The 55,708-nt window shown below is 71.4% G+C and carries 52 protein-coding genes; 23 read left to right on the forward strand and 29 right to left on the reverse strand.

Annotated elements, in window-relative coordinates; translation table 11 throughout:
- Together BM314_RS09480 and BM314_RS09485 are read right to left on the reverse strand one after the other, a co-directional pair.
- The coding region (locus BM314_RS09480) for a methyl-accepting chemotaxis protein (RefSeq protein WP_091977971.1) at positions 1 to 1,118 on the reverse strand (1,118 nt) is incomplete at its 3' end.
- 442 nt (positions 1,119 to 1,560) lie between these two features.
- Positions 1,561 to 3,000, reverse strand: a complete 1,440-nt coding sequence (locus tag BM314_RS09485) for an aminotransferase-like domain-containing protein (protein WP_091977972.1) — start codon at positions 2,998 to 3,000, stop codon at positions 1,561 to 1,563.
- A 359-nt stretch (positions 3,001 to 3,359) separates the two neighbouring features.
- Here BM314_RS09485 and BM314_RS09490 point away from each other — a divergent pair, with 359 nt between their 5' ends.
- The 10 genes from BM314_RS09490 (at position 3,360) to BM314_RS09540 (ending at position 13,168) form a co-directional block, all read left to right on the forward strand.
- Positions 3,360 to 3,842, forward strand: coding sequence for an MSMEG_0572/Sll0783 family nitrogen starvation response protein (locus BM314_RS09490; protein ID WP_091977973.1), 483 nt, complete (start codon positions 3,360 to 3,362; stop codon positions 3,840 to 3,842).
- A gap of 69 nt (positions 3,843 to 3,911) precedes the next feature.
- The gene (locus BM314_RS09495; protein ID WP_091977974.1) at positions 3,912 to 4,988 is read left to right on the forward strand and encodes a Nit6803 family nitrilase; all 1,077 of its coding nucleotides are present in this window, start codon (positions 3,912 to 3,914) and stop codon (positions 4,986 to 4,988) included.
- On the forward strand, positions 4,942 to 6,045 hold the full coding sequence (locus BM314_RS09500; RefSeq protein ID WP_091977975.1) for an MSMEG_0568 family radical SAM protein: 1,104 nt from the start codon (positions 4,942 to 4,944) through the stop codon (positions 6,043 to 6,045). Before BM314_RS09495 ends, BM314_RS09500 begins: the two co-directional genes overlap by 47 nt.
- Positions 6,042 to 6,587 carry an MSMEG_0567/Sll0786 family nitrogen starvation N-acetyltransferase gene (locus BM314_RS09505; RefSeq protein ID WP_091678904.1) on the forward strand — a complete coding sequence of 182 codons (546 nt, stop codon included), beginning with the start codon at positions 6,042 to 6,044 and terminating at the stop codon, positions 6,585 to 6,587. Before BM314_RS09500 ends, BM314_RS09505 begins: the two co-directional genes overlap by 4 nt.
- On the forward strand, positions 6,584 to 7,579 hold the full coding sequence (locus BM314_RS09510; RefSeq protein WP_091977976.1) for a sll0787 family AIR synthase-like protein: 996 nt from the start codon (positions 6,584 to 6,586) through the stop codon (positions 7,577 to 7,579). Before BM314_RS09505 ends, BM314_RS09510 begins: the two co-directional genes overlap by 4 nt.
- Positions 7,576 to 8,757, forward strand: a complete 1,182-nt coding sequence (locus BM314_RS09515; RefSeq protein ID WP_091977977.1) for an MSMEG_0565 family glycosyltransferase — start codon at positions 7,576 to 7,578, stop codon at positions 8,755 to 8,757. Before BM314_RS09510 ends, BM314_RS09515 begins: the two co-directional genes overlap by 4 nt.
- Positions 8,754 to 10,022 carry an MSMEG_0569 family flavin-dependent oxidoreductase gene (locus BM314_RS09520; protein WP_091977978.1) on the forward strand — a complete coding sequence of 423 codons (1,269 nt, stop codon included), beginning with the start codon at positions 8,754 to 8,756 and terminating at the stop codon, positions 10,020 to 10,022. Before BM314_RS09515 ends, BM314_RS09520 begins: the two co-directional genes overlap by 4 nt.
- 260 nt (positions 10,023 to 10,282) lie before the next feature.
- A complete protein-coding gene (locus BM314_RS09525; RefSeq protein ID WP_020091622.1) occupies positions 10,283 to 10,732 on the forward strand; it encodes a DUF3617 domain-containing protein in 450 nt (149 codons plus the stop codon).
- A gap of 227 nt (positions 10,733 to 10,959) precedes the next feature.
- Complete coding sequence (locus BM314_RS09530; protein ID WP_091977979.1) at positions 10,960 to 12,648, forward strand: methyl-accepting chemotaxis protein; 1,689 nt, start codon at positions 10,960 to 10,962, stop codon at positions 12,646 to 12,648.
- 331 nt (positions 12,649 to 12,979) lie between these two features.
- Positions 12,980 to 13,168, forward strand: a complete 189-nt coding sequence (locus tag BM314_RS09540; protein WP_020091625.1) for a hypothetical protein — start codon at positions 12,980 to 12,982, stop codon at positions 13,166 to 13,168.
- Between the two features lie 185 nt (positions 13,169 to 13,353).
- Here the strand turns inward: BM314_RS09540 and BM314_RS30555 are convergent, their stop codons facing one another.
- From BM314_RS30555 to BM314_RS09555, 4 genes are all read right to left on the reverse strand, one after another.
- On the reverse strand, positions 13,354 to 13,512 hold the full coding sequence (locus tag BM314_RS30555; protein ID WP_165923055.1) for a hypothetical protein: 159 nt from the start codon (positions 13,510 to 13,512) through the stop codon (positions 13,354 to 13,356).
- A gap of 94 nt (positions 13,513 to 13,606) precedes the next feature.
- Complete coding sequence (locus tag BM314_RS09545) at positions 13,607 to 13,864, reverse strand: hypothetical protein (protein ID WP_020091627.1); 258 nt, start codon at positions 13,862 to 13,864, stop codon at positions 13,607 to 13,609.
- Positions 13,865 to 13,984: 120 nt separating this feature from the next.
- Positions 13,985 to 14,191 carry a hypothetical protein gene (locus tag BM314_RS09550; RefSeq protein ID WP_020091628.1) on the reverse strand — a complete coding sequence of 69 codons (207 nt, stop codon included), beginning with the start codon at positions 14,189 to 14,191 and terminating at the stop codon, positions 13,985 to 13,987.
- Between the two features lie 109 nt (positions 14,192 to 14,300).
- Positions 14,301 to 14,795, reverse strand: a complete 495-nt coding sequence (locus tag BM314_RS09555; protein ID WP_091977980.1) for an HD domain-containing protein — start codon at positions 14,793 to 14,795, stop codon at positions 14,301 to 14,303.
- A 281-nt stretch (positions 14,796 to 15,076) separates the two neighbouring features.
- Between BM314_RS09555 and BM314_RS09560 the strand changes: the two genes are divergently transcribed.
- Positions 15,077 to 15,319, forward strand: a complete 243-nt coding sequence (locus tag BM314_RS09560) for a hypothetical protein (RefSeq protein ID WP_020091630.1) — start codon at positions 15,077 to 15,079, stop codon at positions 15,317 to 15,319.
- Between the two features lie 51 nt (positions 15,320 to 15,370).
- Here the strand turns inward: BM314_RS09560 and BM314_RS09565 are convergent, their stop codons facing one another.
- Positions 15,371 to 15,769 carry a PRC-barrel domain-containing protein gene (locus tag BM314_RS09565; RefSeq protein ID WP_020091631.1) on the reverse strand — a complete coding sequence of 133 codons (399 nt, stop codon included), beginning with the start codon at positions 15,767 to 15,769 and terminating at the stop codon, positions 15,371 to 15,373.
- 279 nt (positions 15,770 to 16,048) lie between these two features.
- Here BM314_RS09565 and BM314_RS09570 point away from each other — a divergent pair, with 279 nt between their 5' ends.
- Positions 16,049 to 16,936, forward strand: coding sequence for a DMT family transporter (locus tag BM314_RS09570; protein WP_091977981.1), 888 nt, complete (start codon positions 16,049 to 16,051; stop codon positions 16,934 to 16,936).
- 30 nt (positions 16,937 to 16,966) lie between these two features.
- On the opposite strand, the gene BM314_RS09575 is transcribed toward BM314_RS09570, so the two are convergent.
- Entirely contained in the window at positions 16,967 to 17,884 is a 918-nt protein-coding gene (locus BM314_RS09575; RefSeq protein ID WP_026604700.1) for a hypothetical protein, read from the reverse strand.
- Positions 17,885 to 18,037: 153 nt separating this feature from the next.
- Here BM314_RS09575 and BM314_RS09580 point away from each other — a divergent pair, with 153 nt between their 5' ends.
- From BM314_RS09580 to BM314_RS09600, 5 genes are all read left to right on the forward strand, one after another.
- Positions 18,038 to 18,601 (forward strand): nitroreductase family protein, encoded by a 564-nt coding sequence (locus BM314_RS09580; RefSeq protein ID WP_091977982.1) that lies wholly within the window; start codon positions 18,038 to 18,040, stop codon positions 18,599 to 18,601.
- An 11-nt stretch (positions 18,602 to 18,612) separates the two neighbouring features.
- Positions 18,613 to 19,242: a flavin reductase family protein gene (locus BM314_RS09585; RefSeq protein WP_020091635.1), complete on the forward strand. Its 630-nt coding sequence runs from the start codon at positions 18,613 to 18,615 to the stop codon at positions 19,240 to 19,242.
- Positions 19,243 to 19,331: 89 nt separating this feature from the next.
- Positions 19,332 to 20,441, forward strand: coding sequence for a lytic transglycosylase (locus BM314_RS09590; protein ID WP_091977983.1), 1,110 nt, complete (start codon positions 19,332 to 19,334; stop codon positions 20,439 to 20,441).
- Positions 20,438 to 21,949, forward strand: coding sequence for a DUF2336 domain-containing protein (locus tag BM314_RS09595; protein ID WP_091977984.1), 1,512 nt, complete (start codon positions 20,438 to 20,440; stop codon positions 21,947 to 21,949). The genes BM314_RS09590 and BM314_RS09595 overlap by 4 nt, the downstream gene beginning before the upstream one ends.
- Before the next feature lie 41 nt (positions 21,950 to 21,990).
- Positions 21,991 to 22,332 (forward strand): hypothetical protein, encoded by a 342-nt coding sequence (locus BM314_RS09600; RefSeq protein ID WP_244539901.1) that lies wholly within the window; start codon positions 21,991 to 21,993, stop codon positions 22,330 to 22,332.
- A gap of 35 nt (positions 22,333 to 22,367) precedes the next feature.
- Here BM314_RS09600 and bcsN read toward each other — a convergent pair whose 3' ends face one another.
- The 5 genes from bcsN to bcsA are packed head-to-tail and all read right to left on the reverse strand — an operon-like array spanning position 22,368 to position 31,495.
- The gene (gene bcsN, locus BM314_RS09605) at positions 22,368 to 23,357 is read right to left on the reverse strand and encodes a cellulose biosynthesis protein BcsN (protein WP_091977985.1); all 990 of its coding nucleotides are present in this window, start codon (positions 23,355 to 23,357) and stop codon (positions 22,368 to 22,370) included.
- Positions 23,354 to 25,363 (reverse strand): hypothetical protein, encoded by a 2,010-nt coding sequence (locus BM314_RS09610; RefSeq protein ID WP_091977986.1) that lies wholly within the window; start codon positions 25,361 to 25,363, stop codon positions 23,354 to 23,356. The genes bcsN and BM314_RS09610 overlap by 4 nt, the downstream gene beginning before the upstream one ends.
- Positions 25,348 to 26,502: a family 8 glycosyl hydrolase gene (locus tag BM314_RS09615; protein WP_082557707.1), complete on the reverse strand. Its 1,155-nt coding sequence runs from the start codon at positions 26,500 to 26,502 to the stop codon at positions 25,348 to 25,350. The genes BM314_RS09610 and BM314_RS09615 overlap by 16 nt, the downstream gene beginning before the upstream one ends.
- The gene (locus BM314_RS09620; protein WP_091978097.1) at positions 26,499 to 29,090 is read right to left on the reverse strand and encodes a cellulose biosynthesis cyclic di-GMP-binding regulatory protein BcsB; all 2,592 of its coding nucleotides are present in this window, start codon (positions 29,088 to 29,090) and stop codon (positions 26,499 to 26,501) included. Before BM314_RS09620 ends, BM314_RS09615 begins: the two co-directional genes overlap by 4 nt.
- A gap of 5 nt (positions 29,091 to 29,095) precedes the next feature.
- The gene (gene bcsA, locus BM314_RS09625) at positions 29,096 to 31,495 is read right to left on the reverse strand and encodes a UDP-forming cellulose synthase catalytic subunit (protein WP_170868077.1); all 2,400 of its coding nucleotides are present in this window, start codon (positions 31,493 to 31,495) and stop codon (positions 29,096 to 29,098) included.
- 426 nt (positions 31,496 to 31,921) lie between these two features.
- Here bcsA and BM314_RS09630 point away from each other — a divergent pair, with 426 nt between their 5' ends.
- On the forward strand, positions 31,922 to 34,333 hold the full coding sequence (locus BM314_RS09630) for a response regulator (protein WP_091977988.1): 2,412 nt from the start codon (positions 31,922 to 31,924) through the stop codon (positions 34,331 to 34,333).
- A gap of 159 nt (positions 34,334 to 34,492) precedes the next feature.
- Positions 34,493 to 35,308: a cellulose biosynthesis protein BcsS gene (gene bcsS, locus BM314_RS09635; protein WP_020091643.1), complete on the forward strand. Its 816-nt coding sequence runs from the start codon at positions 34,493 to 34,495 to the stop codon at positions 35,306 to 35,308.
- Positions 35,309 to 35,372: 64 nt separating this feature from the next.
- Here the strand turns inward: bcsS and BM314_RS09640 are convergent, their stop codons facing one another.
- Positions 35,373 to 35,633, reverse strand: a complete 261-nt coding sequence (locus tag BM314_RS09640) for a hypothetical protein (protein WP_020091644.1) — start codon at positions 35,631 to 35,633, stop codon at positions 35,373 to 35,375.
- 435 nt (positions 35,634 to 36,068) lie between these two features.
- Positions 36,069 to 36,398, reverse strand: a complete 330-nt coding sequence (locus BM314_RS09645; protein WP_026604704.1) for a CsbD family protein — start codon at positions 36,396 to 36,398, stop codon at positions 36,069 to 36,071.
- 381 nt (positions 36,399 to 36,779) lie between these two features.
- Here BM314_RS09645 and BM314_RS09650 point away from each other — a divergent pair, with 381 nt between their 5' ends.
- Positions 36,780 to 38,669, forward strand: coding sequence for a M23 family metallopeptidase (locus BM314_RS09650; RefSeq protein WP_091977989.1), 1,890 nt, complete (start codon positions 36,780 to 36,782; stop codon positions 38,667 to 38,669).
- 16 nt (positions 38,670 to 38,685) lie between these two features.
- Here the strand turns inward: BM314_RS09650 and BM314_RS09655 are convergent, their stop codons facing one another.
- On the reverse strand, positions 38,686 to 40,308 hold the full coding sequence (locus BM314_RS09655; protein ID WP_091977990.1) for an adenylate/guanylate cyclase domain-containing protein: 1,623 nt from the start codon (positions 40,306 to 40,308) through the stop codon (positions 38,686 to 38,688).
- Positions 40,309 to 40,696: 388 nt separating this feature from the next.
- Between BM314_RS09655 and BM314_RS09660 the strand changes: the two genes are divergently transcribed.
- Positions 40,697 to 42,289 carry an FAD-dependent monooxygenase gene (locus BM314_RS09660; RefSeq protein WP_091977991.1) on the forward strand — a complete coding sequence of 531 codons (1,593 nt, stop codon included), beginning with the start codon at positions 40,697 to 40,699 and terminating at the stop codon, positions 42,287 to 42,289.
- A gap of 75 nt (positions 42,290 to 42,364) precedes the next feature.
- Here the strand turns inward: BM314_RS09660 and BM314_RS09665 are convergent, their stop codons facing one another.
- The 5 genes from BM314_RS09665 to BM314_RS09685 form a co-directional block, all read right to left on the reverse strand.
- Complete coding sequence (locus tag BM314_RS09665) at positions 42,365 to 43,081, reverse strand: MOSC domain-containing protein (RefSeq protein ID WP_091977992.1); 717 nt, start codon at positions 43,079 to 43,081, stop codon at positions 42,365 to 42,367.
- Complete coding sequence (locus tag BM314_RS09670) at positions 43,078 to 43,626, reverse strand: peroxiredoxin family protein (RefSeq protein ID WP_091977993.1); 549 nt, start codon at positions 43,624 to 43,626, stop codon at positions 43,078 to 43,080. Before BM314_RS09670 ends, BM314_RS09665 begins: the two co-directional genes overlap by 4 nt.
- A gap of 136 nt (positions 43,627 to 43,762) precedes the next feature.
- Entirely contained in the window at positions 43,763 to 44,764 is a 1,002-nt protein-coding gene (locus BM314_RS09675) for a catalase (protein ID WP_244539902.1), read from the reverse strand.
- A gap of 167 nt (positions 44,765 to 44,931) precedes the next feature.
- The gene (locus BM314_RS09680) at positions 44,932 to 45,651 is read right to left on the reverse strand and encodes a hypothetical protein (protein ID WP_091924498.1); all 720 of its coding nucleotides are present in this window, start codon (positions 45,649 to 45,651) and stop codon (positions 44,932 to 44,934) included.
- Between the two features lie 14 nt (positions 45,652 to 45,665).
- Positions 45,666 to 46,340 carry a MarR family winged helix-turn-helix transcriptional regulator gene (locus BM314_RS09685; RefSeq protein ID WP_091977995.1) on the reverse strand — a complete coding sequence of 225 codons (675 nt, stop codon included), beginning with the start codon at positions 46,338 to 46,340 and terminating at the stop codon, positions 45,666 to 45,668.
- A 304-nt stretch (positions 46,341 to 46,644) separates the two neighbouring features.
- On the opposite strand from BM314_RS09685, the gene BM314_RS09690 reads away from it, so the two are divergent.
- Positions 46,645 to 46,929, forward strand: a complete 285-nt coding sequence (locus BM314_RS09690) for a hypothetical protein (protein ID WP_020091654.1) — start codon at positions 46,645 to 46,647, stop codon at positions 46,927 to 46,929.
- Between the two features lie 136 nt (positions 46,930 to 47,065).
- Here BM314_RS09690 and BM314_RS09695 read toward each other — a convergent pair whose 3' ends face one another.
- The 3 genes from BM314_RS09695 to BM314_RS09705 form a co-directional block, all read right to left on the reverse strand.
- Complete coding sequence (locus BM314_RS09695) at positions 47,066 to 47,317, reverse strand: hypothetical protein (RefSeq protein ID WP_091978098.1); 252 nt, start codon at positions 47,315 to 47,317, stop codon at positions 47,066 to 47,068.
- 142 nt (positions 47,318 to 47,459) lie between these two features.
- Entirely contained in the window at positions 47,460 to 47,723 is a 264-nt protein-coding gene (locus tag BM314_RS09700; protein ID WP_091924500.1) for a hypothetical protein, read from the reverse strand.
- Between the two features lie 222 nt (positions 47,724 to 47,945).
- Positions 47,946 to 48,206, reverse strand: a complete 261-nt coding sequence (locus BM314_RS09705; RefSeq protein ID WP_056521516.1) for a hypothetical protein — start codon at positions 48,204 to 48,206, stop codon at positions 47,946 to 47,948.
- Positions 48,207 to 48,509: 303 nt separating this feature from the next.
- Here BM314_RS09705 and BM314_RS09710 point away from each other — a divergent pair, with 303 nt between their 5' ends.
- Positions 48,510 to 48,761, forward strand: coding sequence for a hypothetical protein (locus tag BM314_RS09710; RefSeq protein ID WP_091977996.1), 252 nt, complete (start codon positions 48,510 to 48,512; stop codon positions 48,759 to 48,761).
- A gap of 124 nt (positions 48,762 to 48,885) precedes the next feature.
- Here BM314_RS09710 and BM314_RS09715 read toward each other — a convergent pair whose 3' ends face one another.
- The 5 genes from BM314_RS09715 to BM314_RS09735 form a co-directional block, all read right to left on the reverse strand.
- Positions 48,886 to 50,217, reverse strand: coding sequence for a hemolysin family protein (locus BM314_RS09715; RefSeq protein ID WP_091977997.1), 1,332 nt, complete (start codon positions 50,215 to 50,217; stop codon positions 48,886 to 48,888).
- A 349-nt stretch (positions 50,218 to 50,566) separates the two neighbouring features.
- On the reverse strand, positions 50,567 to 51,289 hold the full coding sequence (locus tag BM314_RS09720) for an ABC transporter ATP-binding protein (protein WP_010682999.1): 723 nt from the start codon (positions 51,287 to 51,289) through the stop codon (positions 50,567 to 50,569).
- Positions 51,282 to 53,330, reverse strand: coding sequence for a branched-chain amino acid ABC transporter ATP-binding protein/permease (locus BM314_RS09725; protein ID WP_091977998.1), 2,049 nt, complete (start codon positions 53,328 to 53,330; stop codon positions 51,282 to 51,284). Before BM314_RS09725 ends, BM314_RS09720 begins: the two co-directional genes overlap by 8 nt.
- 38 nt (positions 53,331 to 53,368) lie before the next feature.
- On the reverse strand, positions 53,369 to 54,241 hold the full coding sequence (locus BM314_RS09730; RefSeq protein WP_020091659.1) for a branched-chain amino acid ABC transporter permease: 873 nt from the start codon (positions 54,239 to 54,241) through the stop codon (positions 53,369 to 53,371).
- 135 nt (positions 54,242 to 54,376) lie between these two features.
- Entirely contained in the window at positions 54,377 to 55,588 is a 1,212-nt protein-coding gene (locus BM314_RS09735; RefSeq protein WP_026604708.1) for an ABC transporter substrate-binding protein, read from the reverse strand.
- Positions 55,589 to 55,708: the final 120 nt, after the last annotated feature.

Genomic DNA, 55,708 nt, shown 5'->3' on the forward strand with positions numbered 1-55,708 from the left:
CGGGCCGCCTCGATCGTGGCGTTGAGCGCGAGCAGATTGGTCTGGGCCGCGATGCCCTGGATCATGGTCACGACGTCGCCGATCTGCGCCGCCTGCCCGCTCAGGCCCTCGACGATCGTGCTGGTGTGCCGGGCCTGCTCGACGGCCTCGCCGGCCATCCGCGCCGCGTGGCTGACCTGCTGGCTGATCTCGCCCACCGAGGCCGACAGCTCCTCGGCGCCCGAGGCCACGCTCTGGATGTCGCCGGACACCCGCCCGGCGAGGTCGACGGCCTCCGCGGTCCGGCGGCTGGCGCCCTCGACGGCGGTGCCGATCGCGTCGAGGTCGACGCCGATCGCCCGCTGCGCCGCGACGCGCCGGTGGCGCTCCTGGACCTGCGCGGAGATGTCGGCGGCGAACTTGACGACCTTGAGGACGCAGCCGCTGGCATCGAGGATCGGATTGTAGGTCGCCTGGATCCAGACGTCACGGCCGCCCTTGGCGATGCGGCGGAACTCGCCGCCCGCGAACTCACCCCGGCCAAGGCCCTCCCAGAACGCGCGGTAGCCGGCACTCGACCGCTCGGCCGGGTCGACGAACACGCCGTGGTGCTGGCCCCGGATCTCCTCCAGGCGATACCCCATCGTCTCGAGGAAGTTGCCGTTGGCCTCCAGGATCGTGCCGGCCGGATCGAAGGCGATCACCGCCTGGGACCGGTGCAGCGCCGCGATCTGACCGGCGTAGTCGAGCATCAGCAGCTTCTGCGCCGTGATGTCCGAGGCGACCTTGACCACCTTCACGACGCGGCCCGCGCGGTCGAGCACCGGATTGTAGCTCGCCTGCACCCAGACGTGGCGGCCGCCCTGGGCGATCCGCTTGAACTCGGCCACTTGGCAGGTGCCCTGCCGCAGGGCGTCCCAGAAGGCGTGATACGCCGGGCTGTCCCGGTGCGCCGCCTCCACGAACAGGGCGTGGCGCTGGCCCCGGATGTCGGGCAGGGCGTAGCCCATCATCGTCAGGAAGTTGGCGTTGGCCGTGATGATGGTGCCGTCCGGCTCGAACTCGATGACCGCCTGAGACCGGTCGAGGGCGTCGAATTTCGCCGCCAGACCTTCACGACCGCGCAGGGCGCCGAGCATGATCCCATCCCTTCATGTCATTGCCGGGATCCCGAGTGCGAACACGCGGTTCTTCTTGGGATCTGCCGCTGATTTACTGTCACGGCATGACGGCCTCGCATAATGATTGCGCACAATCGTGAACGATGACTTAAATCTGAACGGCACAATAGTTCAAGATTGAGAGGGTTTGGGATAGTGCAAAACTACCAGAGCAGTAAATTTTTACGCAATCTTCGATATCAGTGCCCGTAAACTATACAATCGAGGGTACGGATTTCGACGCCGAGATCCGGCGCCGTCATGCTCTCAGGTTGCACGGAAGTTCTTATGCTAACGTAGAATAGGATTTCTGGTCTTCGCTGCCGGATCGGCGCGCCGCGACGCGATGCGGCTGGATGCCACGCGCCGGCACGATTCGACCGACCTGACGCCCGCGGTCGAAGGGACGCGGCCGGCTCCGTCAGATGTAGGTCGAGGCCAGCGCCGGCGAGCCGTCCAGGGCGTGGGCCAGCCTCTCCAGCCCGTGGGCGATCTGCTGCCGGGTCGAAGGGCCGCCGAGGCAGAGGCGGACGGCCTCGGGCGGCGTCCCCGCGACGCAGAAGGGGTCGCTGCCGACCACCCCGAGACCGGCCGCGCGGCCCTGGCTGGCGAAGGCCGAGCGCGTCCATCCCGCCGGCAGGGTGATCCAGACATGGAAGGCGTGCGGGTCCGCGACGTAGGCCTCGGCGGGCAGCAGCGCGGCCGCGAGGCTCTGGCGCGCGGCCGACTCGGCGCGGACGAAATCCACGATGGCGTCCGCCGTCCCGTCCGTGATCCAGCGCGTCGTCAGCGCGGTCGAGATCGGCGACGCCATCACGGTGGCAGCGCGCAGGGCGTCGCCGAGGGGCAGGGCGGCCCGCGCGTTCGGGGCGATCAGGAAGGCGAGGCGAAGGCCGGCGCCCAGGCACTTCGCGACGCCCGCCACGTAGTAGGTGATCTCGGGCGCAAGTTCGGCGAAGCTCGGCGGCGGTGCCGGGCAGATGCGCGCGTAGGCGTCGTCCTCGATGATGGTGACCGCGTAGCGGCGGGCCGTCGCGATGACGGCTTCGCGCCGGGCACGGGACAGGGTCGCGGTGGTCGGGTTCTGCAGCAGGGGATTGAGGTAGAGGGCCTTCGGCGCTCCCCGCGTGCAGGCGGCCGCGAAGGCGTCGGGGTCGAGCCCGTGGCGGTCCATCGGGAGGCCGACGAGGCGCAGGCCCCGGTGCGCCGCGAGGGTCCGGATACCCGGATAGGTGATTCGCTCGGCGCAGATCGTGTCGCCCGCCTGCGCGACCTGTCCCAGGATGCTGGACAGGGCGCTGTGCGCGCCGGGGCAGATCAGCAGGCGCTCGCGCGCCGCCGCGATCCCGCGACCCGCGAGCCAGCGCAGCGCGGCCTCCTTGTCCGCCTCCGTCCCGCCGAAGCCCTGGTAGCGCAGGAGGTCGGCGAGATCGCCCGAGAGCTCCGCGAAGGACGACCGCATGCGGGCCCGCAGGCCGGGCAGGTCGGGTTCCGGGGGCAGGTTCATGGTGAAGTCGACCGGTCCCGGCCGCCGGGGAAGGGCTGGCCCAGCGGTGCGGGCGGCGTCCGCCGGGTCGACCACGAAGGTGCCCCGACCGACCCGGCCCTCGATCAGGCCGCGCCTGTGGGCCTCGACGTAGCCGCGGGACACGGTCGTGAAATTGAGGTCGAGCGTGGCGGCGAGCGCGCGCTGGGTCGGCAGGCGCGTGCCCGGAAGCAGGTGGCCGGTCCGGATGTCGTCCGCCAGCGCGTCCGCGATGGCTAGGTAATGGGGCTTGCCCCAGCGCCTGAGGTCCGGCGTCCAGATACCGGCCGCGTCGCCCCGGTCGACCGACCGTCCTCCCCGCCCGCCAGCCTTCATCCGTCCAGCACCCGCGACCTGAAAACCGATCAATGATCGATTGTATGGCTTGCAAGCGCCGTACCGGGCGCGTGACGGCCTATCACGGCGCGATCGATGCGTGCAATGCGTACAATACTCGTCGCCGAAGCGCGCGTCATCTGGCGACGACGTGCGCAAATCCTGATGATGAATTGTGCGTCGTCGAGTAGAACCGAGCGGATCGACTTCGCTCAATTGATCGTATCATTGTATGCATCGCAGGGCGCGTTATTGAATGCATTCCTGACGGCTCCGATCTGGCACATGGCTTGCCATCCGACTGTCTGAACGTGCGCAGCACCCCCTGCCGCGGGTCAGACCATCGAGGAGCGTGAGCAATGCCTGCCGTGAACCGCGAGCCGCACAAGAAGGGCGACGTCCTGGTCGACTACGAGGAGAAGGTCTTCGAGGACGTGAAGGCCGAACCCGGCCAGAAGGCCCTCGTCACCTTCCACACCGTCGCGTTCGAGGGCTCGATCGGCCTCGTCAACCTGCTCCAGGCCACCCGCCTGCAGCGCAAGGGCTTCGAGACCTCGATCCTGCTCTACGGCCCGGGCATCACCCTCGGGATCCAGCGCGGGTTCCCCCGGCTCGGCGACGAGGCGTTCCCGGGCCATCTCAATTTCAACAACCAGCTCGAGAAGTTCATGACCGAGGGCGGCAAGGTCTACGCCTGCCGCTTCTCGACACAGGCCCTGTACGGGCACAGCGAGGCGGCCTTCATCGAGGGTATTCGCATGATCAACCCCCTGGACGTGCTCGACTGCATCCTCCTGCACAAGCGCGACAACGCGGTGATCATCGACACCTGGACCGTCTGACGACCGCGCCAACGCCCCCGGCGGCCGCGCGCGACGCGCGCAGCCGCTGGCTCAGCCGGAGGACCACCCATGTCAGAGACCCGGATCGTGCGGGCTGCCGCGATCCAGATCGCGCCGGACCTCGACCGCCCGGACGGCACCCTGGAGCGCGTGCTCAACGCCGTCGACGAGGCCGCCGCCAAGGGCGCGCGCTTCATGGTCTTCCCCGAGACCTTCGTGCCCTACTATCCCTACTTCTCGTTCGTTCTCCCGCCCGCGCTCCAGGGGCCCGAGCACCTGCGCCTCTACGAGCGCGCGGTCGCCGTGCCGGGTCCGGTGACGCAGGCGGTCTCCGCGGCCGCGCGGCGCCACGGGGCCGTGATCGTGGTCGGGGTCAACGAGCGCGACCACGGATCGCTCTACAACGCGCAGCTGATCTTCGACGCGGACGGCGCCCTGAAGCTCAAGCGCCGGAAGATCACGCCGACCTACCACGAGCGCATGATCTGGGGGCAGGGCGACGGCGCCGGCCTCGCCGTGGTGGAGACGGCGGTCGGCCGCGTGGGGGCGCTCGCCTGCTGGGAGCACTACAACCCGCTCGCCCGCTACGCCCTGATGGTGGGCCACGAGGAGATCCACGCCGCGCAGTTCCCGGGCTCCCTCGTCGGCCAGATCTTCGCCGATCAGATGGAGGTGACGATCCGCCACCACGCCCTGGAAGCGGCCTGCTTCGTGGTCAACGCCACCGGCTGGCTCACCGACGCGCAGGTCGCGCAGGTCTGCCCGGACGAGCGCCTGCGCGGCGCCTGCCGCGGCGGGAACTGCACCGCCATCGTGTCGCCCGAGGGCAAGCACCTCGCCGATCCCCTGGGACCGGGCGAGGGCATCCTGATCGCCGACATGGATCTCGCGCTGGTGACCAAGCGCAAGCGGATGATGGACTCGGTCGGCCACTACGCGCGGCCGGAGCTCCTCAGCCTGCTGCACGACGACCGCCCGGCCGCCTTCGTGCAGCGGCCGGCCCGTTCGCAGACCGCCCCCCGGAGCCCCGACCATGACCAGCAGCCCGCTTCCGACGCGCCGTCCCATATCCCCGACGGCCCCGACGGGCCTGATCGGGATGCCGACGGAGCGCCTGATCAACGCGTTGCAATCCTGCGGCGTTAGGCTCGCCGACAGCCGCGCCGGCGCGCCGAGCCGCCGCGGCGGCGCCGGCCCCTCGGACCACAAGGCGATGACCATCGCGGGCCGCACCGTGATGGTGCCGGTCCACACCGAGGCCGCCTTCGACTCGCCCTTCCTGGTGCGCCCGCCGGACGCGGACGGAATCGCGGTGATCGAGCACGCGGGCGTCGTGGTCGGCCACGTCACCTTCCCGGGCCGCCCGCGCTTCTACGCCCTCTCCACCTTCGACGGTGTGCCCTACGCGAAGATCGCCGTCCTGCACGGGCGCGACGTGCTGGCCACCACGGTGCTGCAGACCTGCATCCGCTACCAGAGCCGCGCGAAGACCTGCCAGTTCTGCTCGATCGGCCAGTCGCTGGCGGCCGGCCGCACGGTGGCCCGCAAGACACCCGAGCAGCTCGCCGAGGTCGCCCGCGCCGCCGTGCTGCTCGACGGCGTGAAGCACATGGTCATGACCACCGGCACGCCGAACGCCACTGACCGCGGCGCCGCGATCCTGTGTGAGAGCGCCTTCGCGGTGAAGGCGGCCGTCGACCTGCCGATCCAGGCCCAGTGCGAGCCGCCCGACGACGACCGCTGGTTCGAGCGGATGAAGGCCTCGGGCATCGACGCGCTGGGCATGCATCTCGAAGCCGTCACGCCCGAGGTGCGGGCGCGGATCATGCCCGGCAAGGCGGGCGTGCCGCTGGAGCGGTACTACGATGCCTTCGCGGCCGCTGTCCCGGTCTTCGGGCGCGGCCAGGTCTCCACCTACATCCTCGCCGGCCTCGGCGACGCGCCGGAGGCGATCCTCGCGATGGCCGACCGGCTGATCGGGATGGGCGTCTACCCGTTCGTGGTGCCCTTCGTGCCGATCTCCGGCACGCCGCTGGAGAGCCATCCGGCCCCCGGGCCCAACTTCATGCACGCCGTCCTGAAGCCGCTCGCGGAGATGCTGGGGCGGGCGAACCTGCGCTCCACCGACATCAAGGCCGGCTGCGGCCGGTGCGGTGCCTGCTCGGCGCTCTCCACCTACGAGCGCGCGGGGGAGGCGGCCTGATGTTCGACCCCGTTCCGCCGTACCGGCCCAGCCACTTCCGGGTGAAATTCGCGGTCGCGCCCTGGGAGCGGCGCGCCTGCGCCGCCCTGCGGCGGCAGGTCTTCTGCGCGGAGCAGGGGATCTTCGCCGAGGACGACCGCGACGCGATCGACGCGCACGCCGTCCCGGTCTGCGCCCTCTCGACGCTCGGCGGCGACGCGGACGCCGTCGTCGGCACCGTGCGGATCCACGAAGACGGCGCGCGCCCGGGAACGTGGTGGGGCTCGCGCCTCGCCGTCGCCAAGCCTTTCCGCAGCGCCGCCGCCCTCGGCACCGGCCTCATCCGGGTCGCGGTGTCCTCGGCCCACGCGCGGGGCTGCACCCGCTTCCTCGCACACGTCCAGGAGGGCAACGTCGCGCTGTTCGAGGCCCTGCACTGGGAGAGCCTCGACGCGCTGGACCTGCACGGGCGGCCCCACCGCCTGATGGAGGCGGACCTCGCGGCCTACCCGCCGATGCACGATCCCGAGCACGGCCTCCTCACCTTCCGCAGGGCCGCGTGACCGCCGGGATCGACGTCCGGGCGCTGGCCCGCCAGATCCGCGAGGCCCGCGGGGTCGGCCACAAGCGCGACATCGACGCGGTGGTGCGGCGGCTCGGGCTCGGGAGCCGGCACGCGGCCGTGCCGGTCGGCGACGATTGCGCGGCGATCCCCGACGGCGACGGGCACCTGCTGCTGGCCATCGAGGGCTTCCTCGACAGCTTCGTGGCCGACGATCCGTACTTCGCGGGCTATTGCGGGATCATGGTCAACCTGAGCGACGTCGCCGCCATGGGCGGGCGTCCGCTCGCCGTCGTCGACGCCCTCTGGGCCCGGGAGGCCGGGGCCGCCGACCCGATCCTGGCCGGCCTGTCCGACGCCGCCGCGCTCTACGGCGTCCCGGTGGTCGGCGGCCACACCAACACCCGCGCGGCCGCCGGCAACCTCGCGGTCGCGGTGCTCGGCCGGGCGGGACCGCGCCTGCTGACGAGCTTCGACGCCGCGCCCGGCGACGACCTCGTCGCCGCCATCGACCTGCGCGGGCGCTTCCGCGATCCGCACCCCTACTGGGACGCCTCCACCGGCGCGCCGGGCGCGCGGCTGCGGGGCGACCTCGCCCTGCTGCCGGGCCTCGCTGAGGACGGCCTGGCCGGCGCCGCCAAGGACATCAGCATGGCGGGGGTCGTCGGTACGGCCCTGATGCTGCTCGAATGCTCCGCCGTCGGCGGCGTCATCGACCTCGACGCGATCCCGCGGCCCGACCACGTCCCGCTCACGCGCTGGCTGACGGCGTTCCCGAGCTTCGGCTACCTCGTCAGCGTCCGCCCCGACCGCACGGCGGCCGTCACCGCGCGCTTCGCCGAGCGCGGCATCGCGGCGGCCCGGATCGGGGGCCTCGACGCCGGCCGGGCCGTCCGGCTGCGGGACGCCTCGGGCGCCGAGGCCGTCGTCTGGGACTTCGCCACCGGCCCGCTGATCGGCTGCGGCAGGGACGGCCCGGGGGCGACGCCGTGAAGCCGCTGCGCGTCGCCCTCCTGACCCACTCCACCAACCCGCGCGGCGGGGTCGCCCACTGCCTCGCCCTCGCCGAGGCCCTGTGCGAACTCGGTCACGCGGCGGTGGTCCACGCGCCCGACCCGTCCGGCCGCGGGTTCTTCCGGGACGCGTCCTGCCCCACCGTGGCGGTCGCCGCCGAGCCGGTCGCGGGCGGGACGGTCGACCTCGTACGAACCCGCATCCACGACTACCTGCGCCACTTCGCGAGCCCGGCGGCCCGCGACTTCGACGTGTTCCACGCCCATGACGGCATCGGCGGCAACGCCCTCGCGACCCTGAAGCACCGGCGCCTGATCCCGGGCTTCGTCCGGACCGTCCACCACGTCGACAGCTTCGCCGACCCCGTCCTCGCGGGCTGGCAGGACCGCGCGATCCGCGAGGCCGGCCGGCTGCTCTGCGTCAGCCGCCTGTGGGCCGACTGGATCCGGGACGCGATCGGCGCCGAGGCCGGGATCGTCGGCAACGGGGTCGACCTGTCGGTCTATCGCCCCGCGGCCGCGGAGGGCGACGCGGCTCTGCGGGCGCGCTGGGGGCTCGGCGCGGGGCCGATCGTCCTCAGCGTCGGCGGCCTCGAGGAGCGCAAGAACAGCCTCGGCATCATCGCGGGGTTCGCGCGCCTGCGGACGCGCCACCCGCATGCCCAGCTCGTCGTCGCGGGCGGCGCCTCGCTCCTCGATCACGCCGGCTACCGCGAACGCTGCCGCGCCACCCTCGTCGCCGCGGGTCTGGACGTGGGCCGCGGCGCGGCCGTCATCGAGACGGGGCCCGTCGCGCAGGCCGACATGCCGGCGCTCTACCGGGCCGCGGACCTGCTGGCCTTCCCGTCCTGGACCGAGGGGTTCGGCCTCTGCGTTCTGGAGGCCATGGCCTGCGGAACGCCGGCGATCGTCTCCGACCGACCGCCCTTCACCGAGTACCTGACGCCGGCCGACGCGCTGTTCGTCGATCCCGCCGACCCCGACGGCATCGCCGCCGCCATGGCGGCGGCGCTGGAACCGCGGACCCGCGCCCGCCTGCGGGCGGCGGGGCTGGAGCGCGCGGCCGCCCATTCCTGGCGCGCCTGCGCGACGCGTCACCGCGACGCCTACGCCGCCTGCGCCCGCGGCGCGGCAGCCTTCACGGAGTTGCAGCCATGACGACAACGACCCGTCACGTTCCCGTCGCTGTCGTCGGCGGCGGCCAGGCTGGCCTCTCGGTCAGCTACCACCTGAAGCAGCGCGGAATCGCGCACCTCGTCTTCGAGAAGCACACGGCCGCGCACACCTGGGCGACGCAGCGCTGGGACACGTTCTGCCTCGTCACCCCGAACTGGCAGTGCGACCTGCCGGGCCACCCCTACGACGGGCCGGACCCGGACGGGTTCATGAGGAAGGACGAGATCGTCGCCTACCTGAAGGCCTTCGTCGCCAAGGTGAGGCCGCCGCTCCGCGAGGGCGTGGCGGTCACGCGCGTGGCGCGGCGCGACGACGGCGTGTTCGCGGTCCGGACCTCGGAGGGCGACTACACCGCGGACGAGATCGTGGTGGCCTCTGGCGGCTACCACACGCCGATCATCCCGCGCATGGCCGAGAAGCTGCCGCCCGCGATCACCCAGATCCACTCGAATCAGTATCGGAACCCGGCGCAGCTGCCCGACGGCGCGGTCCTGGTCGTCGGCTCGGGGCAGTCCGGCGCGCAGATCGCCGAGGACCTGCATCTCGCCGGACGGCAGGTACATCTCGCCGTGGGCGACGCACCCCGCTGCGCCCGCTTCTACCGCGGCCGCGACGTCGTCGCGTGGCTCGCCGACATGGGCTACTACGAGAAGACCGTCGACGATCACCCGCTGCGCGACGGCGTCCGGGACAACACCAACCACTACGTGACCGGTCGCGACGGCGGCCGGGACATCGACCTGCGCCGCTTCGCCCTGGAGGGCATGGCGCTCTACGGCGTCCTCGAGGACTACGCGGCGGGCGCCCTCCGCTTCCGGGACAACCTCCGGCCCGCGCTCGACCAGGCCGACCGGACCTACAACGGCATCAACGCGGCCATCGACGCCCATATCGACGCGGCCGGCATCGCGGCGCCGGTCCAGGCGCCCTACGCGCCGGTCTGGGAGCCGGGCGAGCCTGTCACCGCGCTCCCCCTCGAAGGGTCCGGCATCGCCAGCGTGGTCTGGTGCATCGGCTTCGCGCCGGATTTCCGGTGGCTCGACGCGTCCGTGTTCAACGGCGCCGGCCAGCCGAAGCACAGGCGCGGCGTCACGGCCGAGGCGGGCATCTCCTTCATCGGCCTGCCCTGGCTGAACACGTGGGGCTCGGGCCGCTTCGGCGCGGTCGGCCGCGACGCCGAGTACATCGTGCAGGTGATCGAGGCGCGTCTCGGCGCCGGTGCGGTCGGCCTGAAGCGGGCAGTGTGAGCCGGATCATCATCCGGTCGAACCCGGGCGAAACCTCCCCTCAGTCATCCCGACATTCGGACCGCTCAAGCCGGGTATCCGCGGCCGGAGTGCCGATCCCTTCCAGTGTTCCGGAGCGAACGCTGGTCCAGGATCGACTTGTTCGCCTGTATCGCATCGGTTAGCCACGCCCCGTTGCGGCGCCTGAGTCGCGTCAGATCCAGGGATCATCCATGCGAGCACGTACCGTCGGTATCGGGATTGCGGCGATTCTGTCCGTGATGACCAGTGTGGCCTCCGCCGAGACGTTGCCGGCACGCAAGGCCGGCCTGTGGGAGAGCAAGACCACGTCGCCCGACGGCAACACGACCGCGCGTCAATGCATCGACGAGAAGACCGATCAGATCGCGCAGGCCGCGTTCGGGGGCGGCCAGAACTGCGCGAAGCGCACCATCGTCAAGACGAGCACCGGCTACAAGGGCGAGACCGAGTGCAAGCTCGGCCCGATCTCGGCCGCGGGCACGACCGAGATCAGCGGCGACTTCAACAGCAAGATCCACATGGAGGTGGATACGACGCTGACCGGCATGCCGAACGCCAAGGAGCCCGTGCGACGCCAGATGGTGATCGACGCCACCTACATCGGTCCCTGCGCGGCCGGACAGAGCCCGGGTGACATCATCCTGCCCGACGGCAAGATCGTGAAGATGCCCCAACCGGCAGCCCGATAGGCACACCGGCAGGCGCCTCGGGCGCGGGCGAGCCCGTCGGGTGCCGCCCCGCGTCCGCCCGGGCGCCGCCGCGGAGATCCATGCCGCGAAACCGGCATCCCTTCGTGAGAAGGCGAGCGACAGCCCGCGAGTCAGGCGAAGGTCTGATTAGCGGATATTAAATACATTTCGCTAATCGTGCGCCGTGCAGCCCCGGAATTGTTCTATTCGGCTGCGTCGAGGCCGCCGTGTCGCTACAAAGTGTCTCCATTCGTACAAAGCTGGTCGTGGCCTTCTCGGTCCTGACCGTTTTCGTGATCGGGCTCGGCGTGCTCGGGCTCGTGAGTACGCGCAAATTGCGTGAGCAGGCGGTCGAGATCGATACGAACTGGCTGCCGAGCATCCGGGCGCTGGGCGAGATCGACACGCTGACCGCCCGCAGCAGCGGCCTTCTCCTGCGGCACACGCAGGCGACCGATCCGGCGCTGCTCGCCAGCATCGAGAAGGATATGGACAGCTTCGACAGAAAGCTGGCCGACCGGGTCGCGGTCTACAAGGGCCTGCTCAGCTCGCCCGAAGAGCGGTCGCTTTTCGACGCGTTCAACCAGGAATCGCAGACCTTCACGGCGGTGCGCAACGACGTCGTCGACCTGTCGCGCGCCGGGAAGAAGACCGAGGCCTATCAGCTCTACGAGACGAAGGGCCTCATCCCGCGCCGCGCCGCCTCCAAGGCCCTCGAGAAGCTGATCGCCATCAACAACGCCGGCGCCGATGCCGCGCAGGCCCAGGGCACCGCCGTCTTCAACGAGACCTGGACGGTGAGCCTCGTCGCGATCGCTCTCGCCGTGGCGGTCTCCGCTCTGTCGGGCGTGATCATCGTCCTCGGCGTCACCCGCGGCATCGCCGCGGTGGTGCGGCCGATGCAGGCGCTGATCGCCGGCGACCTGTCGGCCGAGATCCCGCATCAGGGCGAGAAGACCGAGATCGGCACCATCGCGTCGGCCGTCGCGGTGTTCAAGCAGGGCCTTATCCAGATGAAGGCGCTGGAGGCCGAGACCGCGCAGGCGCGCCTCGCCGCCGAGGAGCAGCGCCGGATCGGCATGCGCCAGATGGCCGACAGCTTCGAGGCGGCGGTCGGCGGCATCGTCGGGCAGGTCTCGGCCTCCGCGACCGAGCTGCAGGCCACCGCCGGCTCCATGTCGGCCATGGCAGGCCAGACCTCGGCGCAGTCGGGGGCGGTCGCGGCCGCCGCCGAGGAGGCTGCCTCGAACGTCAGCACCGTCGCGGCCGCCGCCGAGGAGCTCGGCGCCTCCGTCCAGGAGATCGGGCGCCAGGTCCAGGGTTCGGCCGAGCTGGCCCGCTCCGCCGCCGGCGAGGCGGACGAGACCGGCGCCCTCGTCCAGGAACTCAGCGGGGCCGTCGCCAAGATCGGCGACGTGGTGGGCCTGATCTCCTCGATCGCCGGTCAGACTAACCTCCTGGCGCTGAACGCCACGATCGAGGCCGCCCGCGCGGGCGCGGCGGGCCGCGGCTTCGCGGTCGTAGCCTCCGAGGTGAAGGCGCTGGCGGAGCAGACCGCCCGCGCGACCGGGGAGATCTCCAGTCAGATCGGCCGGATCCAGGGCGTGACCGGTCAGGCGGTCTCCGCCATCGGGACGATCACCGGGCGCATCCGCGAGATCAACAGCGTCGCCACCTCGATCGCGGCCGCCGTCGAGGAGCAGGGCGCGGCGACGCAGGAGATCGTCCGCAACGTCACCCAGGCCGCGCAGGGCACCGGCGAGGTGACCAGCAACATCGCCGGCGTGGCCGGCGCCGCGGAGGAGACCGGCGCGGCGGCGAGCCAGGTTCTCGGCGCGGCCTCGGAGCTGTCGCGCCAGTCCGAGCACCTGTCCGCCGAGGTCGGACGGTTCCTCGCGACCGTGCGCGCCGTCTGACGAGCCCGGCGATATAGGCCGCTCCGGTCAGTTCATCGCCGGGGTGTGCCGTAGCACCTCGGCGGGGAAAGCTTGAGCTTACATCAGGGTTACACCGCGAACACAGTCGCGGACCTGATGGAGACTTCCATGACCCTCGTTGCCCGCTTCGCCCTCGCCACGGCCGTCGCCGCCGCCACCGTCGCGGTTCTCGCCGGGACCTACGTCGAGATCCTGGACCGCGCCCTCCCGATGCACTTCGTCTGAGACGGCGGTGCGAACCGGTTGAAGACCGCATCCCGGGTCGCCGCCGTCCGGCGGCGGCGACCCGGGATGCGGGAGGGAGGTGCAGATGACTCGAATCCTGACATCCGTCCTCGACGGCGCCGTGTGGGTCGCGGACGCGCTCGACGATATCCTCGTCGAGGCGGCTCTCGGCTTCGGCGCCGCCGTACCGCTGATCGCCGACCCGTCCGGCGATCCGCCGACCGGCGCAACCACCGGCCAATCCGAGACAAGTCCCTCGCCGATCCGGACTTGACCGCCCGGGATGCCCGGCCGTCGCCGGTGCCGACCCCGGAGGTGTCGCGACGGTCCGGATGACCGGGTTCCCCGGTCGGGCCGCAGAGACGTGTGGCCTCCGCCACAGAGGCAACGGACCCGCGTAACGAACAGCGGCGGCTCGGCGAGCATCCCCGTCCGCACCTGCCCCGTTCGGGAACGGCTCTAGCGCTTCTGCGTGTTCGGCGCCGATTGGTCGGTCTGCGGCTCCATCTTGGTGGAGTCGGGTTTCGTCGGCGTGTTGTTCTGCGCCTGCTTGTCGTCGCAGGCGGCGAGGCCGAGCAGCAGAAGGGCTGCGAGTGCGATGCGGGTGCCTAGCGGCATGGATCCTCCCTTTGGCGTGTGAGGGCGCGGAGATCCTGTTTGGCGATATCGCCAAACAGGATCTCCGCGCCGCTCGCTGCGCGACGCGGTCCCGTCAGCGGCCGCCGGCCGGCGGCTTGGAGCCGGATCCGGCATCGTTCGGGCCGGTGCTGTTCGTCGTGCCGGAGCGGCTCATCGAGCCGGTCGACGGGCCGCTCCCGGCGGCGCCGGGTGTCGAGCCGGACCCCGCGTCGCTCGGGCCGGTGCTGTTGGCCGTGCCCGACCGGCTGGTCGCGCTGCCGGCATTCTCGGCTGCCGTGGCGGGAATCGCGGCCGCGAGGAGGGCGGCGATGGCGAGACTCGTGACCTTCATGGCGGATCTCCCTCTCGGTCCGGCAATCGCGCTCGCGGAGCCGTGACCGGTCGTGCGGGCAACCCCGCGCCACCGCCGCTGTTCCGACCGCGTCGCCGACCGGCCGGCACGGGTCCCGGATCACGATGCTTCCGGTGGCGCGTCCTCCCGGACCGCAGCCGGGGTGGCGGCGCGCGCCTGCTCGTCGGGCATCCGGTAGCCGCGATCCCAGGTGGCCCAGGATTCCGAATCCGCCGGATAGGGGTTGGCGGTGATCGGATCGCCGCGGTCGCGGGCGTGGCGGCCCTCGTCGCTGATCGCGGCGGGTGAACGGGTCGACGGTGTCATCGGCGCTTCTCCGGCACTCACATCCCCGGGTCCGGAACCTCGGCAGACAGCCCGGGCGTTGCAGGATCTACCGGACGCTCGCGCGAATGTTCCCCGCCTGGGTTGGTGCTCAGCGGCCGGTGTACCCGCACGCCGCCGCCGCCGCCTTCAGGCGCTCGAACGCCGTCGCGTAGCGCTCGCGCAGGAACGCGGCGTTGGGCGGGATCCGGGTCGGGCAGAGGTTGTCCTCGGTATCGGACATCTTGATCAGCAGCGCGGCGAGGTTGCCGGCCGCGATCAGGGTGGTGATCCGCTCGGAATAAGCGATCCGACTCTGCGGCTTCGTGAGAAGCGTCACCGTCTCGACGATGTCGGCCTCGAAGCCGGCGGCGCGGAGGTCCGCCGCCGTGCGCGGCGTGTCCTCCAGCACATCGTGCAGGAGCGCCGCCTGCATGACTCGCATCGGGTCGATGTCGAGCCCGTCGATGAGTCGGGCGTGACCGGCCCGGGTCTGGGCGGCGTTCGCGACGCGTTCCAGGTGCCGCATGCACGGCTCGCCGCCCTTGTCGAGCTGACCCGCATGCGCCGTGAGGGCGAAGGTATGGGCATCGAAAATCGTCGGCACGCGACCTGCTCTCCAGATCGACCGGCCCGGATCGGCGCCGCACCGGCTTCCCGTTGCGGGAAGTCGGGTCCCCGCCGCGGCGTTCCCGCAGGATCGCCTGCCGCGCGGCGCCCCGTCGCCCGGTGCCGTCCCGGGGCGGGACTACCTCATTTCGTGGATGCGCAGTCTTCGCGCTCGATTCAAAAGTTCACGTTGGCAACACTATTGCTCAGCTCCCGTGGAATCGCCATCTGTTGTTCCATAATCGGACAAGCGGCGAGTCGCGCTTCAGGATCGAGACCATGACGTCCGGAACACTCGAGAAGCCGCTGGATGTCGGCGGGCCGCTGAGCCGCAGGGCGGCGGCGCTGGCCAACGTCCGCTGGTTCCGCGCGCTGGCGTGGCGCGCCCTGCGCGACGGCGGCCCGCGGGCCGAGCTGCGCGCGTCCAACGCGCGGGCCGCGGCGCGGATCGTGCTGCGTCAGGCCAAGCGGGAGGCCCTCGTCGCCCGCCTGGCGCGACAGGCCCTCGACGCCTCCGTCTGAGTGCGGGGCGCCGGGTCGGCCGGGCGCTGGGCCCGGCCGCGGCGGTGCGCCTCAGCGCTTGAACTTGCCCTCGTACTTGAACTCCGGCGCCGCCTTCAGCTGGTCCTTGCTGGCGCCGATGATGGCCTTCCACTTCTTCGCGTCGGCGTCGTAGCCGAGCGCGATCGAGCTCGGCGAGACCGCGACGTAGCGCTCGCCCAGGCCGAGGAAGCCGCCCACCGAGACGATGTAGCCGGCCAGCTTCCCGTGATCGATCACGAGGTCCTTGATCTCGCCGACCGTGTTGTTCTGCGCGTCGGTCACGTTGAGGCCGATGAGGTTGTAGCTGAGCACCGCGTCCTGCGGCACGGTCTCGAATTTGGGCGCGACCGTCTGCGGCGCCTCGTTGGCGGCGAGCGCGGGCCCGGCGAGGGCGGCGGCGGCGAAGGCGGCGATGACGAGGCGGCGCATGGTGTACTCCAGTAGCCCGGTATGGGTGGTCTGAAATGGCCGCCTCGGACGCATCGTTCCGTGACTGCACGGAAATGTTAATGCGCGGAACATGGAACCTTCGGCCGGCGCGCGACCCGCGCGGCGACACCCCTCACGAGGCTCCGGCGCGGTGAACGGGGTGGCCAACTGTATCGAAGATCGATCGGGACAGATTGCCCGGTGGCGCCCCAACCGTTCCTGGCCGACCGCGCCCCGGCACGGCATGCCGGGACCCGCACGTATCGGGAGGGGACATCCGTGGCGGGGGGAGTGATCGAGACGACGCGCGGACCGGCGACCGGCGCCTGGGTGGACGGCCTCATCGGCGTCGCGATCTTCAGCGCGTCGCTGGTCGCGACGCGCCTCGCGCTGACCGGCATGGACGCCCTGTTCCTCAGCGCGGCCCGGGCGGCGCTCGCCGGCCTCGCCGGCGCGGCCGCCCTGCTGGCGCTCCGGCAGGCGCGCCCGCGCCGGACCGATCTCCCGGCGCTCGCCATCGTGGCGGCGGGCGTCGTGGTCGGCTTCCCGCTCCTCACCGCGCTGGCCCTGCGCACGGTCGGCGCCGCGCACGGCACCGTCTTCGTCGGCCTGCTGCCCCTCGCCACCGCCCTGTTCGGCGCGCTGCGCTCCGGCGAGCGGCCGTCACCGATCTTCTGGCTGCTCTCGATCACCGGCGCGCTGGTCACGGTCGGCTTCGCCGCGCGGGGGCTCGACGGTCCGCCGGGTCCCGGCGACGCCTTCATGCTGGCCGCGATCCTGCTCTGCGGGCTCGGCTACGCCGAGGGCGGCGTCCTGGCCCGCCGGTTGGGCGGCTGGCAGGTGATCGCCTGGGCCACCGTCCTGTCGCTGCCCGTGAGCCTGCCCCTCGCGCTGCTGCTCCGGCCGGCCGAGCTGGCGGCGATCCCGCTGCCGGCCTGGGCGGGACTCGGCTACGTCGCGCTATTCAGCATGCTCATCGGCTTCGTGTTCTGGTACCGCGCCCTGGCGCGTGGCGGCATCGCGTCGGTCGGCCAGCTGCAGCTGCTGCAGCCGTTCCTGGGCCTCGGCGTGGCCGCGCTGGTCCTGGGCGAGCACATCGAGCCCGCCATGATCGCCGCCGCCCTGGCCGTGGCCGCCTGCGTGGCGCTGGCGCGGCGCTTCGCCTGAGAACGGCGCGGAGTTGTCGGCCCGGGAGCGTCAGCCGGACTTCGCCACGACCTCGATGTCGCGGTCGAGCCCGCTCTCGACCTTGAACTCGCGGGTGTAAACCTGCCCGTCGTGGCGGGCGATCAGCACGTAGTCGCCCTCCGCCAGCGTGACCTGCGGGAAGGCGCCGATCGCCTCGCGGATCGTGTCGCCGCCGGGGGTCAGGACCGAGAAGGCGGTGCCCGCGAAGGCCTCAGCGCCGGGGGCGGCGACGAGCTTCAGGGTCACCGTCGCGGCGCGGTGGTTGAGTGTCGCCTCCGTGACCTTGCCGTTCTCGACGCGCAGGTCCGCGCGCTGGATCGCGTTCGATTCTCCGTAGGTCGAGACGACGTGGTACGTGCCCTCCGGCAGCCGCAGCAGCTCGCCGGTTTTGATACCGGCGCGCACGAGCCGGCCCTCGGAATTGGTCCCGACCGGGACGAAGACCGAGAACATCACCTGACCGGGCGGGATCTTCTGATCGCCCACCGCACCCGCCAGCTTCAGGGCGCCGGCGGCCACCCGCAGCGTGTCGGTCGTCGGCTGCCCGCCCATCACGATCCGCTTCGAGGCGCTTGCGAAGCCGTAGGTCACGGTCGCCACGTAGGCGCCCGGCGCGAGGGTGAAATGCGGCTCGGCCTCGGTCGAGCGGGCGACGATCGACGGCCGCGTGCCGTCGCCGCGATCCTCGTAGATCCGCCACGCGAGCCCCTGGCGCAGGGCCGTGCCCGGTCCCGACAGGAGCGCCGACAGGGACAGCTGCGCGTCCGGCTCGGCCGGGGGCAGGGACGGCGGCAGGTTCGGGGTGGTGATCGACGGCGAGGGCAGGGCGCCGCCGAGCCGGTTCTGGAACGGGTCCTGCTGCGCGAGCGCGGCCGGCGGGCCGGCGGCGAGCATCGCCAGCGCGGTCGCTGCAAGCCTCATGCGCATCGGTCGGCCCTTCTCTGCTCGTCTCGCCGGTCGCGACACCGGATCGTCCGGGCCTGCCTCTGACTCCCGACCGTGGCGGCGGCAAGGCCGCTCTTCCACCGGCGGCCCGCGCATGCCACATCCCGGTCGGGACGCGATACCGGGACGGAGCGCATGACCGCCACCCTCGATCTCCTGAAGACCCGACGCTCGGTGCCGCCGGCGCTGCTGGACGAGCCCGGGCCCGACCGGGCGCAGCTGGAATCCATCCTGACGGCCGCCTCGCGAGTGCCCGACCACGGCAAGCTCGCGCCCTGGCGCTTCATCGTCATCGCCGGCGAGGCCCGGGCGAAGGTGGGCGAGGTCATCGCGGCGACCTTCGCGGCCGACAATCCCGACGCGGCGCCCGAGCGGCTCGCGCAGGAACGCGCCCGCCTGACCCACGCGCCGGTCGTCGTCGCGGTGGTCTCGCGGGCGGGTCCGCACGTGAAGATTCCGGACTGGGAGCAGGTGCTCTCCGCCGGTGCCGCCACCATGAACCTCGTGATCGCCGCGAACGCCGCCGGCTTCGCCACGTCGTGGCTGACCGAGTGGTTCGCCTACGACCGCCGCGTGCTCGACGCCCTCGGCCTCGTGCCCACCGAGAAGCTCGCCGGCTTCGTCCATATCGGCCGGGCGCGTGAGGTGCCCTCCGACCGGCCGCGGCCGGCCCTCGACGAGATCGTCACCTACCTGTGAAGGGACCGGCCGTGCACTACGACCTCGACCTGCCGCGCGAGTCGCGCGCCCTCCCGCACAACCCGCTGAAGGCCATCGTCGCGCCGCGACCGATCGGCTGGATCAGCGCCATGAACCGCGCGGGCGCGCTCAACCTCGCGCCCTACTCGTTCTTCAACGCCGTGGCCGACAACATGGTCGCGTTCTCCTCCTCGGGCCGGAAGGACGCGATGACCTTCGCCGAGGAGGGCCGGGAGTTCGTCTGCAGTCTCGCCACCTGGGACCTGCGCGACGGGATGAACGATTCCTCGGCGCCGCTGCCGCGCGGAACGAGCGAGTTCGCCTTCGCCAACCTGGAGACCGCGCCCTCGCAGAAGGTGCGGCCGCCGCGCGTGGCCGCCTCGCCGGCGGCCCTGGAGTGCCGGTGGCTCCAGACCGTGCCGCTGGTGCCCCTCTCGGGCGGGGAGGCGGAGAACTTCCTGGTGATCGGGCAGGTGGTGTCGATCTACGTCGACGAGCGATACGTCGCGGACGGAATGGTCGATACGGCGGCGATGCACCCGATCATGCGCGGCGGGTACTTCGACTACTTCCACGCCACCGCCGACACGCGCTTCCAGATGCGCCGGCCGAAGGGCGCGGGGGAGTTCACCGGGTCCTGAAACAGGAACCGGTCGCGCGCGGCCGATTGAGGACTTGTTTACCATAGCGGGCGCAGGTTCGGGCGGTCTCCAGCACCGTGCCCGCCCGGATGTTCCTGTTCACCACGCCGTCGAGCCCACCGGAGAGCCCGCCGCCCCAGGCGCGGGCGCTGCCGGGCACGCCAGCCTCCGGGCCGGTGGTCCAGGCCATCCGCGACGGGGCGACGGCGAGCGGCGTCGGCTTCGACTATCTCCTCGCCACGGCGCGGCGGGAATCCGCCCTCGATCCCGCCGCCAAGGCCGGCACCTCCTCGGCCACCGGCCTGTTCCAGTTCATCGAGCAGACCTGGCTCGGCGTGATGAAGAATGCCGGGCCGCGGCTCGGCCTGCAGGCGCAGGCCGACGCGATCACCCGGCAGTCGGACGGCACCTACACGGTTCCCGACGCGGGCCAGCGGCAGGCGATCCTCGACCTGCGCCGCGATCCCAAGATCTCCGCGACGCTGGCCGGCGCGCTGACCCAGCAGAATGCCGACGCCCTCACGGGCGCCCTCGGCCGCGAGCCGACCGCGGGCGATCTCTACGCGGCCCACGTGCTGGGCGCGAAGGGCGCGGCCGCCCTGATCTCGACCGCCCGCGCCTTCCCGGAGCGCGCCGCCGCCCTCGACCTGCCGGAGGCGGCCGGCGCCAACCGGGCGCTGTTCTACGACCGCGCCGGCCGGCCGCGGAGTGCTGCCGAACTCTATGCCAGCCTCTCGGCGGCGGCCCAGGGCGCCGCCGCCACCGACCTGACCGGCCTGCGCCAGGACGGCGCCGCGGCGCCGCAGGCCGTCTCGGCCTACGCCAGCGCGGCGACCGCGTTCGGCGGGACCTCGGACCTGCGCAGCCTGTTCCAGACGGACCAGCGCGGCGCGGCCTCCGACGCCGCGGCCCGTCTCTGGCAGGCGCGCAACAGCGCCGCGCCGGTGCAGCACGCGGCGCCGACCTATTTCCCGCGCTCCGAAGCCGAGCCGCCACCGCGCGTCGCCGTCGCGGAGCCCGCCGTCACGGGTGCCATCACGGATGCCGTCACGGGCGCAGCGGCCGGACCGGCGGCGACGCCGCCGGGCGCCGCCCTCCTCAATCCGCCGCTGCCGCCCCGCCGACCCGCGGAACTCGCGGCCGCGGCGTCCATGTCCGGCAGCAGGACCAGCCTGTTCGCCCCCCGGAGCGGTCGATGATCATCCGCGACTTTCTGGCCTGGACGCAGGACGCCTCGGCCGAGCGCCGGGCCGAGGCGACCGCGACGCTGGCCCGGACCTACCTCTACGGCGACCTGGGCGCCGACGCGGCCTGGGAGGCCAAGACCGCGCTGCTCGCGCTCCTCGACGACCCGTCGCCGCTCGTGCGCCGGGCGCTCGCCGAGACCTGCGCGGCCTCGGCGCGGGCGCCGCGCCCGCTGGTCGTCGCTCTGTCCTCCGACGTTCCCGAGGTGGCGCGGCCGGTGCTCGCCCGCTCGCCGGTCCTCACCGACGCCGACCTCGTGGACGCGGCCGCCCTCGGTGACGAGGCCACCCGCGCGGTGATCGCCGCCCGGCACCACCTCTCGCACGCGGTCGCGGGCGCCTTGGCGGAGATCGGCGAGACCGACACGCTGGTCGTACTCGCGGCCAATCCGACGGCGAAGATCACCGCGGGCCGGATGCTGCGCATGATCGAGCGCCGCGGCGACGAGGCCGCCCTGCGCGAGGCGCTCCTCGCCCGCGCCGACCTGCCGCCGGAGGTGCGCCATGCCCTCGGGATCGCGGTGGCGCGGGCGCTCACCGACTTCGTCACCGACCGCGCTTGGCTCGGCGCCGAGCGCTTGGACCGGATGAGCCGCGAGGCCGGCGAGCGCGTCGCGCTCGAGGCTTGCGAGGGCTTCGGCGCGGCCGCCGTGACGCGGCTGGTGACCCATCTGCGCGCAAGCCGGCAGCTGACCGCGGGCCTGATCCTGCGCGCCGTGCTCTCGGGCCGGACGGACTTCGCGCTCGCCGCCCTGGCCGACCTGTCGGGGCAGGATCATGCCGGGGTCGCCCGGGCCATGCGCGACCCGCGCCTGTTCGCGGACCTGCACGACCGCGCCGGGCTGCCCGAAGCGCTCCTGCCGGCGATGCAGGCGGCGCTCGCCGCCTGGCAGGAACTCGCCCGCGCGGCGGCCCCGGTCCGGGGCACCGGCCTGTCGCGGCGCCTCATCGAATCCGCCATCGGAGCCTGCGGCGACCTGTCGGATCCGGAGATGCACCCGGTCATCACGCTGCTCAACCGCTACGAGGCCGAGGCGGCCCGCGACGAGGCGCGCGAGGTGGCCCGCGCCATCGCCGCCCAGGCGCTGGCGCGCGAGACCGCCCGCCGTGAGGCCGAGGCCGCCGACGCCGCGTGGCGCGCCGCCCTGGAGAGCCAGCGCCGGACCGCCTTCGCGGAGGAGACCGATACGGCGACCCCGGTCGTCGTGGCGATCGCCGACGCCGCGGACGGGCCTGCCGAGGCCGAGCCGGTCAACCCGGTGGGCGCGATCCTCGACGCGCTGCCCGAGCAGATCCTGGCCTGGTACCGGCCCGAGGAGGTCGACCCGGAGGTCCAGGCCGCGACCGACCTCGTGCTCGACGGTCTGGGCGACAGCATCCTCGATCATTTCCGCGCCAGCCGGGACCCCGCCGGGCCGGAGCTGGCCGCGAGCGAGGATAAGCCGGAGCGGATCGCCGCCTGATCGCCGCCTGAATCCGCCAAGGCTCGCCGCTCGGGGGAGCGATGGCACCGGACATCTCCCGATATCGCCGGCTGTCGGGGGAGGAGCCGCGCTACGTCCTGGCGGAGGCGCGGACGCTGATCGCGGAGCGCGCCTACCTGTTCAGCCTCTACGCGGTCGACGTGGTCGCCTCCGACGGGCTGACCGGCCGACACGTTCTCGCCGTGCCGGTCGCGATCAGCGCGGTCTCGATCACGGTGGGCCTCGTCCTGACCGAAGCGGATTCCCGCAGGGCCGAGGCGGGCGATCTCGCGGGCGTCGCGTCCCTCGCCCAGGCCGTCCAGGGCGGATACCGGCGCTTCCGAACCTTCCCGGCGAACGAGCTCGGGCGTTTCGTGCTCTGACGGCTCAGATCCGAGGCGGGCGCCCGGACTTGAACTCAGTTCGGCGGCCGATAGGCCTCCGGCGGCAGGTCGCGGAAGAAGGTCTCGCCGGGGGCCTGCCCCGGCGCCGGCTTCGGTGCGATCCCGCTGCCGCTCCCCTCGGTGATGTAGCGCTGGCCGCCCGGCTCCGGCAGCACCGGTGCGGGGGTCTGGGGGGTCGGCGGCACGATGTAGCGCTTCTGATCCGGCGCCCCGGCGCTCGGGGACGGTGCCGGCGGCGCGACCGGCGGCGCCGCGGGTGGCGCGACGGGCGACGCCGCGGGCACCTGCGGCGGTGACGCGGCCGGCGTCCGCACCGGCGGAACCTCGTCTCGGCGTGCCTCGGCCGCGGCCGGCCGGCTCGGGCGGCGGATGGCGGCCCGCGGCGCGACCCGACGCGGCGGGACGCGCGCGACAACCGGCGGGGGGCGGGTGCCGGGCAGGGCGATCCTGAGGCCCTCCACCGCCCGCACGAGGTCGCCGAGGCTGGCCTCGGCCGTGCGGCACAGCCGGATCCGCAGGGAGATCGCGCGGCGCGCGAGCGGCTCCGCCTGGAACAGAGCGGGCGGCTGCCCGCCGGCGGACGCGGCGCCGCGTCCGCTCTCGATCCACTGCCACGCGTAGAGGCAGTCGGCGCCGAGCGCGATGCCCACCGGGCCGTAGGCGTTCCGCAGCGGCGGCCGCACCGTCATCGCCTGCCCGGGAAACCGGACGGCGATCTCCCCCGCGATCCCGAACTCGCTGGGCTTGGCCAGCCGCGGCGGGAAGGCGAGGAGCAGGTCGGCGGTCTCCCGGCGCAGGGCGATCTCGGCGTGGTTGCGACCGTCGCCGCCGGCATAGCGCAGCCGCTGATCGAACCCGTCGCGCTCGCGCGTCTCGATCACCGCGGTCAGCGTCCCGGCGCCGGGCAGGGTCAGGACCGGGACCGTCTGCGCCCGCGCGACGGCGGGCAGAAGGAGACACGCCAGGGCGCAGAGCCGGGCCGTACGGATCGCGGCGCGCCTCACGGGGTGGTCCGCTCGGTCGTGGCGGAGGTGTCGTAGGCCGAGCGCGCGGGCAGCTGGAACCGCTTCGCCTCGGAATTCTCGGGTCGCCCGCGCTCGGCCTGCTGGTCCTGCCACAGGGTGCCGGCGGCGGGCGGCGACAGGAATTCGGGCTTGTCGACGCCGCGATAGTCCGGGAGCAGGGCGTAGCCGAACCGCTCGTAGGGCATCGGGCCCGCGCCGGGCACGCGCCGGGCCACCAGGGGCGGCACCGGGGTCGCGGGCTCGCGGGCGTAGGTCCCCGCGGGAACGGGCTCGGCCAGGACCCGCACGAGCCCCGGCGGCGGGTAGCGGAGCGCGTTCTCCATGGAGACCGCCAGGGGGAACTCGTTGCGCTGCACGGCGAGGGGCTTGGCGTCCGCGCCGGCCGGCGGCAGGTCCGGCCGCGGCACCCGGTTGATCGGCGGCGTCTCGACCCGCGCCGCGGGCGCGGCGTGCCGCCCGGGTGCGGGCCCGGTGGCGGCGGGCACGGGGTCGCAGGGCAGCGGCGACCCGCCGGCATTCTCGCGGAACAGCAGGTCGACCACCTTCGCGAAGAGGCCGTCGTAGCGGTTCACGACCTCGAGGTACGGACGCTGCCGCTTCAGGCGCTGCAGCGTGAGGGCGTAGCCGAAGACGGTCCCCTCGCTCGGCATCCAGGCGACTGCCCGCTGGAACCACTCCAGCGCCGTGTCGAACTGGCAGGAATTGTAGGCGTACCACGCCAGCCCCTGGGCGCCTTCGCCCGAGGTGGAGGCCGTCACGACCTGGGCGTAGCGGGCGATGCGCGCGGGCTCGATCGCGGGCGGGCGGGGCAGCGTCAGCTTCTGCTCCAGGATGTCGATGTAGAGCAGCTCGTTGCCCACGAACTTGTCGCGCCACGCGTAGGCGACTTCCTCGGCCTCGCGCGCCATGTCGAGCTGGCGCAGGGTCAGGGCGAGCCCGTGGGCGACCATCGCGTCGCCGCCCCGGGCGATCGCCTGCTTGAACCATTCGAGCGCCTCCCGGAACTGGCGGCGCTTGTAGGCGTACCAGCCGAGGAGGCTCGTCTGGGTGGGATCGCCGCTCTTGCGGGCGACGGCCTGGAAGGCCGCGAGATCGGCGGGGGTCGGGGTCTCGGCGCTCTCCTCGTGCAGGAAGGCCGCGATCCGGGCACGGGTGATGTCCAGGCGGATCGCGTCGAATTCCGACGCCCCGTTCGCGCCCCGATGCCCCATCTCGATCAGGCGCTCCGCCTGCGCCATGCGCAGATGCGCCATCGCCTTCTGGATGGTCGCGAGGCGCACGCCGGAATCGGCGTTGCCGTCGAGGATCGACTTGTAGAGCTCGAAGGCCTCGTCGCCCGAGCCGGTATCGCCCAGGGCGTCGGCGACCATCCAGATGCTCTGGACGTCGAGCGGATCGAGGGCGCCGGAATCGGCGCGGTATAGGTCGATGATCGCGTCGGCGTCCTTGCCGGTGAGCGCCGTGATCCGGGACCGGAACTCGGCCCGGCGGAGCTTGCGCGCGAGCTCCTCGGAGGGCTGCCACGCGGGGTCGATCGACCTGCGCGCGACGATCGCCGCGCGCAGGTCGTCGAACCGCCCCGCGGTGAAGAGGTCCCAAAGGGGCGCCTCTTCGGGCGGGCTCGGCTGCAGCGCGTTGAGGTCCGGCGGCTCGTTCCAGCCGGGATAGAGCCGCTTCAGGCGGGCGATCTCGGCCTTCATCCGAGCCGTCTGCTTCTGGGCCGCGTAGTAGCGCAGCGCGCTCTCGTCGACCATGTCGGTCGTGCGCGACGTGGCCGGGTCGGCCAGGATCGCCGGCGCGCGCGGGCCGTCGCCGTAGACGATGCGGGGCTCGGACCGTGTCGGCGCGGCGGGAGACTGCGGCGCGGGACCGGATCGCGCGTCGACCTGCGCGGCGGCCGGCGCGGTGGACAGCGCCAGCATCAGGAGGCAGGGCGCGGCCGGTCGGAGACATGCCGGCGGACGACCGGTCAGGACTTCAGGCATGACGGGTAACGCATGCGGGCCGCGGTCAGGGCGAGGAGGCTCAGAGTGGCCGGGTAGTAGTTCTGGTTGCCGATGTCGCCGCGCGCATCCTCGGGGAAGGGCGTCCCGTCGAGGGCGCAGGCCACCAGGGCCGGGAGCCCCATGTAGCCGGCCTCGGTGAGCCACTCGACCTTCCGCCCGTCGCCGGTGTCGACGATCGGCAGCCGTTCCCGATCGGCGCCCGACCACAGGGCCTGGAACGGCGCGAGGTCGTCGGGCCGCACCAGCCCCGCCCAGACGAGGTAGAGCGGGATCCGGATGGCGTTGTAGGAGAACAGCGGCGGGAAGCCATTTGCGGGACGAGGCGCCTCCTTGGCGGAGATCCACTCGGTGGGCAGGTTGCTCGGACCGAAGCGCGACTGCCGCAGCAGGGCGAGGCCGCTGCGCGTCAGGGCCGCCCAGTCGTATTCCGGCGCGACGAGGGCGAGGCGTGGGAAGGCGGGGAAGATCCAGTAGGAGAGGTTGATCAGCGGACCGTCCGGGCGCTCCCGGGCCGAGAAGCCCGAGACCGCGGGGAGCAGCAGCGCCCCGTGCGAGTCCCGGAACAGGATGGTCTTGCGCCCGAACTCGATGGCGATCCGGCGCGCGGCGGTCCGGTAGCTCGGCTCGTTCCAGGCCTCGGCCGCCTCGGTGAGCGCCCAGGCGATCAGGATGTCGCCGTCGGTGGCGTTGTTCATGTCGCTCACCGCCGGACGCTTGTCGGGTGACCAGCGCCACGCCAGCAACTCGTCGCCGCGGACCATCAAATTGGCCCGGGTCCAGCCCCAGATCCGCTCGAAGCTGACCCGATCACCGGCCGCCACGGCGAGCAGCATGCCGTAGCCCTGGCCCTCGCTGTGGCTGATCTGACCGTTCGCGGTGTCGACCACGCGCCCCTGGTCGGTGATGAACCGCGCGCGGTAGGCCCGCCACGCGGCGTCGTTGCCGAGCTTGCCGGCGAGCCCCTGAATCGCGGTCCGGGGCGCCTGCGCGGGCTGCGTGCCCGGCTGCGCGGTACTCGGAGGCACGGCGGGCTCGTCCTGGGGCGAGGCGGCCGCCGCGGGCAGGATCGCCGCGGCGAGGAAAGCTGCGGCGAGGGGGGTGCGGGCGCGGCGGCTCATGGATTCTTCCTGCCGACGTTGCGCACGAGGCTCGTGGTGGCCAGGCCGAGGCAGAGAGCCATCGCGAGGGTCATGCCCACGTAGTATTCCGTGTTGATCGACAGCCAAGCCGCGGACACGAGGCGCAGGTTCGGCAGAGATCGCGGCTGCGTCTCGACGATCTCGATCCGCTCGGGCCGGGACGTCACCAGCGTGCCGTTCGACGCGTCGAGGAAGGCGGCGCTGCCGCCGAGCCTCGCCCAGACCACCGGGTCGACGAGGCAGGAGACGGACGCCTTCAGCAGCGACGCGTTCGGCGCGGTCACGATCACGGTGTTGCTCGCCTGGACCGGGGGTCCCTCGGCGATGAGCAGCGAGGCCGTGGCCGGAACCTCGACCGTCTCGTCCGGCTTCACCTGCGCCGTGATCGTCTGGCGCAGGGAGCGCACCGTGCCGGTGATCTCGTTCCAGACGCTGTCCAGGGCCGCCCAGATCTGGCGCGAGCCGCGTGTCGACGCCTCCCAGCGGTCGATGAGTTCACGGTCCGACGCGGAGCCCGGCGAGGGGGCCGGGGCCGTGGCCGGGGAGGGCCCGGCGCTCGTCTCGCCCTGGGACGGCGGCGCCTGCTGGGCCGGGGCGGGCTGCGCCGGGCGCACCTGCGGGATCAGGGTCGGCAGGGCGCAACGCATCGGGAGGTTGCGGCGCAGCCGATCGAGGGTGAGCACGCCCTCGGGACCGAACTGGCCCGGGGTGGCGACCATGTCGGCGCGGCCTTCCCAGACCCGCTGGACCTGCTGCGGATCGAAACCGACCGATTCCAGGAGCGCCGGGTCGAGGGCGCGGGCGGGCGCGACCACGAGCTGGCTCGTGTCGGACACGACCTGCTGCTGGGTGACGACCTCGAAATCGATGACGCGCTCGGCCGCCATCGCCAGTCGGGCGGCGAGGGTCGCGGCCGCGTCGGCGCTGTCGCGGTCGGGCGTCGGCAGCACGAGGCGCGCGCGCTGCCCCGGGACGACGAACGGTACGGCGCCCCCCTTGATCGCCGCGAGGTCGGGGCTGCGCGCCGCCCGGGCGAAATGCGGGATCTCGATCCGCGAGCGGTCGAGGAACAGGAAGCGCGCCTGCTTGGCCGCCGGGCTGAGGGTGTCACAGACCTGGTCGGCGGCGTTCGGCAACTGCGCCGAGATCTCGACGTGGTTCACCCCCGGGCGCCAGAGGCTGAAGGGCAGGGGGATCGCGCTGTCGTCGAACACCTCGCCGCGCCCGTCGGGCAGCGGGACGCTGGCCGCGTTGCGCCCGTTGATGTCGATGACGATGCGGGCCTCCGAGGAGAGCCCGGCCACGTAGGCCCCGGCCAGGTGGAGCATCACCTTGCCGTAATCGGCCGGGACGAAATCCCCGGGAAAGCGGAGGGCGAAGCCGACATGGAGCAGGCGCCCCGAGAACTCGCGGGACGTCACGCCGAGGCGGTCGAGCGTCAGATTCTCGCCGCCGTGCACCATGTAGCCGCGGAACAGCTGGACCGCCTTGAGCCCGCCCGGCGTCCCGTTGTCGGGTGGGACGGCGAGGTTGGTGATGGCCTGACGGACGTCCTCGTCGCGGGCCCCGGTGACGACCAGGGTCGGCGGTGTGTTCGGCCGCGCCGGCAGGATGGCGAGGCGGGGCCCGCTGATCGGCCCGAGTTCGGGAACGCCTTCGATGCCGGCGATCTCGGAGGCTGTACCGACGACGAGGTTGATGCCGTTTCGGCCCTGCAGTGGAGGGCCGAAGGTCACCGTCGGACGGGCGACCCGTCCCACGAGGGCGAGGGCCTGCACTGCCTCGATCATGCGCTCCAGGCGAGCGAGGTTCGGGCGCTCGTTCAGGATGACCTGGATCGGCAGGGCGCCGCTCTCGTCCGGCTCCGCGGCGGCGAGAGACCGGACGTCCATGTCGGTCGCCGGCGGGACCACGAGGCCGGATCGCGACGGATCGATCTGCGTCCACAATTCGTAGGTCGCCCCGACCGAGCAGTCGACGCGATGGCGCTGGCTGGCGGTGAAGGTGACGGCGTTGTAGCCGGGCTTCAGCACGCCGTCGCCGATGGCGAACTCCACCACCTTCACGGCACCGGGCGCCTGGATGCGGGTCCAGCCGACCTTCGTCCCGTTGACGAAGGCAGCGAGTTCGGAACTCTCCGGCGCCACCGAGATCGCCGACAGGTAGGAGAGGCGCAGCCGTGCCGGTCCCCGCGTCTGCGCCTCGGTGAGGTAGACGGGGTAGCGCAGAGAATCCTCTTCCCCGGTCAGGCGGAAGCCGCGCGGGCCGGACGGAAGCCGGCGCGCCGGCGCGATGGTCGCCTGGATCGCCGCGCGCGGCACCGTCTGAGGCGCGGCGGTCCGGGGCGGCTCGTACGGGCGCGCGGTCGGCCGCGTCTCCGTCGCCGACGCGTCCGGCCGGCGCGCGGGGCCCGACCCGTCCTCGGACGGCGCGCGCAGGGCGTTGCCGCTCGGCGGGACCGTCAGCCGTTCCGCCGGCCCCGAGCCCAGGAAGCTCTGGGCCAGGGCAGGAACGCTCGCGAGACCGAGCAGCAGTCCCAGCACGGGGAGGCGGAGCCGAGCACCCATCGCCGTCACGCCGCGCTCGTGCGCCGGCCGCGAAGCTCGGCCAGGGTGCGCTCGTTCTCGTAATCCATCATCAGGCGGACCCAGTCGTCCCCGCTCTCGATGTCGGTGGGTTTGGCGGTCGCGGGCAGCGACGGCGCCGCAACGGGGGCCGCCGGTGCCGGGACGGACGGCACCGGAGCCGGCGCCGGTGCCGCGGCGGCGTCGTGCGGTGCGTCGTAGATCGGCGCCTCCTCGATCTCGACGGGCCTGGGGCGTCGGCTCGCGAGAAGATAGCGGAGCGCGCGGAACGGCTCGACCAGGCCCCACCACGCGAATTGCAGCGTGCCGGTCGGAATGTCCTTGTGCCGCCGCCGCCGGAGCTGGAAGCGCCGCATCGCCTCAGCGTCCCCGTACATGAGTCCCGCGAGCGCCGGGTAGTCGCGGATGGCCAGCGTGCCGAAGTTCACCCGCATGACGAGCTCCTGTCCGTCGCGTGTCGCCTGGTCCAGGTGCACCGGAAGCGGCGCGGTCCGGCGCGCGCCGGCCGTCGGCTCGACGCTGAGCGTCCCCCGCAGCGGCGGGCGCGTGAGCCCCGGATCGAGGGCGCCGCCGAGGAGGCGCAGGGTGCAGGCTTCGGCGGAGACGCGCTCGATCGAGACGTCGACGCTGTGCCCGGCGACCGTGAGGACGCCGCGGCGATCAATCGCCAGGGAGGGCGTGCGCTCGAGCTGGCGCCGCTCGGCGCAGACCCCGAGGGACGCGCCCGCGGTGAGCAGGTTGAAGAAGTTCCACAGCCCGACCACCAGCATGAGGTTGGTCACGCCGGGCTCGTACAGGTAGCGCCACGCCGCGACGGCGCAGCCGAGCATCAGGAGCAGGTAGATCAGGAAGAACGGAAGGGCGAGCGACGAGATGTGGTCGTGGTCGAGGGTCGCCCCCTTGTTGGTGACGTTGAAGGTCGGCTTGCGGGGCGACGCGATGACCGAGACGATCGCCTTGGCCAGGTAGACCCCCTGGATGTACTCGTAGAGTTCCGACACGAACGGCCATCGGAACTTGCCGTATATATAGTTCTGGATCATCAAGTTGATGATGATGTAGGTCAGCGTGTAGGCGATCGACTCGTCCACGCTGGCCACGAAGATCTTCAGGTCGAAGAAGATGTGCAGCAGCGGCGCGAACATGAAGATCAGCCGCGGGATCGGGAAGAACCAGAAGGTCATGCTGGAGAGGTAGGCGATCTTCTGAATGGGCTTGAGGCCCTTCTGGAAGGCCGGGTTCTTCAGCAGCAGGATCTGGAACATCCCCTGGCACCAGCGGGAGCGCTGGCCGATGAAGTCCGCCAGTGTGTCGGGCTGCAGGCCGGCGATCAGCGGCTTGTCGACGTAGGCGCTGTTCCAGTTGCGCGAGTGCAGCTCGAAGGCGGTCTCGCAATCCTCCGTGATGGTGATGCCCGAGAAGCCGCCGGCCTCGTCGAGGGCGGTGCGGCGCAGAAGGGCCGCCGAGCCGCAGAAGAACGAGCCGTTCCACTTGTCGAGGCCGCGCTGCGTGACCGCGTAGAACATCTCGTTCTCCGAGGGCATGCGCTCGAAGGTCCGCAGATTGCGCTCGACCGGGTCGGGGTTGAGGAACGCGTGCGGCGTCTGCACGAGGAACAGGCGCGGATCCTGCGCGAAATAGCCGACGGTCTCGGTCAGGAACGAGCGGAACGGGACGTGGTCGGCGTCCAGCACCGCCACGAGGTCCCCCCGGGCATGGGCGAGACCGTTGTTGAGATTGCCCGCCTTCGCGTGCTCGTTCCGGGCGCGGGTGAGGTAGCGGGCGCCGAGCTCGTCGCAGAGCGCCTGCAGCTCGCCCCGACGGGCGCGCGCCGCCGCGGCCTTGGCCGGGTCGGCATCGCTGCACTTCTGGTCGGTACCGCCGTCGTCGAGCAACCACACCGTGAGCTTCTCGGGCGGGTAGTTCAGCTGTCGCGCCGCCGCCAGGGTCATGGCGAGGATCGCGGCATCCTCGTTGTAGCTCGGGACGAACACGTCGACCGTGGGCAGGTCGGCGGCCGGGGCAGCCGGCGGCGGGTCGCGCCGCAGCGGGTCCGCGTTGATGATCAGGCTGACGAACAGGATGAAGACGCAGTAGAGCTCGGCCACCAGCAGGATCAGGCCGAAGCCGAAGCTGACCGGGTCGCCCGGCGAGGGCAGCGTGTTGGTGAGCCGCCACAGGATGTAGCGCAGCACCACGAGGCTGCCGAGCGCCATGAAGACGAACCGCGTGCGCGGCCCGTCGAGCACGGCCCACAGCACGATCATCACCGCCATGGCGGCGAGGCTCATGGCGAGCTGGGCCTGCGTCCCGACCGGCTGGCTGAGCAGGGCGAGGCTGGCGACTGTCGCCCCAACCCAGGCCAGCCAACGCAACGCCTGCCTCACGCTACAGCCTCCCGGGCCAAAAATCCCTCGGATCGAGGTGCAACGGCTCTACCGCCGGGTTTGTACAGCGACGATGGTCAATGAACAAACCCATTCGTAATATCCAGCCCACTCCACTTGGCCGGAAATTACGGTTAACTTAGGAATGTGGGCAACCCAGATGATGCCCGGCGTGGCAAAGTCGATCGGGCTGCGAGAACGAGACCGGGACGCGCCGTTGCGCCGAATACATTAATATTCCGTTCTAAATCTTCGCTATAAACGGCTTCGGTGCGGCGCAGGCGACGTAGAGCGCCATGGATAATCGGAACGACCCGCCCGGCGGAACGCGCCCGCGTCGGGGGGCACGGCCGGGTTGCGCCGCGGGCCTTAATCGACCCTTAACGAAAATCGCGCCTCGCTCGGGACCGACCCCCGGGCGTACGGATGACCGCGAAGCCGCTGCAGATCTCCCTCGGATTGCTCAACGCTCTGCAGGTGGCGATCGCCGCGGCGGCGGGGTTCGCGGCCGCCGTCCTGATCGTCGTCCCGGCCGCGCGGCCCGGACCCGCGGCGTCCCCGCAGGAGATGGTCGGTTCGGCCTCGCGCGCCTACGTCGCCGCCCTCGCGGCGCGGCTGCGGCAGACCGTCGTCGACGCGCGCAACGCCGCCCTGATGCTCCGCGACGACGAGGGCCTGCTCTCCGCCGACCAGCGCGCCGCGCGCCTGCGCGGGTGGCTCGACCTCAACCCGGTCTACCGGGACGCCGTCCTCGTCGCGCCCGACGGTACCGTGCTGGCGGCCCGGGACGAGCGCCGCGTCGGCAGCAGCGTCGCGCGGCAGACGTGGTTCCTGCGCGGCCGCGCGGCCGGGGTCATCGTGGTCAGCGACGGGGCGGAGGCCGACTCGCCGTTCGGGACCGCCGTCGCGCTGGGCGAGCGCGGTCAGGACGGCCTGCTGCGCCTCGACGCCGACCCGAGCTATCTCACCAAGGTCGAGGAGGAGGTGCGGCGCGCCGCGGCGCTGCCCGAGACCCTCGGCTTCCTCGTCGCCACCCCGGACAGCCGGGTCCTGTCGGGGGCCACGAGCCCATTCCGGACGACGGCCGTCTCGGCCACGACGCCGATGCGTGTCGCGGCCGAGATCGGTTCGCCGGGATGGCTGGTGACGGCGCAGTCCGTGCCCTCCGGCGCGGCGCTCGCCGCGTCGCCGGACTGGCGGATGCTCGGCGTCGGGCTCGCCCTGATCCTCTGCGCGGCCGCGCTCGGCTTCGTCGCGGGAGAGCGGCTGACGCGACCGCTGCGCCGCCTCCTGAGGGGCGAGGGCGAGACCGAAGCGCCCCGCACGTGGATCGGCGAGTTCGCGGCGCTCTCGGACGTCTTCGCGGGGCATCGCCGCAGTGCCGGGCTGCAGATGGCCGGCGCCGGGTCCGAGGTCGCGCGCCTCAAGGCGCGGCTGACAACCTTCGAGGCGGTCTCCGGCTGGGCCTGCTGCGAGATCGATCCGGACACCGGCCGGACCCTGCTGGATTCGCGGAGCGCGGCCGGCGACGACGGAGCCCCCGTCGCCGCCCCGTTCGCCGCCTGCTTCGTCGCCGAGGACCGGCCCGTGCTCGACCGGGCGCGCGACGCCGCCCTCGCGGCCGACGGCCCGCACGACGTGACCCTGCACCTCCGCGACTGGCCGGAGCAGCAGGTCCAAGTGAGGCTGCTGTGCCTCGCCGACGCCAAGGGCGATCGGCGGCTCTTCGCCCTGATGCGGAAGCTGCCGGGCGGCGAGGGGGCGACCCTGCCGCAGCCCGTCGAGCCGCGTCGCAACCTCGTCCTGCGGCGGGTGACCGACGGCATCGTCCACGAGTTCAACGACGTCCTGACCGTCGTCCTGACGAATCTCACGCTGCTGGCGCGGCGCCACACCCTCGGGGACGACCAGGAACGGCTGGTGGGGCGGGCGACGGCCGGCGCGCGCCGGGGCGCGGCGCTCACCCGCCGGATGCTGCACCTCGTGCGCGGCGACGAGACCGGCATCACCCTCGCCGAGACCGACCTCGCCACCACCTTCGAGGGCTACCTGCCGTTCCTGGCCGCGAACGCCCTCGGCGAGATGCCGGTCCTCAACCGCATCCCCGCCGGTCTGCCGCCCGTCCTGTGCAGCGAGCGCGTGCTGGAGCTGCTGCTCCTCAACCTGGCCTTCCATATCCGCGACGCCGGCCTCGCCGGCTTCGCCATCGCGGCCGTCGAGGGCACCCCCGAGGACATGGGCGCCGCGGCGGAAGTTGCGGCCTACGTGCGCGTGCTCGTCAGCAGCGGTCGCCGACCCGAGGCCGCGCCGCTGCCGACGGCAGCAGGCCCGACCCTCGCGGCGGCCGCGGCGCTCGTGACCGAGACCGGCGGCCACTGGCGCCTGATCCGCGACGGGACCGGCGCCGAGCCGTTCCTGGCCGAGTTCTGGCTGCCCGCCGCGCCCCCGGCCGTCACCACGCTCCCTCCGATCCGCGCGGCGGGGCTGAAGATCCTGCTCGTGGAGAGCGACGGCCTCGTGCGGGCCAGCGTCGCAGAGGTCCTCGCCGATCTCGGCCACGCGGTGGTCCAGGCCGCCTCCGGGGCGCACGCCCTCGAGATCCTCGCCCGCGACGCCGCCTTCGACGCGATGATCGTCGATCAATCGATGCCGGTGATGGCGGGCCTCCAGCTCGCCGCCACCGTGGTCGAGCGCTACCCGCAGATCCGGGTCATCCTCGCCAGCCCACACGGTCAGCTGCCGCGCTCCGCCGACGCCTTCCTGCGGATCGACAAGCCTTTCCGCAACGAGGACCTGCAGGTCGTCCTTGACGCCGCGGTCCGCGCGCGCGCGGCCTGATCGCCGCGCATCCCGCCCGATTGAGCGACCGCGCGGTTCTCGCGCTCGCTCTCCGCGCCGACGCCCTGATCGAAACTCAGTCCTTCCAAAAGTGGATGTTAACTATTGTCGACGAGTGTTGGTTAAAGCGTAAATCGTACCTTAACGGAGCTTTCGAATATGGGCGGGACTGCGGAATCAGCTGCCCGACGTCCTCGCACTCCGTACACGACCGTTCTGGCCCTCTCGTGCGCCTGCGCGGCGGCCTCCGCCACGCAGGCCGCCGCCGCCGACCTCCCGGCGCGCAGCGCCGGCGCCGACTGGTACACGGGCGCCTCGCAGCAGGCGGTCGACGACAGCTGGGCCGTCGCGGTCGACGGATCCACCAGCGTCACGTCGAACAGCTCGGCCTTCGGCTCCGTGACGGTGACCGCCGCGCCGAACGGCTCACCCACCCGGGACGGCCTGCGGGTCCGCGTGGACGCCATCGGTGGCACCTACTCGTATCCCGGCCGGTCCGTCGCGACGCGGGTCACCGGCTACCAGCAGGAAGGCGCCCTGCAGGCGGGTTACGAGTGGGTCTGGAAGGACGCGGCCCTCGCAGGATTCATCGGCTTCAACGTCCGCAGCAACCAGCTGTCGATTCCCGATCCGGGCAACCCGGTCGTCGGTACGGGCGTAGGGCTGAAGGTCGCGGGCAATTTCTACGCGACGCCGACCGACCGGACCATGGTCTCGGCCTACGGCTCGTACTCGACGAAGTTCAACGCCTACTACTCGCGCCTGCGCGTCGGCTACATGCTCGCCGACGGCGTCTATATCGGACCCGAGGCGCTGTTCCTCGGCGACGACTTCTTCCGCCAGTACCGGATCGGCGCCCACCTGACCGGCGTCCGCTTCGGACCCGTCCAGATGTCGGTGGCCGCCGGCTACGTCCGGGATCGGGTGCAGGGCTCCGGGTACTATTCCAGCATCGAGGCGCGCTCGACCTTCTAGGGTACGGCGCGGGCTGTCCAACCGGACCCGCGGCCCGCGGCGGAGCCCGGGCGGACCGGAGACGCTACCGGGACGTCGTCAGCAGCCGGCCGGGCCGCAGCGGGTCCCAGACGCCTTCGAAGACGGGCTGCATTGCGTCGTTGAGCGACTGCACCTGGGACACCGGCGACGGGGCCACTTTTGGCTGAATGCCGACGACGGTGGCCGACACGCCGAGGAGACCGATCAGGCAGAGGCCGGCGATCGCCCAGCGCGGCGCACCCCAGGTGTGGAGCACGCCGGCCAGCGTGACGAAGATGGCAAATAGGCCGATAAACTGATGCATTAGACACCTCTCAGCGGTGTCTAGAGCGAGAATAGAGCCAATGACTCTGTTCCATAACGGAACACAAGTTACCAACAGCGTGGATACTGGAGGCTCATTCCCGGACTCGGGCGTGGACCCTCGCAGGTCGCCGACACCCTCTGTGCCGCAAGGATCGGCCAGGCAGCGCCGATGGGCTTCCGACGGGCGTGGCGGCTGCGTGCGGCATGTGCCTGAACCCGCTCGGGTCGCTTCCGACCGATGTGCGATGGTTCGATTAGGACGGCGGTTCCCGGTCGAGAACCGGCGCCATCCCCCTCTCGCGCGGGAGAGGGGGCCCGCGCCTCCCGCGGCACGGGCTCGGCCCTGGCCTCCGTGCCGACTTAATCGCGCACGGCGCTCGCGGCCCCGCGATCCAGTCGACGTGAAGCCGACGGCGGCACGCGGCGATCCGTGTCAGAGACGGCTGACGAGGAAACCGAGACCGAAGCCGACGAGACCGGCCACGATCAGGGAGGCGTGCGGCCACTCGACGGATTTCTGATGACCTTCCCAGGCGACGTGGCGGCTCCGGTCGTAGGCCTCGGCGGCGTGGTCCGAGACCTCGTCGGCCGCGTGCCGCACGGCGTCCTTGGCTTGGCCGTAGAGATTCTCGGCGGTGCCCTGCGCCTCCCGGAGACGCCCCTCGAGCGCGTGACGGTCCGAGTCGACGGCGTCGCCGACCGCGCCCTGCACCTTCCCGCCGAACGCGCGCGCGGCGCCCGTGACCCTGTCCGTGTCGACCATGACCATGTTCTCCGAATGTGTCGCGGCAAGGTGCCGAAGTCGCGGCGGTCGGACCCCGATCCCTCCGTGGCGACTGGGGCAACAGCGATCTGCGCCGGGCGTTCCCCGGCTCCGTGGCGGAGTCCGGTCGAAACGATCGTGGGCGGTCGACGAATGCCCCGTCCTGCCCGCCGGTACCGAGTTCGACACGTGCGCTCCTTGAGCGGACGAGCGTCGCGCCAGGCGCAAGTCGCAGCCTCATTCAGGCCGCACTCACCGCCGAAGCGGCGAGCTTGAGCGTGAGGGGACCGGATGAACGAGGGCGGACGAGCACCGCGCGGCGGGCTGCCCATTCTGCACAGGTCCCTGTCGCGCAGCGCGGTCGCGGCCCCGACCCACGGAGTGACGACGCCGCTCGACCGGCGACGGCTGAACCTGCGCTGGCTCTGCGCCAGCTGCCTGATCGCCACCTGCGGCGCGGCCCTCATGGGGGCGGCGCTCCGCATGTCCGTCGACACCGATCTCGCGCCAGCCAAGCCGACATTCCGCCAGGGGCCCGCCCAGGTCGCGGAGGGGCAAGGCGTGGTCGGACAGCGCGGCGACCGCCTCGTGCGGCGCCAACTCGTCGCCTCGGACCGGGAGGAGTTCTCCGCGCCGGTGACCCACCAGGTCGGCGAGCGCGAGATTATCCGGACCCAGCCCTTCGTGCGACTGGTCACGAGCCTGTCCTCCGGCGACGCGGTCGACGGGCAGATCCCACCCTTCGATCCGACGCGCCAGCTCGCCGCGGACGGAGAGGTCGCCCCTGTCGCAGACGAGCCGGTCGACGATCCGTCCGGGACCACGGTCACGATCACGCGCTCCGCGCTCGCGGGCACGCCGGTTCCCGACGACGCGCCCGGCCTGAGCGACGAGGACGTCACGGCCCTCGTGGAGAGGCAGTCGGATGAGGCGCGCGAGACGGGGCCGCGGATCGCCGCGCCGCTCGCGCCGCAGCGGCTGCTCTCGCAGATCCTGGTCGCCGCGCCGGCCGACGCCGCCGCGACCGCCGCCGGCGCCGATACGGGCCGCGACCCGTTCCACGCGATCGAGGTGCGGGTCGTCCCGGAGAACATCACCGACCTCGCCGAGACCCAGCCCGCCTCCGGCCTGAGCCTGACCGAGACGCGCGACGTCGTGCTCAAGCGCGGCGAGACTCTGGCCGACGCGCTGGCGGCGAACGGCGCCGAGCCGGCGAGCGTGACCGCCATCCTGGCCGCCTTCAGCGAGCATGCCCGCACCGGGCTGGCCGAGGGGCAGCACGTTGACCTTCTCCTCGTCCGGTCGCGCGCCGGCGAGGCCGCGCGCCGGATCGCCCGGGTGACGCTCTACGGCGCGGGCGGCGTCGAGGAGATCGTCGCGGAACGGGATTCCGGCGGCTTCGTCACGGTGGCGCCGCCGTCGGCCCAGGTCGCGGCGTCGCGTTCCGGCGACGACGGCGACGGAGAGGGCTCGGGCGCCAGCCTCTACAGGAGCATCTACGAGGCGGTCCTGCGCAACGGCCTGCCCGACATCCTGGCCGAGCGCATCGTCGGCATCTTCGCGTTCGGCCTGGACATGCAGCGCCGGATCGCTCCGTCCGACCGGCTGGAGGTGCTGTTCAGCCCGAGCGAGAAGGCGGGCGGCCCGCCGGAGGTGCGCTACGTCGCCCTGACGCTCGGCGGGGTGAAGCACCGCGCCTACCGCTTCGAGGCGCCCGAGGCCGGGACGGCGAGCTACTTCAGCGAGACGGGCAACTCGCTCCGCAAGTTCCTGATGCGCATGCCGATCGCCGACGGGCGGATCACCTCGCCGTTCGGTACGCGCGTCCATCCGATCCTCCACTACGCCCGCTTCCACAACGGCGTCGATTGGGCCAACAAGGCCGGCACGCCGATCATGGCCACGGGCGACGGAACGGTGGCGTATGCGGGCCCGCGCGGCGGCTACGGCAATCGCGTCGAGATCCACCACGCGAACGGCTACGTGACGGCCTACAATCACCTGCAGCGGCTCGCGCACGGCGTTCAGGTCGGCGCGACCGTCCATCAGGGGCAGGTCATCGCCTACATGGGCTCGACCGGCCTCTCGACGGGCCCCCACGTCCACTACGAGGTGAGCGTCAACGGGCGCTTCCTCGACCCGATGACGATCCGCCTGCCCGACAGCCAGGGCGTTTCGCCCAGGCTGATGACGGCTTTCGAGCGGCAGGTGGCGGCCACGAACGCGCTCCGCCACCACGGCGCCCTGGCGATGTCGGCCCTGCCGCTCTGACGCGGTCGCCCGGACCTCAGCCGGCCGCAGAGGGCCGCGTGCCGCTCTCCGAGGGGGTGGCAGCCCCGGTCATCCGGCGGTCGACGGCGGCGAGCGTGTCGAGCAGGCGCTTCCGGAGCCGCGCCGCGCCCTCCATCTCAAGGGCGTCGACGTCGACGTAGAAGTCGATCCCCCGGGCGTGCTCGGAGAAGATCGTCTCCGGGGCCTCGGCGGTGAGGTCGCCCTCGATGGCGTAGGGGACGATCTCGCGGCTGATACCCTTCATGCGGATCGGCTGCTGCGGGCTCGCCTGGACGATGTCGCTCACCAGCGCGTAGGTCTCGTAGCTCAGGGTGATGCCGCCCGGGACAGAGGCCGCCTGCAGCCGGGCGGCGAGGTTCGCCTCCGCGCCGATGATCGTGTAGTCCATCCGCTCGTCGCTGCCGAAATTGCCGACGTTGCAGTAGCCCGTGTTGATGCCGATCCGGGCCTGGAACGGGCGCTCGATGCCGGATCGCCGCCAGCGGGCGTTGAGCTGGCCCAAGCGCTTCTGCATCTCGATCGCCATTCGAACGCAGGCCTGCGCGTCCTCGCGGACGCCCCGGCTCTCCGGGTCGCCGAAGAAGACCAGCATCGCGTCGCCGATATACTTGTCCACCGTGCCGCCGTGCTTGACCGCGATGGCGGTCATCTCGGTCAGGTACTCGTTCAGCAGCGCAGTCAGTTCCTCGGGCTGCAGGCGCTCGGTGGTCGCGGTGAAGTCCTTGATGTCGGAGAAGAAGATCGTCAGCTTCTTGCGCTCGGTCGCCACCGACACGTCCCGCTCGCCGCTGAAGATGCTCTTGTAGACCTGGGGCGAGATGTACTTGGCGATCTGCACCGAGACCGACGCCAGGAACCCGTTCGACTCGGTCAGCTCCCTGTTCATCCGGTCGATGAGGCGGGACTGGCGCGCCTGCAGCAGCAGGAAGGTGGTGCCGGCGAGCGCCGCCAGGATGAAGTAGCCGAGCAGGTACTTGAAGGCGAAGACGTTGGCGGCGATCGGCTGGTGCAGGACGATCTCCTGGATGCCTCGGACGTCGCCGACCTTCCAGTCGGTCTTCGGGCTCAGAGGATGGGCGTTGTGGCAGCGCACGCAGGCGGATTCCATGCGGATCGGCGCCGCGATGCGCACCTGCCGGTCGAAGATGGACCCCGTCGTCTCGCTGACGAAGCCGGTCTTGGGGTGCGCCCGGAGGTCCGCCAGGGCCTGGGTCTCGAAGCTGTCGAGATCGTGCGGCTTGCGGTCCTTGAACGGGAGATCGGAGACGAAGCGGTACTTCACCGCGCCGTCGCCGCCGCTGATCCGCTCGCCGAGTTCCAGGGAGAGCGTCGCGGGGATCGGGATCGCGTTCGGCACCCCCTTGTAATCGTGACGCGTCTCGACCCGGCCGGTCGCGGCGTTGACCGCCTGGACGACGTCGCTGGCGTAGAAGCTGCGCATCTGGTCGATGATCCGGCCGGTCTCGATCGCCTGCGTGGCGAGCATGCGCTCGGACAGGCCGCGCAGGTCCAGCCAGACCGCGACCGGCAGCCCGGCCAGGCCGAACAGGATCGCCGCCACCAGGAGCGGTCCCATGAACCGCTGCTGGCGCGCGACCGACTCGTCGAAACTCGACATCTCTCGCGACCCCGGGGCGCCAGGACACGGCCCCCATACTGGTCAGCTGCATATACAATGATGTCTTTCCCGAGAAGCATTGACTTTTCGGGCGCACCCCGAACCGCGGCATCAATGCAATGTCTGCGCGAAACACAGTCGACGAAATCAATCGACTTGGGGAGGTCGTGGCGCGCCCTCCGCCGTCGGCTCTCCGGAACGCGCGCTGAGCCGCTGTCGCGGGATCGGCGCATCGTCGTCGGTCGGGAGCGGCGCATCCCGAGCCGTGCCTGCGGCGGATCCTTCGAACGGCACCTATAGTCCGCGCGTCGACGGCGTGATTCCGGCCAGGCCATCTCAGATAGGTGCGGGCGCTGGGACGATTCGGGATCGGTCCTGGGAGGATGCGATGGCGGATGTACTGATCGTGGGGGCCGGTCCGGTCGGTCTGACGCTCGCCTGCGAACTCGCCCGGCACGGGGCGCGCTGCCGGGTCGTCGACGCTGCGGCGCGGCCGTCGCCCTATTGCCGCGCGATCGGGGTTACCCCGCGCACGCTGGAAGTCTGGGAGGACATGGGCCTCGCCCGCGAGATGATCGACGCGGGTCTCTGGCTCACGGGCCTGCGCACGATCCTGCACGGCCAGCCGCCAATCGACGCGGTCAGTCCACCGCTCGATCTGCCCTACGCGTCGCTCGGTCTGCCCCAATTCGAGACCGAGCGCGTCCTGAACCGTCAGTTGGAGCGCTTCGGAGCCCGGGTCGAGCGCGGCCTGCGCCTGACGGCCCTGGAGCAGGACGGCGCCGAAACCCGCGCGCGCCTACAGGAGGCGGACGGTGCGGTCGCGGAGGCGCACTTCCGCTACGTCGTGGGCTGCGACGGTGCCCACAGCACGGTCCGGCGCCAGCTCGGCATCCCGTTCGAGGGCGAGGCCTATCCCTGGCCGTTCATGCTCGGTGACGTGCACATCGCCTGGGACATACCCTACGGCCTCGCGGTCCGGGCCCTGCGACTGAACGAGGACGCCCCGCCCGACATGTTCATCGCCATCCCGCTCCCCGAGCCGGGCCGCTACCGCGTCTCGATGCTCGCGCCGCAGCATCTGGTGCCGGCGGGCGGGTCGGACCACGGGATCCAGGCCGAGCTTCAAGGCCCGTCGCTGGCCGACCTGCAGGCCGTGGCCGACGATCTCCTGCCGGACGGCTCGCGCCTGTCGGACCTGCGCTGGTCGTCGGTGTACCGCATCAGCATGCGCCTCGCCGCCGCCTATCGGCGCGGCCGCTGCTTCCTGGCGGGCGATGCCGCCCACATCCACCCGCCGACCGGCGGGCAGGGGATGAACACCGGGATCCAGGACGCCTACAATCTGGCCTGGAAGCTCGCCCTGGTTCTTCGGGGCGCCAGCCCCGAGGCTCTCCTCGACAGCTACGAGGGGGAGCGGCGCCCGGTGGGCGCGGACGTGATCGCGCGGACCCGGACGGCGAGCGAGGGATACGGTCGGGAGCCCGGCGGCGCACCGGACCGCCTCGCCGACACGCAGGTCCTCGTCAGCTACCGGAACACGGCCTGGATCGCCGGCGACGCGACGGAGCCGACGGAGGCCGGCCCGAGGGCCGGCGACCGGGCGCCCGACGTCAACGGGCTGGTCCGCGACGGACTCGGCTTCCCGACGCGGCTCTTCGACGAACTCAGAGGCACCGAGCACGTCCTCCTCATTCATCCTGCCGGGATGTCGGACGCCGTGGCCGGCCCTAATCTGCCGATCTGGGCTCGCCAGCACCGTACCCGCGTCCGGGTCGTCGTCATCGGCAGCGAGGTGCCCATCCCGGGCGTGCCGACGCTCGCGGATCCGACGGGGGCCTTCAGTAAAGCTTACGGCGCGGGGACCATGGCCTGCCTGATCCGGCCGGACGGGCACCTCGCTTGGCGCGGCCGGACGTGGCGCGAGCGCGGCTTGCACGCGCATCTCCGGCGCTTGTTCCCGTCGGCCTTCCCGCAATGAGCGCGTGCCGTGGCCGGCATCCGACCGGCAGCCCGGCCCCTCGTCCGAGGCCCATCCGCATCGACGCGCCCGCGTTCAGGCGTCCGGCCCGCCATCCCGTCCGGTGACGCGCTTCGACCAGTCCTCGACCGCGCCGGTCCGCAAGCGTCGGCGCAGGAGCAGGCGCCAGCTCTCCGCCAGTTCCGGGATCGCGCTCGCGGCCTGCAGCTCGGACCGGTTGCGCGTGTCGACGTAGAGGTGGTGGATCAGGCGCGCGAGCGACCAGTCCGGCCGCGGACGCGCGCGGAGCTCGATCCTGTCGCCCGGCTCAGCGACGCCGTCCTCGAGGACCCGCCAGTACCAGCCCGTCCGCCCCGTTCTCTGCACGGCGAGCGCCATCCCGGATCGTCCGAAGCGCCGGTCGAGCTTGAAGCAGGGCTGGCGCCCCTGGCTGACCTGCAGGAGCGCGGAGCCGAAGCGGGCGACGTCGCCGACGCAGACGTCGCGCTCCGTCCAGCCCGTCGTCGCGAGATTCTCACCGAAGGCGCCCGGTGCGGAGAGCACCGGATGATCGCCGATCTCGGTGGCCCAGGCGGCGTAATGGTCCTGCGGATACTGGTGGAGCGCCTTCTCGGGACCGCCGTGGTACCGGAGATCGGCCTGGGCATCGCCCACGAGACCGGTCGCCGTGATCCGCCACGGCGCGGGAACGGGGTTCTTGACGATGCCGCTCGGCGGACCGTCCGGTCCCAGCGGCGCGACCGGGCCGGCGAGGACGAGCGGGAGGACGGGTGGGAGAAGAGGCGCCGTCATGGCCGCGCTTCCTCCGTGAGCCTACAGCCGGCTTCGTCGCACCCGTCCGGTGCCAACTCCCCGCGCACCGATCCCGTGCCCGGTGCCGCGATCAGCGAGCCCACGAGGATCCCGAGCGCGAGGTCGTCGACCTGCCCGAAGGCGTGTTCCCGGACCCGTCCGTCGCGGTCGATGACGATCGTGGTCGGCGTTCCGCGCATACCGTAGCGCCGCATCGTCTGCGGGATCGGACCGTCGTCCTCGAGGAGGTCGACGGCGATCGGCAGGGTCAGACGATACTCGTGGATGAAGGCTTCGAGGGCGACTTCGGTCATGGCGGCATGATGCTCGAACACCGCGTGCAGGCCGATCACCGCGACCGCGCCGTTGCCGTCAAACATCCGGTGCAGCTTCTCGGCCTGCGGCGTGCCGTGCGCCACGCAGCCGGGGCACAGCATCTGGAACGCGTGCAGCACGACGACCGTGCCGCGCAGCGCGGCGAGGGAGAGTGGCGCGGGCGTGTTGAACCAGCGACCGGTCACGAGTTCGGGGGCCAGGATGGTCATGCCGCTTCTCCGGAGCTCCAGTCGTCGATGACGGGCGGCCGTCTGGTCGCATCGGCCGCTGGCCGCGCGGCGCCCTGTCGAGGCGCGGCCCGCGGGTGTGGCGGCCGGGCGATGGCAGCCGCCGGGCCGAGGAGGCTCACTGGGAGCGGAGGCCGAACGAGATCCCGTAGGCGGTGCGGCGCGCCGCGAAGATCTCGTCCTTCGGCGCGTCGATGCCGTCCGCCAGCTGTCCCGGGTCGAAGATGCCCTGGTCGCAGGTCTCGTTCGGCTCGATGCCGGTCACCGCGATCGTGCCGAGGGTGACTGCCTTCCGGTCGTCCTCGTTGGGCCACCGCTGGGTGATGTCGCTGCCGAGATCGTCGCCGGGCCCGGCGAGCAGGGCCACGACGTCGAACCCCGCCGGGCCCCTCGACAGCTCCTCCCGCAGCGCGTCGGCCAGGAAGTGTGCAGGCTTGCCCTTCGCCTCCTCGTCGCTGAGGGTGATCTCGCCGGCTCGGGGCACGATCTTGAACTTGAAGGGCACGGCACGGCCGTCCGCGTTGAGCCCCGTGAACGTGTGCACGCCCCAATAGACGAGGCCGGCATAGCTGCCCGGGACAGGCTTGCCGGCGACGAAGGCCGCCTGGCGCGTCGTCTCCGGATTGGCCTTCGCGAAGGCCGCGATGGCCTCCGGCTTCGGCTTGCCGTCGGGGCCGGGAACGCGGACCTGCAGGAACGCGAGCATCTGGTCGACGGTCCGCGCGAAGTGGACCGGCGCGTTCTCGAACAGCAGATGGGTCTCGCCACCGTCCGACAGGAGCTTGATCGAGAAGCCGCGCAGAACGGTCCTGGTCGCGTCCGGCACCGACGGGTTGCCGCCGCCGACCGAGAACCGCCCGACGAGAGACCAGGGCCGCGTGAAACTGATCGACCGCGTCACCTGTCCCACTTCGGCCGCAGGGGTGTAGGTGCCGCGGACGCACTGCCCTTTGGCGAAGGTCGGGCGCACGCCGGGCCGACTGCCGGCGACTGTGCGCAGAGCCTCCACCAGGTCCTGGGCATCGGCGGCGATCGCCCCTGTCGGCGGCGCGAGGAGCGCGAGAAGGATCCCGCCGAGGCGTGCCAGCGCCGCGATCCTCGGCGCGGTCGGCGCCCTCACGGGTCGGCGATCGATCACGTCTGCGCGCGGCGAGGGCCCGGCCGCGGCCGGGGGTGGATCGTCGAGGCCGGCATATGCCATGGTGACTCGTCCTTCTCTGATGCTCGGAGGGGGATCTTCCGGCGGTTCGGCGATGGCAGTCGCCGAACCGCTTCCTGTCGCGCGTCCTACTTCTGAGGGGTCACCTTGCCCGGCAGCGACAGGTTGCCCGAGGCGACCTTGAAGACGTCGCTGACGCAGAGCAGCGGCGCGTGCAGGTTGCCGTTCACCTTGAGGCCGGACGTCACCCCGTCGAACGAGGCACCCTTGATGCCGGTGATGAGCGAGACCGGGATCTCGACCTGAACCGTGTCGCCCCGGAAGGTGGTCGGATAGTCCGGGCTGTCGATTAGGAGCGGGACCTTCGGCCAGGTCGGCGGAACCTTCGGCTTCGCGCCGTCCGGGATATCGACGACCTTCAGGCCGCCGCCACAGGCCGCGTCCTTGGCGAGCACCACCCAGTGCGGGTGCCAGACATGGCGGTTCCTGGCACCGTAGGCCGCGTCGTCGAAATCGGGGTGGAAGGTGACGGCGAGCGCCACGATACCCTGAGCCTTGTCGAAGCCGATCGCGTCGCTGTCGAGGGTCGTCGGCCAGACGTAGGCGTAGACGCTCGAGCCCTCGAACTTGCCGGTGGCATCCGGCTTGTCCTTGCCCGCCTCGCCCCGGACCCGGGTGGTGAAGACGGCGGTGTCGCCCCTGGTCGCGATCGTCGTCTCGACGATGTCGAACGACGCCAGGACAGCGGGACTCGGCTGCGCCCGGATGGGCTCGGCCGAGGCGCCGGTGGAGAGCGCGCACAGAGCCGCCGCCACGAGGCCGACGCCCCGTGCCTTGATCCTCGTCATGACGATGTGTCCTTTCAGGTCTCTCGTGGTGCTCGGAGGGGCGGCGATCCATTCGCGAAGGACGTCCAGGTGGCAGCCTGGACGTCGGGATCGGCCGCTTCATGCTCGCCGCAATCGAGCCGGAGATCCCGGGTCCCGATCGCAGCGTTCACGAAGGCGCAATGGTGGGGCTGGGCCTCGGCCGGATGGGCGTTCGGCCTGAAATGGCGGCAGCTGACGCACATCCGCTGCACGGGGATGGCGCCCGCCTGCTGCAGGGTCCGGATGAGCTTGATCTGGGTCAGGAGGAGATCCGCCTGCTCAGGCGGCGTCAGCCGCGCCAGAGCCGACATCACCTGTGACGTGGCCGCGGCGAGGGCGCGCCCGAGCGCGCGGCCTTCGTCGGTCAGGCGCACGATCACCGCGCGGGCATCCGTGGGATCGGGCGCGCGCGTCAGCAGGGCCTTGCGGGCGAGCGCGGCGAGCGTGTCGGCCATGCTCGGTGCCGAGACGGCCAGCTGCGCGGCGATCTCCTTCGCCCTCAGGCCGGCCGGGCGTCCCGCGAGCAGCGCCAGCACCTGCGCCTGTGTCGGATTCAGGCCCGCATCGCCCGCGGCCGCCCACAGATCCGCCCGCAGCACGAGGGCGACGCGCTCGAAGCCCTCGCGCAGGCGGATCAGGACGGGATTTGGGTCGGCCGCGTGGTCCATGGATCGATAATTAGGAGTCCTAAGTATTGGAGTCAAGCGGAGTGGCAACCGCCGCTCCGCACGCGCACCGCAGCTCCGGAACGGGCCATTGCTTGCGGAGGACGACCTCCGACGGCGACGGCTCCGTCCGGCACGATCGTCGGTCGCGGCGCCACAGGATCGGCACCGACATCAGGACGAAGCGACGCGCGCGAAACAGTCGGACCTCCGCGGCGACGAACAAGGGGGCGCCGACCCCTTTTCCGACGTCCGGAACGGTCGTGACGCAGGTGCATTCTCTTCCGGATCGAAGAGGAGCATCAGCATGCGCATCGTGGGACAAGCATCCGCCATCGCTCTCGTGACACTCATGAGCGTCGGTGCGGCTGAGGCGAAGGGCTGTATCAAGGGCGCGATCATCGGCGGTCTGGCGGGCCATTACCTCGCCGAGCGCGGCGTCGTCGGCGCCGTCGCCGGCTGCCTGGGCGGCCGCTACCTCGCCAACCGGCAGGCGCGGCGCAAGGAGATCGAGTACGGGTCGCGGGTCCAGCCGCGCGACACCGGGTACGGCGCGCCCCAGGCCTACCCGCGCCGGTCCTACAGCTACTGAACACCGGCGGGGGTGGCTCGGGCCGCCCCCGCGTCTACGGTCTTCGATCCGCTGTATTGCCTGTGCGGTCAGACCCGCGCGGGACCGATGGCGAGGCTGATCGCGTCCGATCTTGGGAGACGACAGCCGGGTTGGATCAGCCCTTCTTGCCCTGCTTGTAGCTCTGGATGGCGCCCTGGCAGCCCGGCGACAGCTTGGCCATATTCTTCTCGAAACAGGCTTGAGTCTCGGGCCCATCGTCGGGCGGCATGCCACCGCAGAAGGTCGTGAAATCGCCCATGCATTGCTGCTGGAGCGACGCCTTGTCGTCGGCCGACATGGGCGCGGCGAGCGCGGCCGTGGCCCCTGCGGACAGAAGCAGAGCAGTCGTGATCAGACGTACCGGCATAGCGATGCTGTTCCTCGTGTCGATGAACCGCTCAGAAAGCCGGACGGGCGCCAAACCGTTGCATGCGGTGCGCCGATGATCGGAAATAAAAAAAGAGGCGCCCGTCCGGGCGCCTCTCTGCTCCGCATGAATCCGGGTCGGATCAATCGTCCCAATCGTCGTCGTGGTAACGATGACCGTACCCGCGACGCTCGATCACGCGAACATCCGGACGATCCCAGTCTCGGTGGCCGAAGCGAACGCCGCGATAGCCGTCGCCGTAGCCTTCGCGCACGATCACGCGAGAATGGCCGTGACCCGGACCGTAGCCGTAGCCATAGCCGCCACCCCACTCATGGGCCTGAGCGGCAGAGGCTGCACCCAGCAGCGCGGTGCCGGCGACCAGGGTCGTGATAAGCTTCTTCATACTCCAACCTCGTTCATCGAACTGAGACGAGAAATGCAGTCGCCAATCATCGCGTTCCACGGCTCACGAAATTAATCGATCTTGCCGTTCATCGACAATTCATCTTCGGCGACCCGCGCCTCACGAGCCGGAACCGAGCCCGGATCCTTATTGATGAGCATTGCTCGACTTGCGGCCGGTTCGTCCCGTCGGGCAAAATAGCCGGACGGGACGACGGTCGTGTCAGCGACGGGTGCCGGTCGAGCTGGTGCCGGTGGTGCCCGTCGTGCTTCCGCCGCTTCGCGACGTCGAACCGGTCGAGTCCGTCCCGCCGGACTTCATCTCGTGGCCCGGCGCGTAACCGGACGCGCCCGGGCTCCCGGCCCGGCTCCCGCGATCCTGCATCTCGTGGCCCGGAGTCTTGGACGAGGCCCCCTGCTCGGCGGCGACGGCGCTGCCCCCGAGTGCGAGGGTGGCGAGGACGATAATCGGCAAGCGTGTCATGGAGCGTCTCCTGTTTTGGAGCCCCTAAACGGCAGGATCTCCGGGACCGTTCCGACAATTCGTGCCGCTATCGACGTCGTGACGGCGCACGATCACGCTGTGAACGCCTGTTCCACCGGAACCTGTGCCGTTCCATCGCCACCAGTGCTTATTCTGGGACCAGCGCGATCCTGAAGACCGCGCGGTTATTCGGAGAGGCTCCGAGCTGACAGGCCTCGCGCCTTCGCGACGGCGGGGAACGGTTTGCCGCGGAGCACCGTAACTGGGGCGACGCGGGACGCCCCCGCTGTGAGGAAGGCATCCATGATCCGCACGCCAACGCTGATCCTGCTCGGCACACTGACACTGGCCGGAGGCATCCTCGGATCGACCTCGGCCGCCTTCGCCGATCCGCCCTGGGCCCGCGGAGAGCGGGGCTTCCGTCACGGCGGCCCGCCACCCTGGGCGCCCGCGCACGGCTATCGCCGCCACCGTGAGTTCGGTGGCTACGGACGCAGGGACGCGCGCTTCTACGAAGGGCAACGTTACGGTGGCTATCGCTACGATCGCTACTGACGGTCGCGATATCGCTCCGAACTCGCGCGGTCGACGGCTACCGCCGCGCGAGACGACGCGCCCGCGATTCTCGCAGGCATATGCGCCGATTGGACATGCGCCGATTGATGGTCCGGCGACGCGCTCACGCCCCTCCGACCGGCGCCCGAGCCGGCAAGCGGGTGGCCAGGACCTTGTCGATGCGACGGCCGTCCATGTCGACCACCTCGAGACGCCACCCCTCCGCCACGAACGCGTCCCCCGCCGCCGGAATGCGGCCGAGCTGGAAGATCACGTAGCCGGCCAAAGTCGTGTAGTCGTCCGTGCCCGGCGGATCGTTGAAAGCGAGACGCTCGAACGCGTCCTCGGCCGGCATCATGCCGTCGATGAGCAACGAGCCGTCCTCGCGCTCGACGACCGCCGGGTCCTCACCGACCTCGGGTATGTCGCCCGCGATCGCCTCGAGGAGATCCGTCTGCGTGACGATGCCCTCCAGGCTGCCGTACTCGTCGACGATCACCGCCAGCTGCACGGGGTTGCGCTGGAAGCTCTCCAGCGCCGTGAGAACCGTCATGCCCTCGTGGACGACGTTCGGCGGCCGCATGGCGGTGGCGATATCGAGGGGTCGCCCGTCGAGGATCTGATCGAGCAGATCCTGCTTGCGCAGCACGCCGACGACCTCGTCGATGCCGCCGCGGCTCACGACGACATGGGCGTGGCTGCAGGCGCGGACCGCCCGCGTGATCTCCTCGGGCGATCCGTCGAGGTCGACCCACTCGACCTCGTGGCGCGGCGTCATGATCTCGCGGACCCGGCGGTCCCCCAGCCGGAAGATGCGCTCGACCGCTTCCTGCTGGGCCTCGCGGATGAGGCCTGCCTCGCGGCTCGCCTCGACCAGGAGGTTGAGCTCGGCCGTCGAGTGGTGGCCGCCTTCGCCGTGGCCGGGCTGCAATCCGCACAGGCGCAGGACGCCGTTGCCGAGCCCGTTGAGAAACAGGATGGCCGGGCGGAACACGAACAGGAACACGCTGAGCGGACGGATCACCGCCAGGGCCGTGCGCTCGCTGCGCTGGAGCGCGAGGCTCTTCGGCGCCAACTCGCCCAGCACGATGTGCAGCGCCGTCATGATGACGAACGAGATCACCACGGCGACCGTGTGGGCGGCCGCCGTCGAGAGCATGTCCGGCAGCCACGTCAGGGTGGGCAAGATCAGGTGGGCCAGCGCCGGCTCGCCGACCCAGCCGAGCGCCAGGGACGAGATGGTGATGCCGAGCTGCGTCGCCGCGAGGTGGGCGTCGAGGTGGTCCGTGGCCCAGAGCAGCGCCTTCGCGTTCACGCGCCGCTCGGCGACGAGTTCGGCGACGCGACTCCTGCGCACCGCGACCAGGGCGAACTCCGCTGCGACGAAGAAGCCGTTCGCCAGAACCAGGGCGAGGACGGCAAACAACCCTAAGGCAGTCGCCCAACCGTCGTCCAAAATCGACACCTCCCGTGTGGCCGTCGCGCCGGCCGCGTCCCGACGGTCTCTACAGGAGAGCGGCGGCGCGGCCTACGGGCATCAGAACCCGACCGGCCTCAGCGTTGTCCCCGGCGAACCTCAGCAAACACCGGGCCGCCCGCACCCCGGCGTCGGACAATCCTGTAGGGCGTTCGCGAGCGCGGGCGCTTGTCCGCGAGGGTGATGCGCCGACCGTCAGGCACTCGCGAGCCGCGCCGACGACGGTGCGCCGGGCGTGACCCGCCGGCCCCGGCGGGACAGGTTCATGCCGGGCGCCGGGACTGGGGGACATCCCAGGCCACGCGCGGCGCCGATCCGCGGTCGGATGTCAGTGGCTGCCGCCGAGATACGCCGCCCGCACGGCCGGATCGTTGCGCATCTGCTGCGCCGGGCCCTGGAAGCGGATCCGGCCGTTCTCCAGCACGTAGGCGTGGTCAGCGACGCCGAGCGCCGCCATGGCGAACTGCTCGACGAGCAGCATCGTCACCTGCTCGGCCTTGAGCAGCCGGATGATCCGGAAGACCTCCTCCACCAGCTTGGGAGCGAGGCCCATCGAGGGCTCGTCGAGCAGGAGGATCTCGGGCCGCAGCATCAGCGCCCGGCCCATGGCGAGCATCTGCTGCTCGCCGCCCGAGAGCGTGCCGGCGAGCTGCGCGCGCCGCTCCTTGAGCCGCGGGAACATCTCGAAGGCCCGCTCGCGGTCGGCCGCGACGTCGCCCTTCGGGCGCGAGCCGGTCAGCCGCGGGAAGGCGCCGAGGGTGAGGTTGTCCTCGACCGACAGGGTCGGGAAGACGCGCCGGCCCTCCGGCGAGTGCGCGAGGCCGAACCGGGCGACGTCGTGGCTGTCGAGGCCGCCAATCTCCTGTCCGTTGAGGCGGATCGAGCCGGCCCGCGGCCGGATCATGCCCGACAGGGCGCGCATCGTGGTGGTCTTGCCGGCCCCGTTGGAGCCGATCAGCGCCACGACCTGGCCCTTCGGAACCTGGAAGTCGAGGCCGTGCAGAACCTCCACCTGGCCGTAGCCGGCCGACAGACCCGTGACCTCAAGCATGGGTCATCTCCTCGTCGGCGACGGGGCTGCCGAGATAGGCCTCGACCACCTTCGGGTCGGCCTGGACCTCGCGGGCGCTGCCCTCGGCGATCTTGTGGCCGAAATCGAGGACGCTGACGCGGTCGCACAGGCCCATGACCACGTCCATGTGGTGCTCGATCAGGATCACCGTGATGCCGGCGTCGCGGATCTTGCGGATGATCGCCGTCAGCTCGGCGATGTCGGGGGCGGTCAGGCCCGCGGCCGGCTCGTCGAGGAGCAGCAGGACCGGGTCGAGGGCGAGCGCGCGACCGATCTCGAGGAGCCGCTGCTTGCCGTAGGGCAGGTTGCGGGCCTCCACCTGCGCCAGGGCGCCGAGGCCCACGAAGTCGAGGATCGCCATCGCGCGGGCGCGCTGCTCGCGCTCTTCCCGACGCCGCCGGGGCGTGCCGAGGATCGCGTCGAACAGGGTGCCGCGGAAGCTGTGGTGCAGGCCGACCAGCACGTTCTCGAGCGCGGTCATCTCGCGGAAGAGCTGCACGTTCTGGAAGGTCCGGGCCACGCCGGCAGCGGCGATCTCCGACGGGGTGCGCCCGTCGAGGCGCTTCGTCCCCTGGCCGCGCGCGAGGGTCACGCTGCCGCCGGTCGGTTTGTAGATGCCGGTGAGCACGTTCATCATCGTGCTCTTGCCGGATCCGTTGGGACCGATGAGCCCGTGGATCGTACCCGGCCGCACCGTGAGGTCGACGCCGGCCAGCGCCTTGAGGCCGCCGAACTGCATCAGCGCCTGATCGACGGTGAGGAGCGGGTCGGCGCCCCGGTCGCCGCTCTGCACGCTGAGGGCCGCGCCCTCGGCGTGGAGGCTCTTGCCCTCTGCCGTGTGGGCCGGGCGCAGGGCGGGGATCTTCTCGCGGAGGAAGCCCACGATCCCGTCCGGCAGGTAATACACCACGAACAGGATCATCAGGCCGAACACGGTCAGCCGGAAATCGGTGACCGATTCGAGCGCGAGCGTGGCCGGGAAGAAGGCGAGGCAGAGCGCGACCGGCACCAGCAGGGCGAACCGGTTCTCTGCGCGACGCAGGAAGGCGAGAGCGCCCACGACCAGTGCCGCGGCGGCGATGATCCCCGCCATGATCCGCACCAAGCCGATATCGGCGAGCACGTTCGGCATCATCACGATGATCGCCGAGCCGATGATCGGCCCCGCGCGCGACTTGCGGCCGCCCATCGTGACGGCGAGGAGGAATAGCACGGTCAGCTCGAACCCGTAGGAGTTCGGCGCCACGTAGCGCTCCGACCACGCGAACAGCGCGCCCGCGAGGCCGGCCAAAGCCGCCGAGATCACGAAGGCGTAGACCTTGTAGCGATAGACGCTGACGCCCATGCAATCGCAGGCGATCGGCGAGTCGCGCAGCGCCTCGAAGGCGCGGCCGTAGGGCGAGCGCACCACTCGGTTGACGACCAGGATCGTGGCCAGGAGCGCCAGACAGACCAGGTAGTAGAACTCGAGCTTGCGGCCGGCCGCGCCCCAGGGGGCCTGGAGGCCCAGCAGCGAGAAGTCGAGGACCCGAGCCGGCGGCAGGGTGATGCCGAGGGGACCGTTGGTCAGAGGCGTCAGCTCGTTGATGAAGATCTGGACGATGGTGCCGAAGGCCAGCGTCACCATGGCGAGGTAGGGGCCGGTCACCCGCAGGGCCGGCACCGCGAGCAGCACGCCGAAGGCGGAGGTCACCCCGATCCCGGCCAGGATGCCCCACCAGATCCCGAGCTTGAAGTGCAGGAACAGCACCGCCGCCGAGTAGGCGCCGACGCCGAACAGGCCGGCATGGCCGAGGCTCACCTGCCCGGTATAGCCGACCACGATGTCGAGCCCGAGGATCAGGATCGCGTAGATCGCGATCACGATCATCAGGTGGATGTAGTACGAGCTCGTGACCACGTGCGGGAAGACCGCGAGGCCGACGACCAGCAGCACGGCGCCGAGGATGCCGACGTGGCGCGACAGGCTGGGGGCGGCCGCCGGGGCGGGCGCTTCGGTGGGGGCGAGGGTCTGCGCCATGGCTCAGGCTGCCGTGAGAATTGCGCGGGAGGTCACGCTCAGACCTTCTTGATGACGGCCTTGCCGAACAGGCCGACCGGGCGGATGGAGAGGACGACGAGGAGCAGGATCAGGCCCGGCACGTCCTTGTAGCCGGTCGAGATGTAGAAGCCGGTCAGCGTCTCCGCGACGCCGAGGATCAGGCCGCCGACGATGACGCCGAGGCCGGATTCGAGGCCGCCGATGATCGCCACCGCGAAGGCCTTGAGCGCCAGCACGGAGCCCATCGTCGCACCGGTCAGGGTGACGGGCGCCACCAGCACGCCCGCGAAGGCCGCCGTCATGGCGCTGATCGAGTAGGAGAGGGTGATGACCTTCTGGGTGTTGATGCCCATCAGCCCGGCGGCGTCGATGTCGTTGGAGGTGGCGACAACCGCCTTCCCCCAGATCGACTTGCGATTGAAGATCTCCACCGCCAGCATCATCAGCAGCGCGCCCGCGACGATCAGCAGTTCCATCGGCAGGACGCGCACGCCGCCGACCTGGAGCGCCGTCTCGGGCAGCGGGGAGGGGAATTTGAGGTCGTCACGTCCCCAGACGTTCTCGGCGACGTTCTTGAAGATGATGCCGAGCGCGATGGTGGCCATGATCCACCCGTACTCGGACTTGATCTTCACGGCCGGGCGCACACCGAGGCGCTCGACCACGGCTCCGAGGGCGAAGCCGAAGACCAGGACCAGCGGGATCATCAGCCAGTAGCCGACGAACGGCACCAGGGTCAGGCCGAACAGGGCCCCGAGGGCCAGCGCCTCGCCCTGGCCGAAATTGAGGGTCTTCGAGGTCGCGAAGGTCAGCTGATAGCCGAACGCGATGGCGGCGTAGATCATGCCGACCGCGACGCCGGACGCGATGAGCTGGAGCAGGATTTCCATGGGATCGCTGTCGCCGGAGGGACGTCCGGTCGCGCGGCGGGCGCCGCGGGACCGCTGTGCTGAGCGCCGGCGGGCTGTGACGCCGCCGGCCCTTAGGGAGACGCCGCGCCCGTCGCGGGCGCAGCGTCCGGATCCTCAGTTCGAGGACTTCTCCTTCAGACGAACCACGCCGGCGTTCTTGGCGTCCTCGTCCTTGGCGTAGACGATCTTGCCGTCCTGCACCTTCCCGAACACCACCATGTTGCGCGAGATGGCGTTGTGGTCCTTCGCCGTGAAGGGCTTGTCGTAGGTCGTGACCACGCCCTCGACCTTCTCGTTCAGGTTCTCCAGGGCGGCGCGGATCTTGGCGCCGTCGGTGCCGCCGGCCTGCTTGATCGCCGCGGCGAGGAGGTAGATCGAGTCGTAGCCCTGGGCGCCGGCCACGGGGGTCGGGATCTTCGTGACACCGTAGGTCTTGTAGTAGTTCTCAAGGAACGCCTTGCGCTTCGGCAGGGTCTGATCCTCGATGAAGGTCTGGGGCATGATCACGCCGTTGCCGTTCGTGCCGGCGATGTCGATGAAGCTCTGCATCGAGGACGGCCAGCTCGTGATCATCGGAACCTTCCAGCCGAGCTTGGCCATGCCGTTGGCGATCTGGGCCAGTTCCGGCCCGATGCCGTAGGCCAGGATTACCTCGGCGCCGGCCTGCTGCGCCTTCAGCAGCTGGGCCGTCATGTCGACGTCCTTGATGTTGAACTTCTCGACCGCGACGGGCTTCACGTTCTTGGTCGCGAGATACTTCTCGATGTCCTCGCGCCCGAGCTGCCCGTAATTGGTCGAGTCCGCCAGGACCGCGATCTTCTTGTGACCCTGGGCGAGGGCCTCGTCGACCATCAGGCCGGCCTGGAGCACGTCGTAGGCGGAGTTCCGGAAGACGTAGTTGGCGTCGTAGTCCGGCTCCTTGAACTGGTTGGTGATGATCGTCCCGGTCGCGACGTTGTTGAAGACCGGGATCTCGGCCTCCTGGTAGAAGCGCTGTGCGGCCAGAGCCACGCCGGTATTGATGAAGCCGACGCTCGCGACGACTTTCTCCTTGTTGATCAGTTCCTGCGCGACCTGCGCGCCGACCTCGTTCTTGGCCTCGTCGTCGCGCTCGATCAGCTGGATCGGCCGGCCAAGAACGCCGCCGGCCTTGTTGATCTCGGCGGCGGCGAGCTTGGCGCCGTCCCGCATCGAGACACCCATCGAAGACGAGCCGCCCGTATAGGGCCCGCTCAGCCCGATCTTGATCGGGTCCGCGGCCCGCGCCGGGGCCGACACCATCGTCAATAACAGCACCGCGGCTGCAGCGCGACCTGCGAAGACCATCGTTTCCTCTCCAAGATTCCGCGTGCGCGGTGTGCCCTTCACCGTGGCACTCTGGGAGGGAGATCTCCCGAGACGGGTCGAGCCGTCAAGCTGAGATTTTGGGCGATCCCAGACGATTAA

This window comes from Methylobacterium sp. 13MFTsu3.1M2, assembly GCF_900112625.1.
Lineage (GTDB): Bacteria > Pseudomonadota > Alphaproteobacteria > Rhizobiales > Beijerinckiaceae > Methylobacterium.

Excerpts from the sequence above, each read along its gene's own strand:
- BM314_RS09720 (WP_010682999.1), bottom strand. The coding sequence starts at position 51,289 with ATGCTTGAGGTCACGGGTCTGTCGGCCGGCTACGGCCAGGTGGAGGTT.
- BM314_RS09730 (WP_020091659.1), bottom strand. The coding sequence starts at position 54,241 with ATGGAAATCCTGCTCCAGCTCATCGCGTCCGGCGTCGCGGTCGGCATG.
- BM314_RS09610 (WP_091977986.1), bottom strand. The coding sequence starts at position 25,363 with ATGCCTGAAGTCCTGACCGGTCGTCCGCCGGCATGTCTCCGACCGGCC.
- BM314_RS09575 (WP_026604700.1), bottom strand. The coding sequence starts at position 17,884 with ATGCGCATGAGGCTTGCAGCGACCGCGCTGGCGATGCTCGCCGCCGGC.
- BM314_RS09645 (WP_026604704.1), bottom strand. The coding sequence starts at position 36,398 with ATGGTCGACACGGACAGGGTCACGGGCGCCGCGCGCGCGTTCGGCGGG.
- BM314_RS09670 (WP_091977993.1), bottom strand. The coding sequence starts at position 43,626 with ATGACCATCCTGGCCCCCGAACTCGTGACCGGTCGCTGGTTCAACACG.
- BM314_RS09540 (WP_020091625.1), top strand. The coding sequence starts at position 12,980 with ATGACTCGAATCCTGACATCCGTCCTCGACGGCGCCGTGTGGGTCGCG.
- BM314_RS09495 (WP_091977974.1), top strand. The coding sequence starts at position 3,912 with ATGTCAGAGACCCGGATCGTGCGGGCTGCCGCGATCCAGATCGCGCCG.
- BM314_RS09490 (WP_091977973.1), top strand. The coding sequence starts at position 3,360 with ATGCCTGCCGTGAACCGCGAGCCGCACAAGAAGGGCGACGTCCTGGTC.
- BM314_RS09590 (WP_091977983.1), top strand. The coding sequence starts at position 19,332 with ATGTTCCTGTTCACCACGCCGTCGAGCCCACCGGAGAGCCCGCCGCCC.
- BM314_RS09615 (WP_082557707.1), bottom strand. The coding sequence starts at position 26,502 with ATGAGCCGCCGCGCCCGCACCCCCCTCGCCGCAGCTTTCCTCGCCGCG.
- BM314_RS09710 (WP_091977996.1), top strand. The coding sequence starts at position 48,510 with ATGATCCGCACGCCAACGCTGATCCTGCTCGGCACACTGACACTGGCC.
- BM314_RS09560 (WP_020091630.1), top strand. The coding sequence starts at position 15,077 with ATGACGTCCGGAACACTCGAGAAGCCGCTGGATGTCGGCGGGCCGCTG.
- BM314_RS09620 (WP_091978097.1), bottom strand. The coding sequence starts at position 29,090 with ATGGGTGCTCGGCTCCGCCTCCCCGTGCTGGGACTGCTGCTCGGTCTC.
- BM314_RS09580 (WP_091977982.1), top strand. The coding sequence starts at position 18,038 with ATGACCGCCACCCTCGATCTCCTGAAGACCCGACGCTCGGTGCCGCCG.
- BM314_RS09545 (WP_020091627.1), bottom strand. The coding sequence starts at position 13,864 with ATGAAGGTCACGAGTCTCGCCATCGCCGCCCTCCTCGCGGCCGCGATT.
- BM314_RS30555 (WP_165923055.1), bottom strand. The coding sequence starts at position 13,512 with ATGCCGCTAGGCACCCGCATCGCACTCGCAGCCCTTCTGCTGCTCGGC.
- BM314_RS09665 (WP_091977992.1), bottom strand. The coding sequence starts at position 43,081 with ATGACGGCGCCTCTTCTCCCACCCGTCCTCCCGCTCGTCCTCGCCGGC.
- BM314_RS09640 (WP_020091644.1), bottom strand. The coding sequence starts at position 35,633 with ATGCATCAGTTTATCGGCCTATTTGCCATCTTCGTCACGCTGGCCGGC.
- BM314_RS09520 (WP_091977978.1), top strand. The coding sequence starts at position 8,754 with ATGACGACAACGACCCGTCACGTTCCCGTCGCTGTCGTCGGCGGCGGC.
- BM314_RS09600 (WP_244539901.1), top strand. The coding sequence starts at position 21,991 with ATGGCACCGGACATCTCCCGATATCGCCGGCTGTCGGGGGAGGAGCCG.
- BM314_RS09595 (WP_091977984.1), top strand. The coding sequence starts at position 20,438 with ATGATCATCCGCGACTTTCTGGCCTGGACGCAGGACGCCTCGGCCGAG.
- BM314_RS09485 (WP_091977972.1), bottom strand. The coding sequence starts at position 3,000 with ATGAAGGCTGGCGGGCGGGGAGGACGGTCGGTCGACCGGGGCGACGCG.
- BM314_RS09525 (WP_020091622.1), top strand. The coding sequence starts at position 10,283 with ATGACCAGTGTGGCCTCCGCCGAGACGTTGCCGGCACGCAAGGCCGGC.
- BM314_RS09655 (WP_091977990.1), bottom strand. The coding sequence starts at position 40,308 with ATGTCGAGTTTCGACGAGTCGGTCGCGCGCCAGCAGCGGTTCATGGGA.
- BM314_RS09690 (WP_020091654.1), top strand. The coding sequence starts at position 46,645 with ATGCGCATCGTGGGACAAGCATCCGCCATCGCTCTCGTGACACTCATG.
- BM314_RS09500 (WP_091977975.1), top strand. The coding sequence starts at position 4,942 with ATGCCGACGGAGCGCCTGATCAACGCGTTGCAATCCTGCGGCGTTAGG.
- BM314_RS09695 (WP_091978098.1), bottom strand. The coding sequence starts at position 47,317 with ATGCCGGTACGTCTGATCACGACTGCTCTGCTTCTGTCCGCAGGGGCC.
- BM314_RS09630 (WP_091977988.1), top strand. The coding sequence starts at position 31,922 with ATGACCGCGAAGCCGCTGCAGATCTCCCTCGGATTGCTCAACGCTCTG.
- BM314_RS09685 (WP_091977995.1), bottom strand. The coding sequence starts at position 46,340 with ATGGACCACGCGGCCGACCCAAATCCCGTCCTGATCCGCCTGCGCGAG.
- BM314_RS09735 (WP_026604708.1), bottom strand. The coding sequence starts at position 55,588 with ATGGTCTTCGCAGGTCGCGCTGCAGCCGCGGTGCTGTTATTGACGATG.
- BM314_RS09705 (WP_056521516.1), bottom strand. The coding sequence starts at position 48,206 with ATGACACGCTTGCCGATTATCGTCCTCGCCACCCTCGCACTCGGGGGC.
- BM314_RS09700 (WP_091924500.1), bottom strand. The coding sequence starts at position 47,723 with ATGAAGAAGCTTATCACGACCCTGGTCGCCGGCACCGCGCTGCTGGGT.
- bcsS (WP_020091643.1), top strand. The coding sequence starts at position 34,493 with ATGGGCGGGACTGCGGAATCAGCTGCCCGACGTCCTCGCACTCCGTAC.
- BM314_RS09680 (WP_091924498.1), bottom strand. The coding sequence starts at position 45,651 with ATGACGAGGATCAAGGCACGGGGCGTCGGCCTCGTGGCGGCGGCTCTG.
- BM314_RS09725 (WP_091977998.1), bottom strand. The coding sequence starts at position 53,330 with ATGGCGCAGACCCTCGCCCCCACCGAAGCGCCCGCCCCGGCGGCCGCC.
- BM314_RS09660 (WP_091977991.1), top strand. The coding sequence starts at position 40,697 with ATGGCGGATGTACTGATCGTGGGGGCCGGTCCGGTCGGTCTGACGCTC.
- BM314_RS09565 (WP_020091631.1), bottom strand. The coding sequence starts at position 15,769 with ATGCGCCGCCTCGTCATCGCCGCCTTCGCCGCCGCCGCCCTCGCCGGG.
- BM314_RS09550 (WP_020091628.1), bottom strand. The coding sequence starts at position 14,191 with ATGACACCGTCGACCCGTTCACCCGCCGCGATCAGCGACGAGGGCCGC.